Origin of the sequence: Desulforhopalus singaporensis (genome assembly GCF_900104445.1) — a bacterium.
Classification (GTDB): Bacteria; Desulfobacterota; Desulfobulbia; order Desulfobulbales; family Desulfocapsaceae; genus Desulforhopalus_A; species Desulforhopalus_A singaporensis.
Genome location: NZ_FNJI01000001.1, coordinates 1 through 57671 on the forward strand (window position 1 = coordinate 1; position 57671 = coordinate 57671).

A 57671-nucleotide genomic window follows, 5' to 3' on the forward strand; every position below is an offset into this window, starting at 1 on the left:
GAAAGCACCAACGGGAAGTTGAGAATTTTCTTTCTTCCACCATACGCACCAGAGCTGAATCCTGATGAGCATGTATGGAATTATCTGAAAAATCATAATATCGGTCGTCAGACCACCACCAAGTGCGTGGGACCTGTATAAAAGAATTATGAAGGTGATGCGCTCACTTCAGCGTAGTCCCGAGATAGTAAAGTCGTTCTTCCAGCATCCATGGACGAAATACTCGCTCGTGTCTACTGATTAACGTTCGTATTAATAGCCTGACAATTAGCTTGTAAGCGTATTGCCACAATGTTACTGAACAACCAACGACTTGAAGTTGACGGGTTTGCTATTTGGCTGAAACCGACTAAAGTTTAATCTGTTTGCTCTATAAAACTCATGGTTCATTACGATCTTCAGTTGACACTTATAGCTGGCAGCCTTTATAAATTATTAAGCGCCAGGATCGGCAATGGGTACGACACTGCTGAAACAAGCCGTATCTTCAGGGATTTTATTGAGGTCCCGGCCATTATCGCTTTGACCCAAAATCCTATCAAGCGAGCTTGCGAAAAAGAGCCTGCAATTCCCTCTTGCTTACCGCAGGCTTTGCTGAAACGGATATCGCGATCCCTTGACTGGAAAACAAGCGGCTACAATTTTCCTTCGGATAGAATTCGTGGTGATAACTCAATAAGTTAACGTGGAAATCCAGGCTAAGATCAGAGAAAGTATCAGCTATTACGCCAGCTTAGCTTAGACTATTGTTAAAGACAGTGCTTTTGCTGGGTATATTTGATGCAGAGATCATAATTGCAGCTCGAATTGATTGAATGGAACCAGCTGCGCAGCCACTATTACTATTTATCTCACAGAAAAAGCAATTGGAACGGCTCCTTTTATCCGTATCTTGTGTTGTAGGGCTAATGCTTCTATAAAAGATGGCTAGAATGGTGTTGCTACGGGTCAATAAAACGATCCTTAATTAATATTTCTCTACGTTTTGAATTTTATTGTTAAGAAAGGCATAAAAATGAGCAAAACTTTCGTTTCTGTTGAAAAAGCTTTAGATATCCTTACTACGTTTGATTTTGAGCATCCAGAGATATCCGCTCAAGAAATATCCGATCGTCTAAGTATTCCTCTAAGCAGTGTTTACAAATACCTTGAGATCCTTTCGAGAAAAGGTTTTTTGTCCAAAAGTCCCGATTCAAAAAAATACATTCTAGGCTTGACTATTTTTCAAATGTTAAATGTTTGTATTGTAGGGAAAAAGTTAATTGATATAGCTTTGAGCGAGATGGAACTTCTCCGCGAAGAAACCGGGGAAACGATTTACTTGACAGTGCCTAAAGGTTGGGAGGTTATGTGTCTGGAAAAGGTGGACAGCAAAAGACTGATCAAACTTAGCATTAACAGGGGGGAGACCAAGCCTATTTATGCAGGGGCGGATGGGAAAGTGGTTCTGGCCTACCAAGACCAATCGTTTATAGAGGAATTCTGCGAGGTGGTCACTTTTCAGAAATTTACAGAAAATACTCCAGTTGATTGCGATCAATTACTAGAGCAGATCGAAACGATCCGTGAACATGGATTTGCTTATTCTGACTCGGAACTTGACGAAGGTGCCATCGCTGTGGCGGCACCGATTTTCGACCATAAAAAAAAGCTGGCTGCGGTTCTCGCAATTGCTGGTCCCAAGGATCGTGGGTCGGACGCAAAAGTGTCTCGGTGGGCCGAGTTGGTCATGGAAAAATCACAGAAAATTTCTCGTAACCTGGGTTTTCGTGGCCGGAAAATCACTTGAAGAAAAGGCAGTTGGTGTATTGGATGGAGGGAAGAGCTTGAATGTTACTGATAAACGTTTTTAGGCATATATAGTACAGAGCTGTATTTTCAATGGCACATTAGTGGTCTACCAAAACAAAATCCGCCTCAGATAACCTAGACTGAGGCGGAGTTTTAACATTTTAAGCTAATGTCTTGCCGACGTTGGCTTTTTGCAAGATCATCGCCGTTCCGGGATGCACTTAGTTCGTCTTTTTCCCAGAGGATTTCATTTTTAAGCTAGACAATACCTTCTCCGGCGAAAGAGGAAGGCTGTTGATCCTGGTGCCGGTTGCGCTGCATACTGCGTTGGCAACAGCCGCTGCGGTAGGGATACAGGTCGCCTCACCGACTCCTCGGGCGCCAAAAGGACCTTTGGGTTCGGGCACCTCAACTATGATCGGGTGGATTTCGGGCATGTCCGCAGCCGTCATCATTTTGCAGTCAAGGAATGTTGGGTTCAGGGTTTTCCCATTCCTGGTAATGATGTTCTCTGTCAAAGCAAAACCAAGGCCCATTTGCACCCCCCCCTGAATCTGGCCTTCAATGTTCACTGGATTGATTGATTTGCCAACATCGTGGGCAGCCCATATATTGAGTACCTTGACTAATCCCGTCTCGGGATCTACTTCCACTTCTGCTACGTGTGTGGCAAATACAAAAATATTTACTGCTTCGCTCTGGCCGGTTTCAGGATCCATTGGCACCGATGTGGTTATACAATCACCGGTCCCAATAGTCGTCTGGCCATAAGGCCGGTGCATTTCCATGACCACATCTTTAAAGAAACCGAGTGATTTGCTCTGCCCTTGGTGAAATATCTCACCCTGCACAATTTGCAGATCTTCTTCTTTAACTTGCCATTTTTCCGAGGCCCTCTTTAGGATTTTCCTCTTCGCGTCCATGGCTGCCGACATAACTGCATTTCCCGCAACAACTGTAAGTCTGCTGGCATTCGCTCCATACATATCGACTGGAGAAATATCCGTGTTCGGTGCTTCGACCCAACAGTTTTCGTATTTGACCCCCAATGTCTGGGCGGCAATTTGTGCCAGAGTCGTCCTTACCCCCTGGCCAACATCTGGCGCACCGGTTAAAACCACCACGGTTCCGTCTTCGTTGAGCTTGACAACGGCACTGCTGTAATCATGCCTTCCTGCCGCACCACTGGAGTAAACCATCGAAGCTATGCCGAATCCGCGATTTTTTTCCTTGGACTTCCATTCATACCCGGAGATCTTCTTAGCAGCTTTTAGGGTTTCTTTAAAACCTATCCCGACACATTTTTGCCCATTTGCTGTTACGCTCCCTTCTTCAAGGGCATTGATCATCCGGATCTCGTAGGGATCCACCCCGATCTTCTCGGCGATCCTGTCAAGCTGAGATTCACCTGCAAAGCTGACCTGAGGGACTCCAACGCCCCGCATGACTCCACCAACCTGCTTGTTCGTGTAGACTCCTACGGCATCCAACCAAACATTTTCTATCTCATAAGGTCCTGCAGCCATGAGTGATGCGTATCGCAGAACCCCTTCTCCCAGGTCGTTGTAAGCACCCATGTCCTGAATCAATTCGATTTTTCGGGCAAGAATTTTTCCTTTGGAATCGACTGCGGTCTTGTAGGTCATGGTAAACGGATGCCTGACGGTCGACGCGGTAAATTCCTCTTCCCTGTCAACAACAATCTTTACCGGCCGTCCAGATTTTTTGGACAGAAGGATGCAAGACGGCTCAGTCATCAAGTCCTGTTTTCCGCCAAAAGCCCCCCCTACATTATTGAGGACAATTTTTAGTTTGCTCATTGGGAGTTGCAGTCCCCGACTGAGCAGGAAACGGTTGTTGAAAGGCGCATTGCTGCTGGACCAAATGGTTGTCTTCCCTGAGGAGTCACACTGTGCTACCGAAGCGTGAGTCTCGATGGGGCAGTGGTCAACCATTTGAGTCTGGTAGGTATCTTCAAAGATATGTTCAGCGGAGGCAAAGGCCTTCTCGACATCTCCCTTTCTTATCTTTCGTGTCGCCGCTATATTCCCGGGACGATCTTCATGGATCAAGGGTGCATCCAACTTCAGAGAGTCCTGAGGGTCAAACAAGCCTGGTAGTTCTTCATATTCGACCTCAATCAGGGCCAGAGCATCTTCTGCGATTTCTATATCTGTGGCTGCAACAGCTGCTACTATGTCGCCATGGTAGCGCACCTTTTCTTTTGCGAAAAACTGCCAGTCGTCGGTGTACATGCCAAGCTTGAGGTCTGGCGCATCCCGCCAGGTGACAACCGCTTTAACCCCAGGTAGCTTTTCAGCCTTGCTGGTGTCGATGTCCAGAATTCGGGCGTGAGCGTGTTTGCTCCTGAGGATTTTTCCGAATAACATTCCGGGAAGGTAAATGTCTGCAGCAAACAAGGCTTCACCCGTTGCTTTAATGGAAGCATCGATTTTCGGAACGGAGTTGCCGACGATTTCTTGTTTTTGATCCAGAGCCATTTGGCCTCTATCCATTTTCATGGCATCCTCCTTTCAGCTGTCCGGCAACCTCCTGGACCGCTTCGACAATCTTAGTGTAACCAGTGCATCGGCAAAGATTTCCGGCCATCTCCTGGCGAATTTCCTCGGCAGAGGCATCAGGGTTTTTGTCTAGCAGACTTTTGGCTGTCATGACCATGCCGGGGGTACAGAAGCCGCACTGAATGGCGCCCTTTTCAATAAATGCTTTTTGCAGGGGATGAAGTTCCGTCCCCCGGGATAACCCTTCAATGGTGGTTATTGTTTTCCCATCTGCAGCGACTGCCAACATTAAACAGGAATTGACAGGCTTTCCGTCCACGAGGACCGTACAGCTCCCACACTCGCCTTCACCGCAACCTTCCTTGGAGCCGGTCAAAAACATTTTATCTCTCAGCACCCGAAGCAATGTCCAGCGAGGCTCGACTGTCAGTGATACCGGTTCCCCATTCACCGTAAAGGTAATATTTTTATTCATCAATCATCTCCTAAGCAAAAGAAGCGAGCTGCACAATGGCTCGTTTAGTGAAAGTAGAAACCATCTCGCAGCGGTAGTCCGCAGAAGCGCGCACGTCTGAAATTGGCGACGCTTCCTGAGCCGCAAGCTCTGCAATACGATCTAGGGGGAACTCGTTAAACGTTTTCCCCACAAGCAGCTTTTCAGTCATTTTAGCTCGCAGTGGAGTTGGCCCTACCGCGCCAAGTGCGATCCTGGCCTGCTGGCAACGACCTGTTGGCTGTTCAAATAAGAGTGTCACCGCCACGCCGACAACCGCACAGTCCATGGCCCTTCTCGGACCGTGTTTCAAATAGACCTGTTGCGTCCCACTGGTGGGGGTGGGGACGAAAATCTCTGTCAGAATTTCCCCTTTTTCAAGATTGACAATACCTGGTCCGACAAAAAATTCTTCAAGTGGCAGCGTTCGAAGATTCTCATGCCCAGCAATGGTCACGATTGCATTCAGAGCCAGCAACCCTGGTGCCATATCAGCGGACGGAGCGGCATTACAGATATTGCCTCCCACTGTGGAGAGATTTCTTACCTGGGCAGAGCCGATTGATCTTGCCGCACTGCAGAGCATGGGTAATTTGCTCTGCATCCCCTTATGATCTGAGATGTCTGCGAGCAACGTTGCGGCTCCAATTCTGAACCCTTCTTCGTTTTCAATAATCGAATCTAAGCCTTGAATCGTCTTGACGCTGACCACATGACTTGGAGCTTTCGCTCCACGATTCATTTGAACCACAAGGTCGGTTCCTCCGGCAATAAGCTTGGCGTTATCGCCAAGCTCGGCCATCATGAGGCAGGCTTCTTCGACTGTTTTAGGCTCATGATAATGGAATTGTTTCATTTGTTAGTCTCCCTGTTTTGAATCAGCCAGAGTGTCTTTTACAAGATTCTAAATATTGGAAAATTCCAGACTGCACCTTATCGATCACATTCATTTTCAGAATTACTTTGCTTTTGAAATCCACACTAAATCGATAAATTATCATATAACGATAATGTAATATCATAATGTGAAAATATAGCATCGGCTTGTTCGTATGTCAAGCAAAACAAGCCCATCTTTCGACCTACCTCACACAGCCCGGGACCGATTCATCACACACCGCCATGCCATCTCAATAGAGGCCGTTGTTACAGTCCGTCTCATGGCCGTTATCGGCAATCCAACAAAATGCAATTAGGTGACAAGCTGTTCTTTATTGAGCAAGCAATTTCAAAACCTGAGAAGATGGAGTCATGAAAACAAAAAATAGATACAGTCCCGAGGTTGGAGAGCGAGCTGTTCTCTTAGTTATCAAACAGCAACAAGATTATCCTTCACGTTGGACAGCCATAAGCTCCATAGCTAATAAAATTTGCTGCACGCCTGCCAGCCACAGGTTGTTTGTTTATCAACCAGCCTGTATCTCTGGGTGATTCATTTGTTTGACCGGTTAAAAGGCTGGATTGGGACTTGTCAGTGTAATCTGTAAGGGGCGATCTGAGTTTCTGCAGTTAATTCCACAGGAAGTATGGAGCCAGGAAAATATAGCGCAAACATTGGTCATGGGTTGTTTAGCGCCAATCGACACGGTCATATCTGTCTGTGAAACTATGTATAATCACAAGGAATCCTCGTGTTCCTGCAAGAGCGCTTAAATTGATTTTGCTGCCAAGAGTTAATATCATATGGTTATGATGAGTAGTTTTGTACGCAAAATGAGAAAGGTTTGGTTGATATGGCTTGCGGAGGTGGCTGCCGAGAAACCTGACGACAAGGAAGCAGGCTATGAACTCCTCGAATATTTATGAAGCATTTCTAAATGATATCCGCTTCAACTGCGAGGTATCCGATGCCAGGGATCATGGCATCTACTCAATGTGCATGATGATTCTTCGGCTGCGCAACCTGTATAAATGGGAAAAAAATCTGGAACCATGGCATGAACCTGAGCCTTCTGTGCTGCTCGACTGGATTGAGACAAAGGAACACCTTTGGCATCAGTGTGCTGATAATAAGTATCGAGATCTGAGCCTGGGCGGCATCCGGTTCGATCCTTTTGCGACCTGCGAGGCGAATACGTTTCTTGCGGATTCCGGTCTGTTTTATGGCGCCGGATATGGCCGGGCAATGAAGACGGTGTTTTTTGTCGGAGAGATACGTAATTCTTCCGTTGTCCAAGAGGTTCCTCTCGTCGTCATAGGCAGGGAACTGGTACGGGAAATGGCCGGGGCCATGGCTTTTGTCCAGGACGGGGTCATTGTAGTCAGGAGGGATTTGCTACGTTTTTTCTTCTGGGATCAGTTGCAGGAGATGCGTTCATCCTGCCGACGTCCTTTTCTCTATGCTCTTGACAGCTACGGTCTGCGCACTGGGGACAAGCTGGACCAGCAACGGTTGAAACAGCGGCTGGATACAGTTGTCGACCAGGAGATGGATATGTTTGTCTATCACGAACTGGGAGAAAAACTCGATAAATCTCTTGCTCCGGCAAGTCTGCAGACCCTTGTGCGTCGGTTTCCCGGTTCTGTTACCGAATTTGTTGTCCGTGCCATCAAGGATTTGCTTGCTGACACCCATCCAGAGGGGCTGCTCGCAAGATTCATAGATGGCAGGCGTCATTCCGGTATCGGTTTTTATGTCGGTTTCCTGGACGGCCTTCGGGAAAAGCTGTTTCCGGAAATTGTTTCTGCCTGGAACCAGTTCGCTGCCGGCGGTGACTGGAACCATATTGAGCAGGCGCGCGTTGCAAGCAGGAAAAAGTGTTTGATCCTGGCGGAAAAGATCGACACTATCGCCCACAGGTCGAGTTTTCTTGCCGATTCTGCCGTGCAGGAGGAGTTGGCAAAAGAGATCCTGGTTCCCCTTGGTCTGAAAGAAAAATCCGCCGGGTAAATAGATATCCGGCGGATTTTTACAACGGGCTCCATACTCTGACTTGAAAAAGATCAGCGAACTGATCTCGCCGCAGCCTGATCATTGGCATTATTGATTCAGGATGGGCATGGTCTGGATTGTCGGTACAAACAGTTCAAAGCGGCCTGGAGGTGGTTTTATCTCAGGAGAGTTGAGTGAAAAAACTGACCGCTTCGACTGTTTGTTTTCTATCGATAGTTATCCCTTCATATCCATGGGGATATCGCCCAGTCCTCTATCGATATCAGTTGTCAACCCGGTAATTGTCCTGCTGTACCCGTCTTTTTCCAGTGTCAGGGTAAAGGATCTGTTGTCTTTGAGGTTCTCCAGCCAGAAGTCACCGAAGTTGTTGGTCGTTTCGGTAAAGACCTCTCCCGATTCCTCGTCGGTGAGGGTGCAGGAGGCGCCTATAATGACCTCCTTGTCGTTGGGTTCGTAAAGCGTTCCGGCAATGAATTTTTTCGGCAGCCCTTTGTAGTAGACACGAGACTTGGTTCCGGCCTCGGTACGATACGGTTCGGCTTCGGCTATGAAGTCGGCAAAGTCTGATTCTTCACCGAAACGGATCGCCTCTGTCGGGCACTGGTCTACGCAGCGCGGTTCCGTCCATTCTTCTGGGTCGCTGTCACGCAGGTGACTGCAGCCTGTGCATTTCTGGGCAAGGTTCAGCTGGTCGTTGAAGAAAATTGCGTTATGGGGACAGGTGTCGGCGCAAAGTTTGCAACCGATGCATTTTTCCGGATCGATGATAACCATCCCGTCATCTCTTTTGTAGATGGCCTCGGCTTTGCACTCTTCCATGCAGGGCGCATCGTCGCAGTGGTGGCAGAGGTTGGGAACGTATGAAACCCGTACCTGGGGAACGTGGCCGCGCACCTTTTCCGCAAGGCCGATCCAGAACTGGCCGGTATCGGGCTGAGGCCGCGCGTACGGCATCCAGTCATTGCCCACATGTTCGTCTTTGCAGGCAATCTGACAGCAATAGCATCCATTACAGACTGAGAGATCGATTACGAATACTTTCATTATTTGTCACCTCCATCGTCTATCCAGGCCTCGACGCGAAGTCCCGCAGCCGGATCGTATTTTCTTGCAAAAGCCTCGGGGAAGTCCCGTCTCCAGCCATCCATTTCCTCACCGGTCACCTTCTGAACCTCTACCAGGTAGCCTCCGCCGATCTGACCGACACAGTTATCGCTGGTAATGGCGCCAGGGGTAATGGTGTTGATGGCGCCGCCGCGTTCAATTTCCCCGGTCTTGATCGGGTCGTGACGTGCCCCGTGGTCAATGTAGGCAACCCCTGGCCGGAGACGTTCGGTTACATAGGCACCGGCAAGTACTATGCCCCGCTCATTGTAGATTTTGACGATATCGCCGTTCTTGATGCCACGTTTTTCAGCTTCACTTGGGTGCATCCAGCACGGTTCATACTTGTACCCGTCAGGGCCCGTCACTTTCATCGTCGGGGTCTCCCTGGTCCAGGTTATGTCGTCGCACTGGGCGTGTACCCGCCATCTGCCGTGGTTGGACATAACCAGCAGCGGAAACACTCTGGCCCGATGGCTCGAAAGCCGCTCGTCATGGTTGTGGCTTTTCTCTATCCATCTCGGGATAGGACCGCGTTCCTTATCGTTCGGGAACGCCTTGGCCAGCGCTTCCGAGTAGAATTCGAGTTTGCCCGTCGGGGTGGTAAGCGGATGCTTTTCCGGATCTTCGTAGAATTTCCGGAATCCCGGAGGATCCTGGTCCCAGTCTTCCGCCGTGGGATAGATCCAGTAGCCTTTTTCCTTAAGCTCTTCCCAGGAGACCAGTTTTTCGCCGCCCATATACCCCCAGATAGCCTTTTGCAGGTCCGCAGTGGTTTTGCCGCCGGTCATCTCTTCTTCCATCCCCTCGAACTTCTTGGCGACTTCACGAACACATTCCGCGTCGCTTTTCGACTCGCCGATCGGTTCGATGGCTTTTTCTGTAATCATGATGTTGGGTTGCATGGTTCCCTGGCGGATATTGGTGACGATATCGTCCACTTCCATGTAGGTGTTCGCCGGCAGGACTATATCGGCATAGACGCAGTCGTTTTCAAACCACGGATGTTGTGCCACAAAACACTCGATCTGCGGACTTCTCATGGCTATTTCCGTCTCGTGGCCGTAGTTCCAGCAGGTGATGCGGCAGGGGCTGTCCGCCCATATCATATGGATCGGCGAACCTTTCTTTTCCGCCTCTATCGGGTACGTATACTTGATAAACTGGTCGGCAACGAGCGCGTTCTGCGCGCCGGTTCCAAAAAACGTGATCGGTTCATCGGAGAGAAAAGCGTTTTGGATCAAAGTCTTGGGGATGACCTGTTCCTGCCAGGCGGAGACCGCGCTGAGAACCGGCAGGGCCAGCTGTTCCTCGATTTCCGGATTCCAGAAGAACGTACCGCCGAGCCCCTCAGCCCTTGGTAACCCGAAGTAGGTCCACTGGTGCTGGTGCACCCCGGGGCCGCCCAGTCCCTGCATGCCGAGCATTATACACTCAAGCCGCGCAGGTTCGTGGGAAAAGGGACCGCGGATGAAGCCGCCGCCGAAATAGTGGGCGATGGATGTGGTCTTGGCCCCGAATTCTCTTGCCAGGGCCTTGATGGTCCACTCCGGCACTCCGCATTTCGGCGAGGCCCATTCGGGAGTTTTCGGGACGCCGTCTTCCTTGCCGAGGACGTAGTCAGCGACCTTGTCCATGCCTACGGTATGGGTCTTGACATACTCCTTGTCATAGGTTCCTTCGGTGAGCCATATATAGATGATGGCAAGCTGCATGGCAGCGTCCGTATTGGGCAGGATCGGGATCCATTTGTCGGCGTGGATTGCTGCACCATAATTACAGTCCGGGCAGACATATACCTGGTCGATTCCCGCTTCGGTGAGGAAATAGCAGAGACGGCTGGCAAATTGGCCGACAAAACCCCAGGGGGTCGTTTCCGGGTCACAGCCCCAGAACAGGACCATGTCGGAATGCTCGATGGTGTCCTTGATGATGTTGGCCGCCGGATACATGATGCCCTGGGCGCCTTGTCCCCAGACATGTTTTGCTCCCCAGTACCATCCTTCCCAGCTGTCTGGGTTGCGTACCTGAAGGGTGAATCCGCCCAAGTATTCGAGCAGGACGCCGGGGTGGCCGTGGGGGGTGTTGATGGTCTTGCATTCGCCGTGGCCGTCGCCTTGCATCAGGATGGCGTTGTAGCCGTATTTTTCGTGTACTCTCCTGATTTCACTGGAGATCAGTTCAGCCGCTTCGTCCCAGGAAATACGGACAAATTTACTCTTGCCCCGGTTCTGCGGATTACGTTCACCGTTGGGGTCCCAATCGATCCTTTTCATCGGGTAGGGAACCCGGTTGGGGGAATAGACCCTCTTCTTGTACGCGAGAGAAAAGGGGCCGGGGAGAGATTTCCATGTAGGCTCGATGGTTTTCCCGTTCCGCTCCATCTTCCACTGCCGGATGTCTTCTTTCTTGTATTTCCAGCCGTATCGCAAGGGGCGGACGCGCACGATCTTCCCGTCCTTGACATCCACCATGCCCTCGGCACCGCCTCCGAAATATCCTCCGAGGCCGAGTGATCTCAAAACAGTTTTGTCTTTCGTTTTAACTGGGCGCATAGATTGATTTCTCCTCTGGTTTTAGGCAACATTTACCGGTGAGTTTGCGCAACTGGAGTGGTAGCATCAATAATTATGCAACTGTGAAAGCATCTTCGCAAATTATCGAGGCTATCATTGCTGTCCGCACCGTCAAATGTATGTTAAATTGCATGTAATCCAAAAAGGCAAAAGTCAACATGTTGTGTCGTTGTAGCTAACCATAACGCTCCGAGGCAGTAGCCGCTGTCAAGCCGCCGCTCGTTGCAAAAGTGGCCGCCGGGTAGATTCGGGGAAAAACCCCGTTTTGTACCCGCCTTACTCGTCTCCTGTATGATCTTGTCCCCGGTGCTGCAATAAAACAGGGTCGACAAGAATATGTTGCCGTCGCTGGAACGGTGTTATGTTTTTATACGTGAAGCTTGACTCTAATTGTATTTTATATTACATGTTATATGGTCGATGTCAAGGTGTAATTGGGCAGGAAAACGTAAAAAGTTGCGACAGTTTGCAGGTAAGCCTGATTCCGGATAGAAGGAGGTGATTTTGAAACGAAATAAGAATCTGACATTCAAGGTTTACGGTAAAATCATAGAACTGATGATGAACTATGAGCTGGTGCCCGGTCAACGTCTTGTATTTATAGATCTGGCCAGACAGTTGAAGGTAAGCCGGACTCCTGTTAACAACGCCCTGAGTATCCTCGCACAGGAGGGCTATCTTGATTTCGTGCCGAACCAGGGGTACTCGGTTCACCGTCTCTCCAGGCCAGAAGCAGAGGATTTGTACGATATCCGTGATGCGCTGGAAGCTGATTTTATCGTGAAAGCGGTGCGAAATGTGTCAGACGATGGCCTGCGGAAAATCGAGAAGTGCAAAAACGATTATGAAAACCTCCTGTCAACGCGCGTCGATCGAAAACTGTTTATTATCGACACCGAGTTTCATCTGGCGATACTGTCGATGGCAAAAAACGATGTTCTCCTCAACAGGTACAAAGAGCTCTGCCACAAGATCTTTCTCCGTATCAGTATCGAAAACCTAATAGTCGACAGAATCAGGGATATTGTCCGGGAGCATGACATGCTTTTTCGGACGATACGAGACAGGGATGTGGATGGTGCGCGGGATCTTGTCAGGATGCACCACCAGAACTCGAAACGCTCCCTGTTCCCTTTGATTTTTCCGGAATACGCAGGAGCTTGACCGCGGCAGGGGGCGGTAGGGGAGCCTGTCTTGTCAATTTTTGCTTAAGCTGTTTTCTGCGGGCGGGCTGTGAAAACAAACGTATTCCTGTGACTCAAGACCTTCTTCGGTTACGTAAAAGGAACAAATAACCCGTTTGATAAATAAGCCAAATGGAATAAGTTACCACTGTCCAAACAAACAGTCGGTTGACGACCGGGTTGCAGAACAAAATCAAAACGGAGGAGGTAAGATGAAAAAAGCTGTTATTGTCAGCGGGTGCCGTACAGCTGTAGGCGCATTCGGCGGGGTGTTGAAGGATGTTTCGGCGGTTGATCTTGGCGCAACTGTTTTGCAGGAGACGATGAAAAAGGCCGGGCTGCGCCCGGGGCTGGGTGATGATATAGTGAAAACCGCGGTGTCCAGGCTGGACAGCAGCGACCGTACAGAGCTTGAAAAGCGGTATGACCAGTGGGATGGCGGCGCCCCGGAGGTCGCGGTGGACGAGGTTATCATGGGCAACGTTCTACAGTCGGGGCTGGGGCAGAATCCGGCTCGTCAGGCGATGATCAGGGCCGGGATAAACAAGGAGACGCCGGCTTTTTCTCTGAACAAGGTGTGCGGGTCGGGGCTGAAGGCCATAGCTCTTGGGGCCCAGTCTATTATGACCGGACAGTCGGAGGTGGTACTGGCTGGCGGCCAGGAGAACATGAGCCAGGTCCCGATGGCCTTGATGAAGGGGCGGTGGGGGCATCGGATGGAGGTGACCGGTGTCGGCGAAGTGCACGACCTGATGGTGTATGATGGTCTGTATGAAATTTTTTATGGTTACCATATGGGAGTGACAGCAGAAAATATCGCATCACTTTACGACATCAGCCGCAACGACCAGGACCGGCTCGCCTGTCTGAGTCATGAAAGAGCGATTAGGGGAATCAGGGAAGGAGTTTTCCAAGATGAGATCGTTCCGGTCAAGATCTCCACGCGAAAGGGTGAGGTCGTTGTCGATCGAGACGAACGACCCATGGAGACCTCGATGGAGAAACTTGGCAAACTGCGGCCGGTATTCGCCAAAGATGGCACTGTTACCGCCGGTAATGCCTCAGGTATCAATGACGGAGCTGCTGCGGTTTTGCTCATGAGTGAGGAAAAAGCCGAACAGCTCGGGCTGAAACCTTTGCTGACCATTGAGAGTTTTGCTGCAGGCGGACTCGACCCTGCTTACATGGGGCTTGGCCCGGTACCGGCAATCCGCAAGGCCCTTGACCAGGCGAAAATGACCCTTGATGATATCGAGATGATCGAGCTCAACGAAGCGTTTGCAGCGCAGGCCATAGGGTGCATGATTGAACTGGGAATAGATGTCGAGAAACCGAACCGCTATGGCAGTGGAATATCGATGGGCCATCCGGTGGGATGTACCGGAGCCAGACAGATGGTGGCCACCATGAACCAGATGCACCGTAATAATCAAGGCACCGGCCTGATCAGTATGTGTATCGGTGGCGGCATGGGAATGGCGATGGTGGTGAGCAATCGTTCTTGATCCGTATTTGCGGCTGCGCATTTTTTTTTTTGCTCCGGCAGGCGTTGTCCTCCCGGAGCAAAATCGTCAACAAATCGAGATAAGTGCAGCTGTTTTAAACGATCGTGTTGTGGTGGATTTTCACTTATTTAAACGTTGACAAAACTTTTTTTACATGTAACATTGTATTATATATATTCGCACATTTTAGGCGGAACCCGTGGTATATACTTCTATTCAATTGACATCGAACTGTCGGTGAATGTTTAATAAGACCACAATAACAACTCTCAAGATCAAGGTCGGACATGTTCTGTTCGCATTTTGTATTTTCTAACTTTATCACTGTTTACAGCAAAATCCGCAGAGAAATTCGCCTGACAGGTTCGCGGCATGATTGCGGCGTGATGGCCTGGTTGTCGTATCATGAGTTTGCGTATTAAGTACGAGGCGGCTGGTGCGGACGGTGCATCGGCTGCAGCATAATATCTGGAATCAGAAAAAAAACGGAGGGTGGTGACGGCTTGAGCACCATGTTGTCCGGACCAAATATTCCCAACAACAGAGGGAGGAGTCACAGGCAGGAAACATTTGGCAAAGGCTGGTTAACAGCACATATCATCAATTTAGGGAGGCTGCACATGAAGAGAATGGTCTTGTCCGGTTTAACGGTTATAGCAATTTTTTCCTTGCTCGTCGTCACACCGGTTTTCTCACAGGCGAAGTCGATAACGCTAAAGTACGCCAGTTTTTTTCCACCCACCCACATTCAGTCGCAACTCGCTGAGTCATGGTGCAAGGAGGTTGAAAAACAGACTGAAGGACGTGTCAAGGTGCAGTTGTATCCCGGCGGTAGTCTGTTGAAGGCAAAGCAGACCTATGACGGTGTCGTGGATGGTATTGCCGATGTCGGCTTCACAGTGCTCGCCTATACCCGCGGGCGTTTTCCGGTAACCGGGGCGCTGGACCTTCCTTTCGGCTATCCTTCGGGCAGGGTTGCGACCTCCGTTGCAAATGACCTTTACAATGCCCTTCACCCCAAAGAGTTCGATGACACTCACCTCCTTTATCTCCATGCTCATGGACCGGGCTTCATCAATACCCGGGAGAAAGCCATAACCAATCTCGAGGATCTCAAAGGTCTGCGGATCCGTTCCACCGGGATGAGCGCCGAGATGGTCAAGGCGCTCGGGGCAACGCCGGTTGCGATGGGAATGGGCGATGCCTACCAGAGCCTGCAGAAGGGCGTTGTCGACGGCAGTGCCCACCCCATGGAAGCCAATGGCGGCTGGAAACTTGGTGAAGTCACCAGGTATACCGCCGGATGCTACGCCTCTGCCTATACCACGACCTTTATAGTCACCATGAATAAGGACAAGTGGGAATCGCTGGATAAAAAAGACCAGGATATTATTACTGAAATCAACAAGGTCTGGCTGTTGAAACACGGCGATGCGTGGGACAGCAGCGACCTGGGCGGCCTGAAATTTGCCCTTGAGCAGGGAGGCTCCATCAAAGGGATCGATCCGGAGGAGACCAAGCGGTGGCAGGCTGCGGTCAGTCCGGTTATCGACAGCTATGCAGCCGAGCTTGACAAGAAAAACCTCAATGGCGCAAAAGTGGTTGAGATTATAAGAAATTCGCTCAAAGCCCATATGTAAGTCGCCGTCAGTCACGGCAGGAGAGGTAACGGGGAATGGCATCCTGGCGGTGTCATTCCCGTAACATGTCGCGTACAACGGAGATACAATCCGACAATGGAATCGGTTCAGAAAATGTTGGAGTTTGTGTTAGGCAAGCTCAAGATGGTTGGTGCCGTCTTTCTGTTTGGTATGGCACTGTTGACCTGTGCGGATGTTATAGGACGGCTCTTCAAGTATCCTATCTTCGGATCCGTCGAATTGGTCAGTTTCATGGGCGGAATAGCTATTGCCTGTTCACTGCCCTTTACCCACCACGAGCAGGGACATATCGGTGTGGAGCTTTTTATCCGCAAGTTTTCCACCAATATGAAAAACTGGATTGGGCTGTGCACTGAAACCATGAGCCTGGTGCTGTTTGTCCTTGTCGCCTGGCGAATGTTTGTCTACGCCGAAAAGATGATGGAATCCGGCGAGTTGTCGATGAATCTGCAGCTGCCTGAATATATTATTATCTATATCCTTGCCGGGGGGTTTCTGATCTTTGTCCTGACGATAATTAATAGCATGCTCAAAACAATTTTAAAGTTGATAAAATAATGACCCCATCAATAATCGGTATTACCGGAATTGTGATTATGGTCGCGATTTTCATGACCCGCATGCCGGTCGCCTACGTCATGGCCATGGTAGGTTTTGTAGGTTTCTCCATCATGAGTTCGACCAAGGGCGGGTTGAATCTGCTGGCCAAGGATTTTTATGAGGTTTTTTCCTCTTATGGCCTGACGACCATCCCTCTTTTTATTTTAATGGGACAGCTCGCATTTAACGCAGGGATCAGTTCAAAGCTTTATTCTTCTGCTTATAAATTTTTAGGCCATACCAAAGGCGGATTGGCCATTGCCACCGTGTCGGCCTGTACCGCATTTGGCGCCGTTTGCGGGTCGAGTGCGGCAACGGCGGCGACCATGGCCACTGTCGGACTCCCCGAGATGAAAAAGTTCGATTACAAGGATGAGCTGGCAGCGGGATCCGTTGCGTCGGGTGGAGGCCTGGGCATGATCATGCCTCCCAGCGTGGTCCTTATCGTCTACGGCATCCTGACCGAACAGTCCATAGGAAAGCTCTTTATGGCGGGCATCCTGCCAGCTATACTGGTGACGGTGCTCTTCATTCTTACGGTAATTATCTGGTGCGCCCTGTCGCCTGAACAGGGGCCGAGGGGGGAGTCGTTCACCTGGATGGAAAAGTTGAAATCCCTCGGCGGCATGGGTGAGACCATGGCCGTTTTTGCTCTGGTCATGGGAGGACTCTTTTTCGGGCTGTTCACTCCGACGGAAGCCGCGGCAGTCGGGGTTGTGGGAGTCCTGGTGGTTTCTCTTGTCCGCCGGCAGCTGACCTGGGAGCGGTTTGTGGACGCTCTGTACGAGACTCTTAAAACCTCCTGCATGGTCCTGATGTTGATTGCCGGGGCGACCGTTTTCGGCAAATTCCTGGCGGTGACGAGGATTCCCTATGATATAGCCGAATGGATCGGCAGTTTTGACCTGCCTCCGCTGCTCATCCTCGGCATGGTGGTGCTGGTATATTTTGTCGGCGGCTGTTTCATGGACTCACTGGCGCTTGTCATGCTCACGGTGCCGATCTTCTTCCCCTTGGTTTTAAGCCTGGGATACGATCCGATCTGGTTTGGGGTTATAATTGTCATGGTTACCGAAATGGGGGTCATAACACCGCCTGTCGGCATAAACGTATATATCGTTTACGGTGTCGCCGGGGGGCTTCCCGGCGGCGGGATGAGACTGGAGTCGATCTTCAGGGGGATTGCCCCATTTATGCTTGCGGTGCTTGTTGGTATTGTCATTATGGCTGTATTCCCGCAGATAATCCTGTTCCTGCCCAATATGATGTATTGAGAACCGGCCACACCCGGCAGGGCGGCGGAGGGGGCGCGTTGCCGGGCGGGTGGAAGAAAACAGTGCAGACAGACTAACTTTTTGATATTGCTTGATTATATTGTGTGGCGTCGGCTGTTAAGACAATTGACACTGGTTTGATTGGCGAGTATACTACCCCGTTTACAATCCTGTCCACCCCGGCGGGAACCGGTTTGTCATGATCGAATTACAATAAAGAGAACAGAGTTGAAAAAAAGTAAAAATTTAACCCTCAAAGTTTATCACAAGATAATCGAGCTTATGCTCAATTATGAAATAGTGCCCGGCCAGCGCCTGGTTTTCGTGGATCTGGCCAAACAGCTCAATGTCAGCAGAACCCCAGTCAACAACGCTCTCGCGATCCTCGCCCAGGAAGGATATCTTGATTTTGTACCCAACCAGGGGTATTCGGTGCACAAGATGACCAAGAAGGAGGCGGAGGATCTTTTTGAGATACGGGAAGTCCTTGAGGTGGGGTTTATCGGCCAGGCGATACGAAAAATGACCGATAAAGGACTTGAAAAACTCAAGCAGAAAAAAATTGCCTACGAGAATATCTCGGCAACCCATGTAACCCGCAAACTGTTCGTACTGGATACCGAATTCCATGTGGCTATAATCGATATGGCCGACAATGAGGCGCTCAGCAAACGTTACCGCGATCTGTGCCAGAAAATATTTCTGCGTTTTCGCACCGAAGACCTGCGGATGGATCGGATTATCGAGATAAAGAGCGAACATGAAAATATTTTTGAAGCAATCCAGATGCGCGATGTGGATCTGACCAAAGAAAGACTCCGGATGCACCACATGGTTGCAAGAAAATCTCTCTTCCCAATAATCTTTCCCGGGTAAAACAAATTCCGACAAGGTTGTTGCTCCATCGCAGATGACCTGATGCCGGAAAACCTGCGCCGCTCTCTCCATCGGCTGCATGAACCATGCGCCGGGTTTTCTATGGTGTATCAATTCCTGTTGTATGAAACTTGGTGTTGATATATTGTATGTAATTATCCTTGTCGGTTTATTAATGATTTTATACTCTCCCTGGAGATAACGCGGACTAGTTGCCGGTCCGTGGTTACAATAAATGGGTAAGTATCCGTTTGCTGATCCCTATCTGGTATACCAGAAACTCAAGCTGCTCTTTCGTGCTGCAGGGGGACTCGGTTATCGATTGGTCCGGGCCGATAGTGATTTTTTTGCCGAAAGCGAGTCCGGTAACCGAATCGTTGCGATTTATGCGAAGGTAGAGGGATCGGTTGAACGGACTACGGTGACGGGTGAATTCATTGCAGCGGATAAAGTCGTCACCGTCGACGCCGATCTTATCGATGCGGCAGGTGCAGCCCTGGGGCATATGCAGCATTCGGGTTCTCAGATGGTGTTTACCGTTGTGAATTTCACAGGTAAGCTTCCACGGTTTGTTGCCGAAAAACGTCTGTGGTCTGGCGCCGAGCAGTACCGGTCTGTCGTGCAGCATCGACGCGTCGACCAGGTAAAGGCTGGCGTTGAAAAGGGCGATGACCGTCCCATGGTTGGATGGTTCGTTGTCTGAGATGAGCATTGTGGCAAGCCCGCGTTTAACGGAAAAACCAAGGGTGTCGAGCAACCTGAACAGCGCTTCGTTTCCGGCCCAGCAGAGTCCTCCGGTCCCATGGGAAAGCCAGTTTTTAAAAAATTCCTCAGGGTTGGCGCCGGGTAGCGGGGAGGGATCGTCGTTGGCGAGATGGATCAACTTGTGGATGTTGTCAAAGGGAATATGGTTGCACCAGGAAGAGTACAGCGCTGTCAGACCGGCCAGGGTGGCCGGAGGAGGGTGGCTGAAGCCGAGGCGGGCCAGGATATGTTTTGTCAGTTGCTGGCTGAGTTTGCTGTTCATAGCGTTTGTGGCATCGTTTGCCCTCCATAAACCGGAAGGTAATATAAAAAGGGAATACAGTCTGTTGTCGCCATGCAGTTACAGGTATGTACTCGTTGTTGAAATGCAACTGCTGCACAACAGTCATTTGCACACTCCGGGGGAAGGGTAAAGTCTTTACCCCACGGAAGAATCCGGTACTACCATGATGCAAAAAGGCGAAAATAAAACGATCGTTGGAATAGTATCGGCGTGTGGCGGCGGAGACTGGCCGCCTCTGCTCGCTGTTGCAGCCGGCCTGCAGCAAAGGGGGCATGGTGTTGCCATGATATGCGAGCGTTCACTGGTTGCAACTGTACGACGGGCCGGGCTGGCTGCTCTCTGCTTACCCGATGAGCTGGAGCTGGGAAAAATTTTCAACCCAGCGATCAGACGGCTCTGGCAAAATCACCGTCAACTCGACCGGAATTGCCCTAATCCTTTCACCCAGTGGGCTGAGCTGGTAAAGCCGGTGGTGGCCGAAAGAGTGCGGCGCTTATCCCCTTGCTGTTTTTTGTCTTCGCTGTTTGGCGCCGGACTGGCGAGGGTGCTGGCCGCCGAGTTCGCCGTGCCCTGGTGTCTGGTGAACCCTGGATTTTACTTCGGTTTTCGCACCACCGAAGAGGGCAGCGACGATTTTTCACCGCTTGGATATCGAATGTACCGGTATTGGCTGAGCCCTGTCGTGCTCCATAGTGATCTGGCCCTGCATGCCACCGACCGCCTGTTCGATGGCAACAAAAGGGATCTGCCCCCCGGCAATATCTATTGCGGTCCTCTCTTCTGGGAAGCGTCAGGGGCGGTGCCGCAAGCTTTTTTCGAACCCGGCCATCCCTGGGTACTCGTTTCACTGAGTATGGCAGCCCAGGAAAATGATGAGCAAATTGTCAAGGCTGCGGTAAGCGCACTGGTGAAAATGGAGCTGAGGGTCCTGGTCACCGTGGGGCGTCGCCACGACCGGCGCATGCTAAAGGCGGTCCCTGAAAACGTGCTGGTATGCGGCTATATACCCCATTCCCTCGTTATGCCAGAGTGCCGCCTGGTGATAAGCCATGGCGGACACGGTACGGTTATGAAAGCGATACGATACCGGACACCGCTTCTGCTTGTGCCGTGGGGGCGGGACCAGCCGGGAGTGTCGCGTCGGGCTAGGGCCATGGGGGTGGCGGGACTGGTTGCCAGGACAGAATGTAATGAAAGCAGCCTGGCCGCAGCTATTGCAACGATTTTAGATGACGGGGAAATCAGAAAAAAATTATTGCAACACAGCGTCCGGTTTGGTGGAGAAGACTCGCTTGACGCAGCCTGTCGGGCAGTGCAGGACATGTTGGGGTAAAAAGCCGCCGGTAATTTACCGCTGGTCCGGTTGATGGGGTTCTGGTAAGTATTATCGGGGAGCAGGAAGGAAAAAACACCTGGAAGATCAACGTTAAGGAGATACGGATGGGGCGATTCAAGGTATCGAATATAGAACGGGAAATGGAAGTCTACGGCTATGATTCCGTGGTGAAGAGTCATTGCCGCATGTGTCACGGTGGCTGCGGGGTTCTCGTCTACACCAAAAACGGTAAGGCGGTCAAGATTGCCGGTGACCCTGATTGTCCGATAAATCACGGCACGTTGTGTTCCAAGGGGCTTGCCTCGTTGCAGCTGGCCTATCATCCCGACCGCCTCAAGTATCCGGTCCGCCGGGTTGGGGCCAAGGGGAGCAACCGCTGGGAGCGGATTTCCTGGGACGAGGCTCTTGACACCATTGGTGGGAAGATCAATGCCTACAAGGCGGAGTTCGGCGCGGAATCGATTGCCATGGGGTACGGTACCGGCAGGGAAAACGAAAGTGTCATATACCGGTTTGCCAACCTTCTCGGAACTCCCAACGTATTGACCGCCGGTCATTTTTGTTACGGTCCCCGGCTGGCGACGAGTATTATTACCTGCGGGTCTAACCCGATTGTCGATTATGAAAACCATCCCAAATGCATCATGGTATGGGGCAATAACGTGGTTATCAGCAACCCCGACGAGTATAAGGGAGAGTCGTTTTCAGTAAGCCTTGATCGCGGCGCCAAGCTGATTGTGGTGGACCCGCGGATGACGCGGATGGCTTCCCGTGCCGACGTGTGGCTGCAGCTGAGACCGGGAACCGATACGGCCCTGGCGCTGGGAATGGCGAATGTCATAGTCGAGGAAGGGTTGTACGACAAAGAGTTCATTGCCAACCATGTTCACGGCTGGGAGCCGTTTGTTGCGAGGGTGAAACAGTATTCCACCGACCGGGTGGCGGAGATAACAGGTGTTCCGGCCGGAAAAATCAGGGAAGCCGCCCGGCTCTATGCGACGACGAAGCCTGCGGGAATCCAGTGGGGGGTAGCTATTGAGCAGCAGATCAACTGTGCCGACAACGACCGCGCGCTGATGACGCTTATGGGGATAACCGGCAATATAGACGTTCCCGGCGGCCAGGTGCTTTTCAAAACTCCCAATATACGCAAGGTGAGCAGCTTCGGCGCTCATAAGCGGCTGTCGCCTGAACAGGCGGCCAAAAGACTGGGCGGAGAACGTTTCAGGCTTGCCGACAAGTTTTCCATCCTCAATCCCAAGTGTGTCTGGGATGCGATAAACACGGAAAAACCGTACCCGGTGAAGATGATTTTCATGATCAGTTCCAACCCGGTGTTGAGCCGGGCCAACGGCGAAGAGGTCAGAAGAGCCCTGAGCAAGCTTGACTTTTTCACCGTCTGTGATTTCTTTATCACCCCGACGGCAGAGTATGCCGACATTGTTCTCCCCTCGGCGACCTGGCTGGAGATGGATTATATCGGCGATTACTGGAAACGGCACGGGTACATCCTGCCAAGGAGGAAAGTCATCCAGGTGGGTGAGTGTCTTCCGGATCACGAAATACTCAACGCCCTGGCCAAAAAAGTGGGCCAGGAAGAGGACTGGTGGGATACTTTTGAAGGCGGCCTGGACTACATTCTCGAACCGATGGGGATAACTTTTCAGGACTTCAAGAAGATGGATTATATTCGCGGCGAGGTGGCCTACCGTAAATATCTGGACAAGGGATTTTCCACCCCCACCGGGAAGTTTGAGCTCTATTCGACCCTGCTTGAAAAGTGGGGGTACGACCCGCTGCCGCAATTCAAGGAGCCACCGGAAAGCCCAGTGAGCACGCCGGAGCGAGCAGGCAGATATCCCTATACCCTGATTACCGGGCGAAGAATCCCCGGTTTTTTTCATACCGAAAACCGTCAGCTTCCCTGGATGCGGGAGCTGCACCGGGACCCGGTGGTGGAAATTCATCCTGAAACCGCAGCAAAAGAAGGGATCAGTGAGGGACAGTGGGTGGTTGTCGAGTCGCCGAGAGGAAAGATCAGGCAGCGGGCAAAATTGTTCAGCGGCCTGGCTCCCGATGTCGTCTCGGCCGAACATGGCTGGTGGTTTCCCGAGGAGCAGGGGCCCGGGTACGGATGGAACAAATCAAACGTCAATGTGTTGATTGACAACTCTTTTGAAAACTGCGATCCGGCAATGGGGGCAACCCATATCCGTTCACTATTATGTAAAATCTATCCCGAGACGGAGAACGAGTAATGAAACCGTATGAACTGGTGATCGATCATGAAGCCTGCTGGGGCTGCAGAACCTGCGAGGTAGCCTGTAAGCAGGAGTTCAGTACAGCTCCTGGTGTTCAGCTTCTTTATGTGACGGAGCTGTCCGGGCCCGATGAAAGCGGCAGGGAACAATTTTCTTTTCGGGTCAATGTCTGCAGGCATTGCGATGATCCCCCCTGCGTTGACAGCTGTCCCGAGTCCGCAATCAGTCAAAGAGATGACGGGATAGTTGTGCTGGACGAGGAAGCCTGCAGCGGCTGCCGCAGCTGTATCGACAGCTGCCCGTACGGGGCGATCGCCTTCGACGAGCAGGATGGGGTGGCCAGAAAGTGCAATCTCTGCCACAAGAGGGTGGACAACGGTCTTGTTCCGGCCTGTGCCGACAATGTGTGTCTGGCACACTGTATCTACTTCGGCGATCGAGAAAGTGTGGAAAACCAGAGAAACAGTAGAGTGGGGCGAAAATAACGGCGTTTCGGCCCCACTCTTTTGCGCCTTATGGGCGGCTCTCAGCCGCTCATGAGGTTGGGGAGAAAGAGGGAGAGCTGGGGAATGGAGATAAGAAGAATCAGCTCAATCACATCCGCCACCAGAAACGGAAGGACACCCTTGAAAATTGTCTGCATCGGGGTTCCGGTAATGCCGTGGAGGACAAAGACGTTTAATCCCACCGGCGGGGTGATAAGCCCCATCTCGGTCACCCTGACGACGATGATCCCGAACCAGATCGGATCGAAGTTGAGTTCAAGGATCAGCGGATAAAAGACCGGAACCGTCAGCAGGACGATCGCCAGCGAATCCATCAGGCAGCCGAGTATCAACACCACCACGACAATACAGGCGAGAATTACATAGCGGTTGACCGGCAGGGCGGCGACCATGCTAGCAAACTCGAACGGCAGCCGGGTAATGGCGAAAAAATAGCCGAGAATCATGGCTCCGGCCACGATGAGAAAAAGCATCCCGGTGGTAGACGCGGTGGAGGTGAGGCTGTTCGCGATATTCTCCCACTTCATGCTGCCCCGTAAAACGGCAAAACAGAAAGCACAGAAAGCTCCTATGCCGGCGGCTTCGGTTGGGGTGAAAATTCCCATGTAGAGACCACCGATGACCAGGGTAAAGAGAACAAGCACCTCCCAGGTTTTGGTAAAGGCTTTCAGTTTTTCCCTGGTGTTGGCACGGGGGCCAGGGGGCCCCATATGGGGATTTTTCCTGGTCAGCAGCCAGATGGTTATAATGTAGAAAAGGGCTTCCAGTATTCCCGGGATCACTCCGGCCATAAAGAGCTTGCCGATTGATTGTTCGGTGAGAATGCCGTAGATGATGAGGATCACGCTTGGCGGGATCAGGATGCCGATGCAGCCTCCTGCGGCGATTGAGCCGGTGGCAAGGCCGAGGTCGTAGCGGTATTTTTTCATCTCAGGCATTGCTACCCGGCCAAGAGTCGCGGCGGTGGCAAGGCTCGATCCGCTGATGGCGGCAAAGCAGGCACAGGCTGCGACCGTCGCCATGGCGAGGCCGCCCCTGAGGCCGCCGAAAATCTTATGCACCGCCCTGTACAGGTCTTCGCTCATGCCGGCCTCAAAGGCAAAGGCGCCCATCAGGATAAACAGGGGGATAACACTCATGCCCTCGTTGGCAAAGGTGGTGTAGGGGACGGTTCTGAGTAGACCAAGAGCCGGATCCCATCCGGCGATGTAGCCAAACCCCAGAAAGCCGACCAGCCCCATGGCCAGACCGATGTGCATCCGTGACAGGAGCAGTACGAGCACAAAGAGCATCCCTATGAAACCAACGGCTATCGGACTCATGATCTGTCCTCTTTTGTAAATTTTTCAAGCAGCTGCACAACCAGAACAATACAGAATACCGACATGCCTATCGCCACTGCGGCTACAAAGGGAAATGCCGGAATTTTGAGAACGGCTGATGTGAGATTGGATCGGTAGGTCTCGCCGATATAGGCGATATTTTCCCAGCTTATGACTGCGACGAATAGTATCGACAGACATGTTACAATCACCCCGAGAAGCCGGCGCACCGGCCTGGGGAGACGATCCACCACCAGGTCCACCGCCACGTGGGATTTCTGCAGTGCGCAATAAGCGATGCTGAACGGCACGATAACGGCCATCATGTATTCGACCAGTTCAAGACCGCCGGGAATCGGGGCATTGAAAAAATACCTGCCGACCACATCGGCGGCCATGAGAAACATCATTGCCGCAAGAGTTGCACAGGCGGAGCAGACCAGGATTTTTATGCCGAACCGCACGATTTTATGTGCCAGAGCGGATACATTGTGCATGGGTTGGTCTCCCGAGTCAGTAGGAACGCTATTGTTGTTGGCCAAGTTCTATGGTGGTGTTGAGTATTTCCCTGGCGTTGGCAACACCTTTTTTCTCCATGTCGGCCACCCAGCTTTCCCACACAGGTTTGCCGCCGAGGTCTATCCATTTCTGACGCTCCTCGGCTGTCAGTTCGATTATGTTGTCGCCCTTGCCGATGGATTTCACCTTTTCAATACCTGTCTGCCTCATATCGTCGAAAAAATGTCGGCCCCAGAATTTCGAGCCCTCCACGCCGCCAACAGACATGATGGCCTGCTGGATGTCTTCGGGCAGGCTGTCCCATTTGCGTTTGTTCATGATGATTGAGAAATAAACCGCCGGAAACGGCACCTCGGTGTAATAATCGACGACTTCATAGAACCGCCAGACATGAATTGCCTCCCACGGCGCGCCCATACCGTCGATGACCCCTTTTTGTAAAGAGATATAGTTGTCCGGCATCGGAATGAGCATGGGAATGCCGCCAAGAGCTTTCATCATGTCGGTGGGGCCGCCGCCGGTCATGCGTATCTTCATGCCCTTGAGATCATCAAGATTTTTCACCGGTTTTTCCCTGGTGATCAGGGTGTATGGCGGGCTGGTGTAAAAAAGCAGGACCTTGACGTCCTTGAATTCATCCTGAATGGCGGGATATTTCTCATAGAGCTTCCACAACACTTCACTACCCTTCTCGGCGCTTTTAAAAGACATGGCGGGTAGGCTGATAACGTCGGTTACCGGAGTCATCCCGGGCCAGTATCCGTGGAACGCCCAGCCGATGTCGGTGATTCCCATCTTGACGGCGTTCCACATGTCTTTGCCTTTTGCCAGGGTCTGGCCGTAGTAGGGCTGGATTTTGACTTTTCCGCCGGTGGCTTCTTCCACCTGCTTGAGCCATGGAGAAACGCAGTTCTTGCTGCTCAGTCCTGATTCCGGGTTCTGGTGGGCGAATCTGAGGGTGATCTGCTTGGTGTAGCCGTCGCCAAGCAGAAAGAGCGTCAGGGCCAGTGCAATGAGCGGGGTTACTGTGAATTTTTTCATTTTGAACCTCCTTGAAAACGGCTTTTAATTGATTCTGGTCTCCAGCTGTAACTTCGCCGGGGCGACCAACTTATACCTCAAAATAATTGGGATACCTCAACAGCATGTTCAAGAAAACATTCAATAATGCATGTAATGTAGCAGGGCGGGGATCAGCCCCGATTATCAGTTGTCTCGTTGTGTTGCCCTCCTGTCAGGCCGTTTTTTCTGTTCTCATGTCATCTCCCTGGTTATCATGCTGTCACCTGTCACTTTGGGCAAAAGCTGATGATCACCGGGAAGCGGGAGATGTCATCCGTGGTCGTTGAGTCTTTTGCTGATACGCTCCGCTGTATCGCACAGAACCGGGGTTACCGAGGCAAAAAAATCATCGGTCAGCCGTGAAGACGGTCCGGCAATGATAATAGCTGCGGTCGGCGGCGTATCGGGATTGAATATGGGAACGGCCATGGCATGAATATCATGGTAGCGCTCTCCCCGGTCGTAAGCGATTCCCTCTTTTTTGACTGTTTCAAGTACTTTCAGGTATTCTTTCTTGGAGACGATGGTGTTGTCGTTGAATTTCTTGAAATCGCGCTTCAGGCACGACTCCAGGAACCTGGCGTCGCTGTATGCGAGGATTACCTTCGCCCCTGCTGCGACGTTGAGCGGCACCAGCTCGCCCTGCTGGAAATTGAAGCGGAGATGACTGGGGCCTTCGACGTGTGCTGCCAGTATCACATCTATTCCCGATACCATCTCCAGCGCAATGCTTTCACCCGTTTTGGCAGCCAGCTCGACAAGAAAAGGCCGGGCTATGGTGAGGAGCGTGGTGTTTCTTGACCGGGTGGAGATATATCCCAGTCTGTAGGCGGAGCTGCCAAGCTGGTATTTTTTTGTTACCGGATTCTGCTGCAGAAAATCGGCGGTGACGAGACTTTTAATAAGGCGGCTGGTGGTTGACTTATGCATTCCCAGCTTCTGGCTGATTTCCGTGGTTCCCAGCTCGGTCGTTTCAGGCGTAAAGGTGAGAAGAATAGCCAGCGCTTTTTCAACGGAGGAACCTGTGGTAACCGGTTGTTTGTTCATTGTACTGTGCCGTTGTGCCAGATGACTGAAAATCCCTAAAGCGGGCACCGCTGCCCGCCGGTCTGGTTGTAAAACTTTAATGTTCCGTATGTTGAAACAAATAGATTAGAACCGATTTTGTGTCAAGAAAAAAAGTCTATGAATGTTTTGCAGTTTTCATAAGGTATTGAAACTGCATATAATATTACTTTTACAATTCATAATGTTATCTTTTTATATTACATGTAAAATGTCTTGACATGCATAACTGTTGGTGTATTGTTAAGAATTAAATGGTTATTGTTGCGATATATGGAACAAACCGGGTTTTTCGGATGCCAAGGGAGTCCTGGAAACCTGCAGCCCCTTGTGATGCATGGTGAAAGGTGTGCAACCGGGGAGCGGGCATCTGCTGATTAGCCTGACATATTAAAAGAGGACGTAGAGGCATGATGACGACAGTGGTCTACCAGAAGCTCAATTCAGGGAGGTTATACAATGGGTGAGCGTGTTTTTACCAATTGCACCAATGCGGGACCGGTCAGTGTTTACGTAAAGGACGGCAAGGTGACGCGGATGCGGCCGCTGGTCGCCGAAGAGGGAGATTTCAAGCCCTGGACGATTGAAGCAGGTGGGAAGAAATATTCTCCCCCGAAGAAATTTGCGGTGGCGCCGTATGTGCATGCCGACAGACGGCGGCTCTATTCTGACGAACGCATCAGGTATCCCATGAAAAGGGTAGACTTCGATCCGAACGGGGAGCGTAACCCGCAGAACCGCGGTAAGTCGCCGTACCAGAGAATCAGCTGGGACGAGGCGCTTGACATTGTTTCCTCTGAAATCAAGAGGGTTACCGAGAAGTACGGATCATCGGCCATAACCGGGCTCACTTCATCTCATCATAACTGGGGGATTGTCGGTTACAAGATGGGGCCGTTTGCGCGCTTTATGAACATGCTCGGATATACGCCGGTGCTCGACAATCCCGACAGCTGGGAAGGGTGGCACTGGGGAGCGACCCATAGCTACGGTTTTTACTGGCGGCTTGGTATGCCCGAACCCTATGATATGCTGGAAGATGCCCTGCAGAACGCGGAGATGATCGTGCTCTGGTCAAACGATCCCGATACCACCAGGGGGACCTACACCGGCCAGGATTCTGCACTCTGGCGGCAATGGCTGAAAGAGAAAGGGGTCGAAATGGTATTTATCGATCCGTTCCACAATTTTACCGCCGCGGTGATGGAAGGAAAGTGGATTGCCCCGAGAATGGGTACCGATACCGCCATGGCCATGGCCATAGCCTATGTATGGATCACCGAGGACCTTTATGACAAGGAATATGTCAAGGACAGGACCATCGGATTTGAGGAGTTCAAACCCTATGTGCTCGGCGAAACCGACGGGTTGCCGAAAACCCCGGAATGGGCCGAGCAGGAATCGGGGGTGAAGGCCAGGGTGATTCGGGCCCTGGCCCGCGAATGGGCCGCCAAGCGGACGGTGCTTTCCGGCGGTGCGCGAGGTGGAGAGGGCGGTGCCTGTCGAACCGCGTTCGGTACCGAGTGGGCGCGGATGATGGTACTGCTCCAGGCTATGCAGGGGCTCGGAAAGCCGGGACGATCGATCTGGGGTACCACTATGGGGGCGCCGTCGGACACCAAAACCTGGTTTCCGGCGTACGCCGATCCCCAAGGGCGGGTTGCGACTTCCTCGGTTGCTAACCATCTGCCGGTAAACCAGACCAAACAGCGCCTATGGCGGCTGACGCTGCCCGATGCAGTCCTCAACCCTCCGGTCAGCTGGTATGGGGAGGGATTCTGTGGCCAGTCACTGGAGCAGCAGTTCACCCATTTCGAATACCCGATGGAAGGGTATTCGGAGGTTAAATTGTTCTATCGTTACGGCGGCTCGTTCATGGGCACCATGAGCGACACCTCGAAATGGGTCAGGATGTATCAGAGCCCCAAGCTCGAGTTCGTCGTCAACCAGGATATATGGTACAATAGCGAGACCCGCATGGCCGATATCATCCTGCCGGCGTGTTCCAATTTTGAGCGTGACGATGTGGGGGAATGGGGCGCGTGCGGTGGATACACCTGTCATGCCAGCAGCGGCTGTAACTTCAGAATCGTCGTCCGTCAGCAGAAATGCATCGAGCCGTTATGGGAATCCAAGTCGGATTACGAGATCTTCACCCTGCTGGCCGAACGTCTCGGCAGAAAGGAGGAGTTCACCGACGGCAAGACCGAGATGGACTGGATCAGGGCTTTTTTCGATGCATCGGATCTGGGCGAACATATCAGCTGGGAAGAGTTTGACCAAAAGGGGTATTGCATCATCAATATCGATGACGATTACAAGTCGACGCCTTCGCTGCGGTGGTTTGCCGAAGGACGGGAATGCGACACCCCGGATCCGAACAATCCCAAGCGCGGCACGATCAAGGCCAAGGAGCTGGGAACCTACAGCGGCAAGATTGAGTTCGCCTCGGAAAGCCTGAAGTCGAAATTTCCCGATGATGAGGAGCGGCCGGTGGTGCCGCGCTATATCGAAAGCTGGGAGGGCCATCACAGCGAGTTGTATAAGAGATATTCGCTGCAGCTTTTGTCGCCCCATCCCAGGTTCACCTTTCACTGCCATTACGACAAACATACCGACTGGCTCGACGATATCCCGACCCACAGGATCAAGAAAGACGGGTATGCCTGGTGGCCGGCAAGGCTCAATCCGGCGGATGCCGCAGCAAGAAACATCCAGACGGGCGATATCGTCAGGCTCTACAACGATCGTGGTTCGGTCCTCTGCGCAGCCGTTGTCACCCAGCGGGTCCGCGTCGGCGTCATTCACAGCTACGCTTCCTCCGCCAAGTACGATCCGCTGATTCCCGGCGACGCCGATTCTCCGGACAAGGGCGGCTGTGTCAACATTCTTACACCTTCCCGGATGGTTTCCAGGAATGCTCCGGGCATGACACCCAATTCATGTCTTATCGAAATTGAAAAGTGGGAGGGCTGATACCATGGCTAGATTTTCCATCCTTGTAGATGTCGCTAAATGCAACGGTTGTTACAACTGTTTTCTTTCCTGCCGTGATGAGTATTACGGCAACGATTATCCCTCCTATTCAGCAGCGCAGCCCCTGAACGGCCAGTTCTGGATGCAGTTGGTGGAGATTGAAAGGGGGGTATATCCCAAACCCAAATTGAGCTATATCCCCAAGCCGTGCATGCACTGCGAAAATGCTCCCTGTATCGATGCGGCAAAAGACGGGGCGGTTTACCGAAGGGACGACGGCATCGTTATGATCGATCCGGAGAAGTCCAAAGGACAGAAGGAGATCGTCAACGCCTGTCCCTACCGGGTGATCTACTGGAATGAAGAACAAGAGATTGCGCAAAAATGCACCATGTGCGCGCACCGTCTTGACGAGGGCGAAAAGATGCCGAGGTGCGTTGAGTCGTGTCCCACCGGAGCGCTTCTGTTCGGTGATCTTGACGATCCGGAGAGTGAAGTTGCAAAGCTTGCCGCAAGGCTGAATTTTGAAGATCTGAAGCCTGAGTTCAACACCGGCTCGCTGGTGAAATACGCAGGTGTTCCCAAGCGGTTTGTGGCCGGAGAGGTGGTCTACAGGGACAACCAGGGCGAATGTGCCGCCGGAGTCAGGGTGAGCCTGTCCGGAGGCGGCCTCAATCTGGAGACCAAAACCGACGTTTTCGGCGACTTCGAGTTCGAGGGGCTTGACAGGAACCGGACGTACAAGGTCCTGGTCCGTGCGGATCGATACCAACAGTGCGAGATCGAGTTCAACACGCCAAAGGATGTCAACCTAGGAGAGATACTTCTCGATCCGCAAAAATAATCTATGAGGCAGGAGCCTGTCGGCAGCGAACCGGCGGGCTCTCGTTACTTTGCTACAGGCAACCAGGAGAAAGAGCAAATGATCAGCGTGAAAGATGCTGAAGGAACTCCGTATGATGCGGCGAAACACTCAGGAGTGTACGGCTTGCAGAAGATAACAGAGGCGCAGTCCAAGAGGACCACCGTCTGCTACTCCTATTTCCAGCCCGATGGTGGTGCGGAGATGTGTCCTTCGCCCAAAGAGCGGGTGTATTACGTCGTCAAGGGGTCTGTCACCGTATCCGGCAAGGACGAAAAACACGTGCTCAACGAAGGAGACTGCGTCTACATAGCGCCCGGAGAGGAGCGGGATATGGTGATTAATAACGGCAAGCCGGCTGAAGTGCTGGTATTGATTGTGAGTGTTTGAACTGTCCTGTTTGACATGTAAAATAGTATGATAGGAGCGGGTTATGAAAGATATATTCAAGCTTGATGGGAAAATAGCCATTGTCACCGGTGGTGCCGGCGGGATCGGCGAGGCGCTGGCGCTCGGTCTGGCGTATCACGGGGCGACGGTGGTTGTCTCCAGCAGAAATGAGCAGACGATCGGGGCGGTGGCAAAGAAGATAACGGAAAAAACAGGTAATGAGGCTGTCGCCATAGCAAGCGATGTTACCGACGAAGCGAGCGTGAAGCAACTTGTTGACAGCGTCGTTAACAGGTACGGCAAAATCGATATCCTGGTCAACGCCATGGGGATGAACATAAAACATGATGCGTTCGACTATCCGATGGAAGACTGGGACAAGCTTTTCAACGTCAATGTCAAAGGAACCATGGTCGCCTGCAAGGCGGTGGGCAAGGTCATGCGCGAGCAGGGCGGCGGAGCGATCGTCAACCTCTCTTCGGTGCGCGGAATCCGTGGCTACACGGGCGGGAACACAGGATATTGCGCCACCAAGGGAGCCGTTGAGCTGATCACCAGGGCGCTTGCTCTTGAGTGGGCACCGAGCAGGATCCGTGTCAACGCCCTTGGCCCGGCTCTCGTCATCACCCCCGGTACCAGACATATTGCTGAAAATCCGGAGCTTGCGGCGAAATATGCCGCCGCGGTGCCCATGGGCAGGATCGGTATGCCTGAGGATATGGTGGGTGCGGTGGTTTACCTTTGTTCCGAAGCCGCCAGCTTTGTCTCCGGCCAGACCATTTATGTCGATGGCGGTCTGACCGCGGCGTAACGGAAATGTTCAATGACGAGGAACAAACGTCACATTTAATGAGGAACAGACAATGACGACAGCCCAGATTTTAAACAAGGCCCGGGATGAGAAGAGAACGGTCCTCACTGAGATTGAGGCCAAACAGATCCTGGGTAAAGCAGGTATCAACTGTACCCCCACCGTGCTTGCCGACACTAAAGAACAGGCTATTGCCATCAGTGAGCAGATCGGATACCCGGTGGTGCTGAAGGTGTCATCGGTCGATATCACGCATAAGAGCGATGCCGGCGGGGTAAAAGTCAACCTGAAAAACGGGGAGGCGGTTGCCAGGGCATACGACGAAATCATCTCTTCATGCCGGAACTATGCGCCTGAGGCGAATATCGAAGGGGTCGCCGTTCAGAAAATGGCCAGGCCGGGTACGGAGATAATCATGGGAATGATCAAGGATCCGAGCTTTGGTCCGGTGGTGATGTTCGGTCTTGGCGGGGTCCTGGTCGAAGTGCTCAAAGACGTCTCATTCAGGATTGTCCCGATCGAAAAAGCCGACGCAGAGGATATGACCCGTGAAATACAGGGCCGAAAACTTCTTGAAGGGTATCGGGGCCAGGAGCCGGCCGACGTGCCCTGTCTCCAGGATATGCTGGTAAAGCTGTCAGACTTTGTCGACCGCACCCCCGGCATTGAAGAGATAGATATGAACCCGGTGTTCGCCTACAGTGACGGCGCCGTTGTCGTGGATGCCCGGATAATTCTCTCGTAAAAGAGGGCAAATTTTTCAAAGACAACCTCAAGGACGGTGCGATTATGATGGAACTATTTTTTAAACCGAAATCGGTGGCGGTTATCGGGGCCAGCGGAACACCCGGAAAACTCGGTTATGTGATAATCAAGAATATAGCCGACAGCGATTTTCAAGGAGAGGTCTATCCGGTGAACCCGAAGTCGGATGAAATCCTGGGATACAAGGTCTACAAATCGGTAAAAGAGATTCCCGGAGACGTTGATCTGGCGGTTACCGCTCTTCCCACTCCCAAACTGACCGTGGCAACGGTCAGGGATTGTGCGGAAAAAGGGGTCAAGGCGGTAATTATTGAGTCTGCGGGTTTTGCCGAAATGGGCGGGGAAGGTAAGAAATTTCAGCAGGAAATCGTTGAAATAGCAAAACAGAACAATATTCGGGTGATGGGTCCCAACTGCTCCGGTATCGTGTCCCGGGATATCGTGACCTCCATTTACCCGATGACCAGAAAAGTGCCCAGGGGCAATGTGGTGCTTATCGGCCAGTCGGGTCTTCTGGCGGCCGGTATGGCTTCTGATATCGTCGAAAACGAGAGCCTTGATATCAGCAAGGTCTGCTCAATCGGCAACAAATGCGACGTCAATGAAAACGACCTGCTGGAATACTTCGGCAAGGAACAGGACGTCGACGTCATTTCGATGTATCTGGAAACCGTTTCCGACGGGAAAAACCTGACCGCCATAGCAAAGAAGGTTGCGGCGGAAAAACCGGTGATCTTTCTCAGCGGCGGGCGGACAGAGGCTGGCGCAAGAGCAGCCATGAGCCATACCGGAAGCATCGCCAGCAATGCCAAGATCGTCGAGGCGGCGGCCAGGCAGACCGGTATGATCATGGCCGACGACTTCACCGAACTCAAAGATTTCGCCAAAGTGTTTTCCACCCAGCCGCTGCCAAAAGGAAACCGGGTCGCGGTGATCACCCTGGCTGGCTCGGTCGGGGTAAATGTCTCCGACCTGTGCGCCACTTATGGGCTGGAGCTGCCCAAACTGACCGCTGAGACCACGGAAAAGCTCAAGGATATGTTCGACACCCCGGTGTCCAACCCTGTCGATCTCTACTTTTCGGTAACGAAGATCGGTTTTACCAGGACCCTGGAGACCACATTCCCCGATGCGTTCAGAGACCCGAACATAGACGCGGCGGTTATTATCCTGGCAGGTTTTGAATATACCCAGGAAGCGGTGCAGAAAAAGATCATCCAGAAGATCGTCCAGGAGGTCGGCAAGCCGGTGGTGGTCTGTATGATCGTCGGCTACAACAAATACAAAAACGTGATAATGGACCAGCTTGGCAAGGATCTTCCGGTCTTCCCGTCGCTTATCTCAGGGGTCAAGGCCCTGAGTAAGCTGTGCGAATATGGCATCCGCCGCCAAAAACTTTCAGCCTGAGGGAAAAGGTATGGCTTACGAGAACATCATTTTCGAAAAAGAGGACAACATAGCCGTGGTCACCTTCAACCGTCCTGAGGCCATGAACGCTCTCAACAATCAGACACGGGCGGAATTTGGTGAGGCGGTAAGGGAGGTTGAGGCGGATGACGATATAAGAGTGCTGATTCTGACGGGTTCTGGAAAGGCGTTTGTCGCAGGCTCAGACATTAAGGAGTTTCACGCCACCACTCCCTATGCGGCCCATAATATCGTGCGCCTGGGATCGATTGTTGAAAAACTTGCCAAACCGGTTATCGCCGCGGTCAACGGATTCTGCCTTGGCGGCGGCTGTGAAATCGCCATGGGGTGCGACCTGATCATCGCGTCGGAAAAGGCGAAGTTCGGCCAGCCGGAAATCAATCTCGGCATCATACCTGGCGGCGGCGGTACCCAGCGGCTGCAGCGTCTTGTGGGGATGTGCCGGGCAAAAGAGCTTATCTTCACCGGCGACATCATCAGGGCCGAGGAGGCTGAGCGGATCGGTCTGGTCAACCGGGTGGTAGCTATGGACGAGTTGATGCCTACCGCCAGGGAGGTTGCGGCAAAGATCGCGGTCAAGAGTCCGGCGGCGCTCAAGCTCGCCAAGCAGGCGATCAACAAGGGGGCGCAGATGAGCCTGCAGGATGGACTTGATTATGAGTATGAGATGTATGCCCTGGCCCTTTCTCTTGAAGACAAGGCGGAGGGGGTGAATGCATTTCTGGAGAAAAGGGCGGCGAAGTTTGTCGGCCGTTAACAGCTGGTTACGATCAATCAGGATATAAAAGCTTAGGAATAGGACAATGGAAAACATGGCAAACAAAGTAGCGCGGATACCGGATTTAGTGGACTGGTCCACCGGCGAAGTCAGACTGATGAGCGCAAAATGCAACTCTTGCGGAACCTATTTTTTCCCCAGGGAACATTATCAGCATCGTCCCGGCTGTTCCAGGGAAGGGGTTGAGAATGTCCTGCTTCCCGTCAAAGGCAAACTGGCGAGTTATACTATCCAGTATTATCCCTGCCCTCCGCCGTTTAAGACGGAGAAAAAGATAACTCCGTACGGTATCGGCCTGGTTGAGTTCGAACAGGAGAAGATTCAGGTGGCGGGCATCATAACCGATACCGACCTGGATTCTCTTGAGATCGGCATGGAGATGGAGACCACCACCTTGACGATGTTCACCAATGACGAAAAACAGCAGGTGGTGACATGGGCGTTTGCCGCTGTCAAATAACCGATATTGCAGTGTATAATCTAAAGGGAAAATGACAATGAGAGATGTATATATAGTTGGAACCGGGATACACCCGTGGATGGGATTCTCCGAACAGGTATTCGCCGATTTCGCGGCCGTGGCAGTGGACGGAGCCTTGAAGGACGCCAACGTGGAATGGCACAAGATCCAGTCGATTATGGCCGGTATCTTTATCTATGGCGGCAACGCCGGCCACCTTTCCGGCCAGTATCTTGAGTCTATTTTCGGGGAGACCGGCATTCCGGTGGTAAATGTATACAACGCCTGCGCCACCGGGTCTGCCGCCATCAGGATGGCGTACAACAGTGTCGCAGCAGGGGAGACGGACACCGCGCTGGCTTTTGGTGCCGATGTGTCGCCCAAGGGTTTTCTCACCGCAAAATCGGATAATGCCGTCCAGGATCGTGATGTCATCAGGTGGAAGATGGGTGGTATGCCCAACCCGATCTACTGGGCACTTGAGTGCCGTAAGAGAATGGCGAAGTATGATACCACAGAAGAGGACCTGGCACTGGTCAAAGTCCTCATGAGCGAGTACGGGGCAAAGAACCCCCACGCCCGCTTTAAAAAAACTTACTCTGTTGAAGAGGTCTTGAATTCCGTATATGTTTGTGATCCACTGAGACTGTACGAGATCTGTCCGGTGAGTACAGGCGCAGCGGCGGTAATCGTGACTGCCGACAGGGAATTGATCGACAAGGCCGACCATCCGGTGAAGATTAATGCCACCACCATGGGCAGCGCCATGTACGGCGACCCCACCATTCGCATTTCCGCGCTGTCCTGTCCGTCGGTACCCGAGGCCCCGATGCTCAGTGAAAGCTACTCGGCATCCCGCCAGGCCTATGAAAAATCAGGCATCGGCCCCGAGGATATCGATGTGCTGGAACTTCCCGATAACAGTTCCTGGCACTATCTGGTGTACCTGGAAACCTGCGGATTCTGCAAGGAAGGTGAAGCCGACCGGATGTTGCGTGACGGGCTGACCAGAATCGGGGGAAAACTGCCGGTTAACCCGAGCGGGGGGTTCTCATCTCACGGTGAAGCGCTCTCCGCCCAGGCGCTCTGGCAGGTTATCGAGTGCGCCAATCAGTTGCGGGGAAGGTGCGGCGACCGGCAGGTGGAAGGCGCCAAGGTCGCCATGGCCCAGACCTATGGGCTGATGGGCAACAGCGGTACCACCATCATGTCGATTTAACTAAGAGCAGACAGCAGGAGGCCCCCGGAGCAGCAATGTCCCGGGAAATTCCGGGGGCTGTACTCTGTCTTCATTTTTTAAAACCACAGGTAAAGTGAAAATATTATGGCTGACAGCTGGGAAAAGCTCAATCAGAAGGCGATAGAACTGATGCAGCAGGGAGATCTCGGAGCAGCGCTCGACTCTGGCCGCAACGCCCTGGAAAAAGCCCGGGAATTGTACGGGGAAAAGCATCATACGGTCGCGGTGTCGCTCAATAATCTTGGCGAGCTGTACCAGATGAGCGGGGATTACGACCGGGCGGAACAGGCTCTGCTGCAGTCGGCCCAGGTGAGCAAGGCGGTGTCGGGCGAGGATTCCCTTGATCTTGCCGACAGCTTGTTCAACGTAGCCGAGATGTATATTTCCCAGCAGAGATTTTTTGAAGCAGAGTCGAAAATGCAGCGGGTTGTCGAAATCTATGAAAAGCGTTGTGCCGAAGTTCCGGAATTGCTTGCCTCAAGCTACAACACCCTTGCCACCGCCTGCCTGGGGCAGGGCAACCTGGAGATGGCCCGAAAGCAGCTGGAGAAAGCTCTCAAGTCGGTGGAAGGTATGGAAGGAACCGTTGATCCCGCCTACGGCTCGGTTTTGAAAAGTATTGCCATGATCGACAGGCACCAGGGGAAACTCGAGGACGCCGAAGCAAAACTGCGCCGTGTCCTCGGGATCTATGAACAGACTATCGGGGTCGAGCATCCTGAGTTTGCCGCGCTCTTGACACAGGTCTCGGAGGTCTACCTGGCCCAGGGCCTTATCGCCGCCGCCGAGCCGCTGCTCAAGCAGGCAATTGATATATACCGCGCGACCCTTGAACAGGACAGTCCGGAAACGGGCGCTGCAATCGACAGGCTGGCCACCGTTTACGGGGCCACCGGAAAAACGGAACAAGCCGAGTCCCTGTTGCTGGAAGCTGCCGCGATCTATTCGGCAACACTGGGCGATGACCATCCGGCGCTTGCGGAAACGCAGAACAGCCTTGCGGAAATATATATCAACACCAAGCGGCTTGACGAGGCTCTCGTTCTTCTTGAAAAATCCCTTGAAACAAGGGAAAAGAGTCTGGGGAAAAATCATCCTGCAATCGCCCAGTCGCTTAACAATCTTGCAATAATCCACGAAAAGAAGGGCGACCGCAGTCTTGCCCTGAAACAACACGCAAAGGCTTTGGATATCCGTAAAAAAGCTTTTGGCGAGGATCATCCGGCCATAACCCAGTCTCTTGAAAACATGGCCGCCATTTATCGCATGCAGAACAAGCTGGAAGACGCTGAGGCGATGCTGCAGCAGTCCCTGTCGATATGGAAAAAAGCCCAGGGGCCGGATCACCCGGCACTTGCCCAGGGGTACCATAATCTCGCCACCCTTTATATAGACGGCGGAAAATACGAAGAGGCGGAAAAGGCGCTTATCAGTTCAAGAAAAATTCTTGAAAAAGACTGGCAAACCAACTCCATGCACCTGGCCACGGTTTTTGAGACATTTTCCGGGCTCTACCAGAGACTCGGCAGGCTCGGTGAAAGCAACGAATTTGCCGCAAGGGCGCTGAAAATACGCAAACCCGAGCAGATGACTGGAAGTCGGGTGCACTGATGCACCGCTGGCCCATTATTGCTAACCAACCTGACCGGAGGCCGGGTGTTGACGATTGGGGGGTGTTTTTCCTCTTTTTCTGCCGAACTCGATATTGAGTTTTGCCATGCGGTTGCGGAGTGTGTTGGGGTGCAGTCCGAGCAGCGTTGCGGCCCCATCCCTGCCGCTTATTTTGCCGTCTGTCAGGCTGAGCGCCCGGTCGATATGAAGGCGCATGGCATCGTCAAGGGTTGTCACTTGAGCGTGTTGCTGCAGCAGCCCGCCGGCAACCACCGTTGACGGATTGAGCTGGCGCTGGAAACGAAGCGGACCTTGGCGGTGCTGGATCAGCGAACTTTCGATAACGTTCTCCAGTTCCCGGACATTGCCTGGCCAGGTGTGGCGGACCAGTCCTTCCAGCGCCTCAGGAGCAACCTGCGGTATCGGCTGGATGCCGAGCATCTCCGATTTTTTCCTTATGAAAAAGTGGGTTAACGGACCGATGTCCTGGGGCCGTTGCCTGAGCGGCGGGATGGTGATGGGGAACATGTTGATGCGGAACCATAAATCCTGGCGGAATTTTCCTTCGGCTACCATCTGCTGCAGGTCCCGGTGGGTTGCGGCGATAACCCTGATATCGAGTTTGATGGGAGGCGAGCCGCCGACCCGTTCGATTTCCTGGGTCTGGAGAACCCGGAGAAGTCGGACCTGCGCCCAGGGGGGCAGTTCGCCTATTTCGTCTAGAAAAATCGTCCCTCCGTGGGCTCGCTCGAACCTGCCCCGTTTCTTGCCGATGGCACCGGTGAAAGCCCCTTTCTCATGGCCGAAAAGCTCGCTGTCTATCAGGTCTTCGGGAATGGCCCCGCAGTTCACCTTGATAAAGGGTTCATTGCACCGGGGAGAGAGGCGGTGGATAGCGTTGGCGATCACCTCCTTGCCGGTGCCGGTTTCGCCAAGAAGCAATACCGTGTTTTTCAGGTGGGTGATCTGGCCGACCTTGCTCATCACCTCCTTTAATCCCATGTCACTGCCGACAACCTCGTTGCCCGACTGCTGGAGAAGTTCGCTGTTGAGGTAGCGGTTATCGGAGAGCAACTGTTCTTTCAACTCTATCAGCTGCTGGTGCTTGAGGGCGTTGGCCATGGCGATGGCGAAAGGCTCGCGCAGCTGCGACAGCCGGTCGGCATGTCGCCTGGTAAAACGGTTCCTGCCTTTGGCAAACAGATCTATGACACCGAGCCGCTGTTTTTCGATAAAAAGACGCAGGGCGATGAAGCTGTGGTTTTCAAGATTCAGTTCGGCTGTGATGATCCTGCCCATGGAGTCTTTTTCAGGTTCATTGATGACCAGATAATTCTGCAGCCGCTCTCCGCTTTCAATGGCGTGGATGAGGCTGTCGGGCAGCGGGATGGATTTTTCGATTTTTTTGCCGCCGTGATGATCAGCCATGGCCACGTAGCGGATAGAGCTGGTACTGGGTTCGTAGATGTTGAGATATATGGCGTCCGCCGGCAGCTGGTCGCGGATGAACTGAAACAATCGCCACAATGCGACGTCCACATCCAGGCTGCTGCATATCAGAAGCGTCGCTTTCTTGAAAAACAGGTTGGCATCCATGGTCTTTATCTCCCCGGAAATACCGTATTTGGTAAAATACAATTAAATACCATATTTGGTTAATAATGATACCGTATTTGGTTAAAGTTGTGAATGAATATTTAGATGCTATTGAAAATATACGGAAAAATAAATGGAACGGAAATTGCTTCAAAATTAAAAGGCAAGGGGAAAGGTTCCACTCATATATGGCATACTGCAGGGAGTTGCGATGCAAACTCTTCTTCGCACCGTGATGCGAACTCATACAGGTTTTTCAAGTCGCTGTCTGAAAACGGCACTGAAAACGCTGCCGGCCATGGCGCGCCTGAAAACATGGCGTGATCCGGAGGTCAAAAACAGGTTGCGGCAACGGGACATGACGGCGCTTATATCTGTCAGGGATATTGGCCTGAAGATACTTCTCTGTTGTAGGGGCGGCACCGTAACGGCCTCCGAGTCACAGGGGGAAAAAACGGAGATAGAGATCATCTTCAACGATGCGGCGACCGTGTGGCAGCTGGTTTTTGCCCGAAACGACCACCTGACGATTCTCAACGCGATGAAAAATTTTCGCGTGGAGGTACGGGGCGCAGATGAAAAGGTGATCTGGTTCATCCAGACACTCTCACACCTTGCCGGTTTGCAGAAAGAGGTGGAGTATGGCACGAAAATGGGCGGGGGCGTTGTCCGCTATGTGAACAACACCAACGGCGGGCCGGTGTTCGTCTATGTCCGAAACGGTAAAATAGTTCGTATCACCCCCATTGAATTCGATGACCGGGACGGCCGGTCCTGGACCATAACGGCCCGGGGCAGATCCTTTACTCCGCCGCGCAGGGGGACGGTCAACCCATATGTTTTTGGCCTCCGGTCACTGATCTATTCCAAGGACAGGCTGCTCTATCCGATGAAACGGGTCGATTTCGATCCCCGGGGCGATCGGAACCCACAGAACCGGGGAATATCATCCTATGAGCGGGTAAGCTGGGACGAGGCCCTCGATATTGTCGCAGCCGAGATCAAAAGGGTCAAGCGGGAGCATGGACCCGGCGCCATATTGAACAGCTGCGGTTCACACCACACCTGGGGCAACATCGGCTACTGGCTGAGCGCCAAGACCAGGTTTATGAATTCCATCGGTTCGAGCCAGGTGGTACACAACCCCGATAGTTGGGAGGGATGGTACTGGGGGGCGGTGCACCATTGGGGCAACTCCATCAGAAATGGCGCCTCCGATACTTACGGAACGGTGGAAGATTGTCTCAAAGAGGCGGAAATGATCGTTTTCTGGTCCAGTGATCCCGAGTCGACCAGCGGCGTATACGGGGCCTTTGAAGGCACGGTGCGTCGGCAATGGGCAAAATCGCTCGGGATCAGGATGGTGCATATCGACCCCTTCTACAACCACACCGCGGCGCTGCTGGGCGGCAAATGGATCGCGCCCCGTCCCGATACCGGAAACGCCATGGCCCTGGCCATTGCCTGGGTGTGGATAACGGAAGACCTCTACGACAAGGAGTATGTCGCCGAGAGGACGACGGGCTTCGCCAAGTGGCGGGATTATGTTCTGGGCGTAACCGATGGGACGGCGAAAACCCCTGAATGGCAGGAACCCGAGACGGGTGTTCCCGGCAGAGTGGTCAGGAGTCTGGCGAGGCAGTGGGGGAGCAGGAAAACATACCTCTCCCCAGGCGGGCTCGCCGGGTTCGGCGGTGCCTGCCGATGCGCCACCGGTATTGAGTGGGCTCGTTCAATGGTCTGTCTCATGGCGATGCAGGGACTCGGCAAGCCAGGGGTCAACCTGGGGTGTCTGCAGCAGGGCGCCCCGGTGGATACTCACTTCTATTTCCCCGGGTATGCGGAAGGCGGTCTTTCAGGCGATCTCGACAACACCGGTCTGCGGGTCAGCATGTATCAGCGCATGGTGCAGCTGCCGTCCATGAATCCGGTGTCTCAGCTGGTACCGAGGATGCGCATTCCCGAGGCAATCCTCGGGGAAGAAATTACCGGCTACCCGACGGACCCGAAATCGATCGAAGGGCAGTTCAGAAAATTCGGCTATCCGGCGCCTGGTCATTCACCCATTCGGTTGTATTACAAGTACGGCGGATCTCACTTCGGCACCATGGGGGATTCCAACCGCTATGTCAGGGCGTACCGCAGCGAGCGGCTGGAGTTTGTGGTGAACCAGTCGATATGGTTTGAAGGAGAGGCGAAATTCGCCGATATCCTGCTGCCGGCGTGTACCAATTTCGAGAGATGGGACATCGGTGAAACAGCAAACTCGGGAGGCTATTCCCACCATCAGTTTATTCAGTGGAACCACCGTATTGTCACCATGCAGCATAAGTGCATCGAACCTCTGGGCGAGTCCCGTTCCGACTATCAGATTTTTCTCGACCTGGCGAACCGCCTTGGTCTCGGCAACCTTTTTTCCGAGGCGATGACCGAGCTGGACTGGTGCCGGAGGTTGTTTGACGCAAGCGATCTGCCGACCAGGGTAAGCTGGAAGGATTTTGTCAAAAAGGGGTATTACGTGGTGCCGGCGCCCGCAGAGCAAAACCGTGCCCCGGTCTCCTGGCGCTGGTTTGCCGAAGGCAGGGAAAAGGATGTGCCGGAGCTGGCGCCGCTGCCGGCAGATTATGCGGAAAAATGGCGTAAAGGGCTGCAGACCCAGTCGGGAAAGCTGGAATTTGAGTCTTCGAGCTTAAAGAGGTTTGACCCCGACGATCCCGAACGTCCGCCGCTGCCTTCGTATATTCCTTCGTGGGAGGGGCACCATGTAAAAGAGCTCTATGAGAAATATCCGTTAAATCTCGTGTCTCCTCATCCCCGCTACAGCTTTCACACCATGTTTGACGGCAAGGACTCGATAATAAACGATGTCAGGGAACACCGGACGCTGATTGACGGCTATTACTACTGGATAGTGAGGATCAACAGCGTCGACGCACGGGAGAGGGGGATAGCGGACAACACTCTGGTACGGATGTATAACGACCGGGGGGCGGTGATCCTGGCCGCCCAGGTAACAGACAGGGTTCCTCCGAAAACGGTGATCAGCGCGGAGGGGTCCGCCGTGTACGATCCCGTCGGCGAGCCGGGCCATTCAGCGGACAGGGGAGGGTGCGTCAACCTGCTGACGTCGAGCAGGAATATCATTTCCCGTTCCCATTCCACCCCGTCCAACAGCTGTCTGGTACAGATCCAGCCCTGGAGTTCAGGAGATGTTTCATGAATAAATATGCCTTTATAATCGATGTCGGGAAGTGCGAGAACTGCAATAACTGCTTTCTCGCCTGCAAGGACGAGCATTGCGACAACGACTGGCCCGGTTACAGCCGTCCCCAGCCGCTGCACGGCCACCGCTGGATGAACATCCTGAAAAAGGAGCGGGGAGTGTTTCCGCTGATCGACGTGGCCTATCTTCCCAAGCCATGTTTTCACTGTGATGATGCGCCCTGCGTCTCTGCCGGCAGGGGGGGGCTCAGAAAGCGTGAGGACGGAATTGTCATTGTCGATTCCGCTAAGGCCTGTGGCAACAGGGATCTCGTATCAGCCTGTCCCCATGGGGCGTTGTGGTGGAACGAGGAGGAAAAGATGGTTCAGAAATGCACGTTCTGTGCTCATCTGCTCGACGATGGCTGGCAAGTACCCCGATGTGTACAGGCGTGTCCCACCGGCGCCCTGAGTATCTTCAGGGGCAGTGATGAAACCCTCCGGGAAAAAATTGTGGAGCAGGAGCTGCAGCCGCCGCCGGATTCGCAAAACAGAGGCGGCAGTCCCAGGTGTTTTTACCGGAACCTGCAGCGCTACACCAGCTGTTTTCTCGCCGGGTCAGTTGGTGTTGAGCAGGATGGGGTTGAAGAGTGCGGCGTCGGGGCGCGAGTCGTACTGAAAAAGGAAAACGAGGTGGTCGCGGAACAGCTCTGCGACGAGTTCGGTGACTTCCGGTTCGACGGGCTCGCGCCTGGCAGCGGTGAATACCTGCTCGAAATATCGTACAACGGCAAGGTGATGAAAAGCGGTCCGATAAGGTTGTCCGCCAGCCGGTCGGCAGGCACCTTCGTTTTTAGCTCGTGAAAAGGCGGGATTCAACACCTGCTATGATGAAAAAAAAACAACGACAACTCCGGGCTGCGGCACGTTCTCTCTCCATTTGTGGCCGGTTTGTTCTTTTTAACTCCGCCTTATTGCGAAATACCTGGCGTAAATCCTTCATCTCTGGTATATGACCTGTTTTTTGTGCGTGTCAGACCAGTAATTCCCGTGTGCAGTTGTGTCGTGAGCTGGACAGACACATTATGGCGGTTTCCCAGATTCGTGACGTTTATACGGTCCTCAGCCGGTTCGGATCGTTCCTCTCCGCCCCTTTTCCCCTTGTTGATGATGTCTTTTCATCCTCTCGGGATGAACCTTTACTTTACAGGATTTACTATGTCTGATGATTTTCTGACCGTTATACAGGATTTTACCGACCTCGGTCTGGCCCCCCCCTTGCTCAAAGCCCTGGAGAAGGAAGGCTATGAAGAGCCGACTCCCATCCAGGCAAAGATAATTCCGCATGTCCTTTCCGGGCAAGACGTTGTCGGCCAGGCCCAGACCGGAACTGGTAAGACGGCAGCTTTTGCCCTGCCTCTTCTGAATAATTTACGCCAAGGGAGTAAACGTGGCGCGCGTGTGATGGTGCTGGCCCCAACCCGGGAGCTGGCGCTCCAGATATCCGAGGCGGTAGAGCGTTATGGCGCGTATATCCCCAACCTCAATGTCCTTGCCCTCTATGGCGGCGAGGAATATGGCGGCCAGCTAAGTAAGCTTCGTCGCGGTGTCGATGTTGTGGTTGGGACCCCTGGCCGGGTGATGGATCATATCCGTCGCGGCAGCCTGGACCTCTCCGGCCTTGAGGCCCTTGTCCTTGACGAGGCGGATGAAATGCTGAGAATGGGTTTTATCGATGATGTGGAATGGATTGTTGCCCAGACGCCGCCTCATCGTCAGATCGCGCTTTTCTCGGCTACAATGCCGGTCTCGGTCAGAAGGATTGCCGCTACCTATCTCAATGACCCCGTTGAAATAACCATCGCCGATAAAACTGCCACTGCGGCGACAATCGAGCAGCGTTTTCTGATGGTCAATACCATGGGCGACAAGAAGGAAGCGTTAAAGAAAATTCTTGAAACCCAGGATTCAGACGGGGTGCTCATTTTTGTCCGTACGAAGATGCAGACAGTTGAGCTGGCGGAGTATCTGGGTGAGTTCGGCTATAAGGCAACCGCGCTTAACGGCGATATCCCGCAAAACCAGCGGATGCGCAACGTGGAGATGCTCAAGGCCGGAAAAATTGATATCCTGGTAGCTACCGACGTGGCGGCCCGCGGCCTTGACGTGGAGCGGATTTCCCATGTGATCAATTTTGACGTTCCTTTTGATACGGAATCCTATATCCACCGTATCGGCAGGACCGGTCGGGCAGGCAGGGTGGGAAAGGCGATCCTTTTCATCTCGCCGAGGCAGAAGTCGATGCTCAGGAGCATTGAGCGGGCCACCAGGCAGAAAATCGAGGCTATGAAACTTCCTTCTGTTGCAGAGATTAACCGCAGGCGGCTGGAGAGGTACAAGCAGCGGATTACCGAGACCCTTGCCTCGGATTGCACGGTTTTTAAAAATATCATCGGTGAATACTGCAAGGAAAACCAAACTCCGGCAGAACATGTAGCTGCGGCTCTTGCCAAGATGATGCAGGGAGCGACACCACTGTTTCTCGAGGATATCCCGGAGCGGCCGGTACCGAATCGCCCGGAACGCGGACGCAGAAAACCGGAGCGGAAGGAACATGGTCCAGCAAGGCCTACACGTCGTGCAACTACGGTTTCTGAAGAGGGTATGTGCCGCTACCGGCTGGAGGTCGGTGAAATGGATGGTGTCAAGCCGGGCAATATCGTCGGCGCCATTGCCAATGAGGCGGATATCGACAGCAAATATATCGGCCGGGTCGCTATCTTTAATGACTTCAGCACCGTTGATCTTCCCACGGGGATGCCCCGCGCCATACAAAAAGTTCTTTACAATGCCCGTATAAACGGCAAGTCCATGAGGCTTCGTATGGAGTCGGAGACGGGCGGGGTGGAGGACAGCCGGACCTTTCACGCGGCCCGGAAAGGCCAAAAAAAGTCCAGGGCGCAAAAGCCCGTCCACAGCACGAAACGTAAAAATCGCAACAGGGCCGTCGGTGCGGGACGCTGATCATCATGATTCATCTGACGAACATACACAAACAATATGGTTCACGGGTGCTGTTTTGCGGTGCTAACCTGCAGGTGCTTGCGGGATCCCGGACCGGCCTGGTTGGAGCCAACGGCGCCGGAAAAACTTCTGTTTTCCGCCTGATAACCAGGCAGGAAGAAGCCGACCGGGGGGAGATCTCATGCTCCAAAAAGACGGTGATCGGTTATTTCTCCCAGGATGTCGGCGAGATGAAAGGACGCACTGTCCTGGCGGAGGTAATGTCGGCTGCCGGTGATATTGTGGAGATGGGCAGCCAGATGCGTCGGATGGAGGCGCGCATGGCGGAGCCCATGGAAGATGATGAGATGGCGGTCCTGCTGGAAGAGTACGGCAATGTCGTAGAGCTGTTTGAGCATCGCGGCGGATATGAACTGGATGCAAACGCCAAGGAGATTCTTTCGGGGCTGGGGTTTGGCAACTCCGATTTCGACCTGCCGGTTGAGACTTTCAGCGGCGGCTGGAAGATGCGGATCGCGCTTGCCAAGATCCTGCTGATCAACCCGGATGTCCTCCTGCTTGACGAGCCGACCAACCATCTCGACATGGAGTCTATCATCTGGCTCGAGGAATGGCTGTCCTCGACCTTCAAGGGTGCCCTGCTGATGACCTGTCATGATCGTGACTTTATGAATAAGATCGTTTCGCGCATCATCGAGGTCAGCAATGGCTCCGCCACGACCTATGGCGGCAATTATGATTTTTACCTCCGGGAACGTGAGATCCGCCGGGATCAGCTTCTGGCCAGCTATCAGCGCCAACAGGAGATGCTCGCAAAGGAAGAGGAGTTTATCGCCAAGTTTGGTGCACGGGTGTCCCATGCCGCCCAGGTGCAATCGCGTATCAAGAAGCTTGAAAAGATCGAACGGATCGTTCTGCCGCCCGAACAGAAAAGCATCAAACTCAAACTGCCGGAAATCCCGCGCAGCGGCGATGACGTATTGCATCTGCATGACCTGGGTAAGGAATGGAGAAGTGCTGCCGATGGGGTCAAGCCGGTTTTCAGCGGGCTGTCCGGCACCATAAGACGGCTTGAAAAAATTGCCCTGGTGGGTGTTAACGGCGCGGGAAAATCTACCCTGCTCAAGGTGCTGACCGGAAATAGTGAGCCCACCTCCGGCCAGGTTTTAAACGGAGCCGGGGTGTCTACCGGCTATTTCAGCCAGCATGCCATGGACATCCTTGATCCTGACATGACCGTTTTTGAGGCGGTCCAGGAGAGTGCGCCGCTGGAAAATATCGGGACCATACGAAATATATGTGCTGCGTTTCTCTTTCAGGGAGATGATATCGAAAAACGGATCGCCCACCTTTCCGGAGGAGAGAAAAGCAGGGTTGTGCTGGCGAAGATCCTGTCTCAGCCGCACAATTTTCTGGTGCTGGATGAGCCGACCAATCATCTCGACATACTCTCACGGGAAGTACTGCTTGAAGGGCTGCAGCAATATCAGGGAACCATTATCCTGGTAAGTCACGACCGCCATTTTCTGCGGTCCCTGGTTGATCGGGTATTCGAGATCGACCATGGGCAAATGCGCATATACGAGGGTGACTACGACTATTACCTGCGTACGGCCACCCGCTAGATTCCCCGCCGGTTCACCACCATGTTTTAAAGGAAAAACAAATGATTCAAGCCTCTGATATCGCGCTTGCATACGGCAAGCGTGTTATTTTTAAAGATGTCAACATTAAGTTCACCGCCGGAAACTGCTACGGCCTGATCGGCGCCAACGGCGCCGGCAAGTCGACTTTTCTGAAAATTCTCGCGGGCCAGCTCGAACCCGACAAGGGAGAAGTGTTCGTCGGCGCAAAGGAAAGGATTGCCGTTCTCAGCCAGGACCAGTTCGCTTTCGATGAGTTGACGGTGGCACAGACGGTCCTCATGGGCCATGAGCGGCTGCATGAAGTTATCGCTGAACGGGAAGCGTTGTACGCGAAAGGCGAGTTTACCGAAGAAGACGGTATCCGCAGCGGGGAACTCGAGGCAGAGTTTGCCGAAATGAACGGTTATGAAGTGGAGTCCGAGGCTGCGGTTCTTCTTACCGGTCTTGGCATCGGTGAAGAACTGAGGGAACGAAAGATGCGTGAGCTTGAGGGCGGGCAGAAAGTACGGGTGCTCCTGGCCCAGGCGCTTTTCGGCAGCCCGGATATCCTGCTCCTGGACGAACCGACCAACAACCTCGACGTCAAATCGATAAAGTGGCTCGAAGGATTCCTGGAAAGATTCAAGAACACCGTCATCATCGTCTCGCACGATCGTCATTTTCTCAACCAGGTCTGTACCCATATGGCCGATATAGATTACAGTCGCATCCAGGTCTATGTAGGCAACTATGACTTCTGGTACCAGGCTAGCCAGCTGGCGCTGAAGCAGCGCCAGGAGGCTAGCAGGAAGGCTGAGTCAAAGGCATCCGAACTCAAGGAGTTCATCGCCAGGTTCTCCTCCAATGCGTCAAAAGCGCGCCAGGCCACAGCCCGAAAGAAACTGCTTGAAAAACTTGAAATTGAGGAATTGCCCGCGTCGTCACGTAAGTATCCGTTTATACATTTCAAGCCCGGCAGGAGCTGCGGCGACGTGATTCTTGAGATGGACGGCATCTCCAAGAGTGTGGACGGAGTAAAGTTGCTCGATAACTTCTCCCTAACCGTCGGTAAGGGCGAAAAAATAGCCTTTGTTGGTCTGAACAGTCCGGCCATAACAGCACTGTTCCAGATTCTTGTTGGCAAGATGCAACCCGACAGTGGGACTTTTCGCTGGGGACAGACCATGAGCACCACATATTTCCCGAAAGAGAACAGTGCATTCTTCACTGAAGACAAAACGCTGATTGACTGGCTGGGCGAATACACCCCGGTGACCGAGGGGGAGAGTTATGCTAGGGGATTTCTGGGGAAAATGCTCTTTTCCGGGGATGAGGCCCTGAAGAAAACCTCTGTCCTGTCCGGAGGCGAGCGGGTTCGCTGCATGCTCGCGAAGATGATGCTCAGCGACGCCAACGCGCTTATTCTCGATGAGCCCACCAACCATCTTGATCTGGAGTCGATAACGGCATTAAATAAAGGCATGCAGGCGTTTTCGGAAATCGTGCTGTTTTCCTCCCACGATCATACCCTTATCCAGACCGTGGCCAACAGAATCATCGAGATTCTCCCCGGCGGTGTTATCGATAAGATGGTGCCCTATGATGACTATCTGTCCGATAACCAGGTGATAACTATGCAGGAGCAATACGCCAGACACTAAAGCTGTATCGGGAACATATGTTTCCCCCCTTTTTTGCAAATCATGCGCCTTGTTGCTCTAGAGAATTGACGGGTGTCGTCAGGTTTTAGCAGCAGTATCTAAAATCGGCGGGGAACTGCCCAACAAGGTGTATTGTTCATGAAAAAGTGTGAACAGGGGGGGGCCGTAACAGCGCGACGCGCATAACATCCGGTTGCCAACTCAGTATTCGGTTTCGGAGTTATGAATATATTTCAAGCTACAACAGTTCAGATCATATCTGAACGCCTACACCAAGACGCATAAAGTGGTGGTCAAAAAAACGGGACCACTTCTACCCATCATATTGTTGGCAAAAAAACTGGGAGTTGAATAGAATCGTAAACGGAATGGTTTGATAAGGGATATATAAGGGTGAGGTCCCAGTGCAAACAGGCTATTTATTGTCATTTTCAATCACTGTCAATCATAGCAAAAAGAGAATCAAATATGAGCAGCTTATTCTGTCCTGTTAAAATTCGTTCGATGACGGTAAAAAATCGTTTCATGAGTTCAGCGACTTATGAAGCCATGGCTGAACCAGATGGAACTGTGACCGACGCAATTTTAAGCCGATACCGGCAACTGGCAAAGGGAGATGTCGGTCTCATTGTACCGGGTCATATGTGCGTGCATCCTAGCGGGAAAGCGGGTCTGAAGCAGACCGGTATCTTCAGCGACAAACATATAAAGGGATTGAAAGGGTTGGTCGATGTGATTCATCGGAACAATTCGAAAGTGGTTTTTCAACTGGCTCATGCAGGGCGGCAAACCCGGGTGCAGATAACCGGACGAGAAACGATTTCACCTTCCAATATTGGCCCGGATCCCATATTTAAGACTGAACCCCGGGAAATGACGGCTGCCGAGATTGAAGAACTCGTCACGGAATTTGGAAATGGTGCTCGCAGAGCAGCAGAGGCTGGTGCGGACGGAGTTCAAGTTCATGCGGCACATGGGTATATGGTGAATCAATTTCTTTCACCATTTTTTAACCGCAGGAGCGATAAGTGGGGCGGTAGTGACGAAAATCGTTTTCGCTTTATAAAAGAGGCAATTCTTGCAATAAAAGCCAATGTACCCTCTGATATGGTGGTCATGGTAAAACTCAGCTCGAACGACTATACACCAGGGACCGGCATAGATCCGACACTGGCGGCCCGTTATTCTCGATGGTTGGTGGATCTGGGGGTTGACGGAATCGAAATCAGCAGCGGTACTCTTTCGTTCTCACCGTCAGCCACAACCCGCAGCAAGGATAAGCGGGGGCGTTTTACCTACCATGACGCCTACCATCTTGAAGCCGCAGAAATCGTCAAACCTGTGATGGGGCAGGTTCCTCTCATGCTGGTAGGGGGCGTCCGGAAATTGAGTCTGATGGAAGAGATCGTTGAAAGCGGCAAGGCTGACATGGTTTCTCTGTCCCGGCCCTTTATTCGAGAACCTGACTTCGTGAAACGTTTAGCCTCCGGCAAGATAAACAAGGCCAGTTGTATCTCATGCAACAACTGTTTGTCTGCTGTTCGCACAAATCTGCCCGTCAGATGCTATATCAAGGGACTTCCTGAAAAATAACTCGCTGGGAAGGGTGATAATACCAAAAAGGTGAGGGGAGCCGGTTTTAACAGGGAGGGAAGTATTACATCTTATCAAGCCTTCTGCGGGACTCTCGCAATATTACGAGGGTCCCGGGCAAAAACGGCTGTTGTCCTTAGTTGTGATCGGTTGTCAACTGGGCATGTTGATATTCCGGCTCAACATAACCTTGATCTTTTTTAAAGAAAGGTTCCAGGTTTTCCTGCCTTGAACGTTTGGTGACCAATGACACGGCGACAAAAACGGTTCCTGAAGTCAACATGGAGGCAATGACTCCGTGACCCATGAAGACAGGATGGATACTTTCCAGATAGGGGGGAGACATCGGTGCTGTTTTGATGAGGTCGAAAACCACCAGCCCGGTCTGCATGAAGAAACCCGTCCACAGTGAGGCAAGGGCTCCGGGACCGGTAGCCCTGCTCCAGTAAAGGCCACCCATGAGTACGAAAAAATAGGATGCTGATGCAATGAACGTTGCTATATGGATGGCATCTATGATGTTGGTGATAAAAAATGATCCCAAAGTCGCAAGAAACACAATCAGCAATACGCTGAACCTGCTTACTATGCTCATCTGCCGCTTATCAGCGTCCCGGTGCAGGTATCTCTGATAAATGTCCCGGGCTATACATGAGGCGCCGGATGCGGCAAAAGTATCGGCACAGGACATCGCCGCAGCCGCAAGGGCCACAGCACAGAGTGCCAGGCTGAAATCCGAGAACCTGCTGTCCATGATAAAGGCTAAAAGTGCTGGTTCTGCCTTGGCCATGCCCATGGGAAATCCGGCACTACCAATTTCAGGATAGATGGTATTGAGTCCCACCGCAATGAGCGCACAGCCGCCAAAGACAATTGCCACCAAGAGAGAACCAAGCAGCATTCCATTGCGTGCGGCCTTCTCGTCTTTTGCCGCCCAGACCCTTTGCCAGGGGTCCTGTTCGGTAATCCAGCCGGGAACAATGGCAAAAACAAATATGAGGACCATGGGAAGGCCGATGGAAGCGGGGTTCCACCATCCTTGTGGTGCAGAAGTCAACAGTTGTCCCAGGGAAATATCAGCGGCACCGGTCGCACTGCTCATAACAATACAGGACATGACCATTATGAAAACCGACAGGAAGAGGAACTGGACAATATCAGAAGTGATAACTGCTGAAAGGCCACCTAGCGTTACATAGACTGCAACAGCCAGACCGACTATCAGTGCAGCATAGGTGGGGTCGATGCCGTAGAACACCTGGAGAACCATGGCAAAACCCTTGATATCGGCGACGGCGAACAATATCATGACCACGGTGATTATGATTGCTACCGGTAGTCGCAGATAATTGCCATACCTGAGTTCCAGCAGTTCCGGCTGGGTAATTGACGGGAGCGATTTGATTTTTTTGACAAAAAAGGCAATGATGACGAGGGCTAGAATATTTGGTGCCACAAACCCCCAGACAGATCCCATGCCAAGCAGCATATAGAAACCGATAACCGCTAGCAGTGCCCCGGCGGTAAGCCAGGAAGCGGCAGCAGAAAAACCGATGGAGAGTGCACCCACGGATTTTCCGGCCAGCCAGAAGTCAACCTGGGAGTGGTGCTTTTTATTGAAATAGAAACCTGTTAAGACCAGAAAGAAAATGTAAATCGATAAGACGAGGAGAAAAAGATGATAGGCCGTCATTGAAAGGAACCTCCCGGTCGGCGAATACACCACGAGCCGACAAAAAAATCAGCTCGGGGATTTTCCATCTCTCCGAGAAGTAACGTATCTGTCCCCAAGATATTCTGGCTCGTGGATTATCCTACTTACCGCGTCTTCCCATACTGTTTCGAAGTAACACGTCTACAGTACAGTGACTTTATGCGGTTTTCGTCCCCACTTACAGCGGCGGGTCCGCCCCGGATTTTAACCGGGTTCCCTTGAAAGAAAGACTTTTATACACCTGTTTCTTGACTATGGCTGATAGTCAAAATCACGACTTTATACCACAGCGATTATGAGTTTTCAATCCCAATAAAGCTGACATGTACGCCTTGCTTTTCCTGAAAAATAGATTTGTAATCAGTATGTTTGGAAGGCTTTGTGCTCTTTTGCTTGACGACATTTTTATTTTTAAACAGCATCCCATCAGCTCTTGTCATACGTTTACCTGGAAGTGGGATCATCTGGATTTATTGATAAAAAATTCTATCGTTACAGCAGGTTCCTGCGAAACTGGCGCCGGGTCTTTATGATATTTCTGGTAACATGAAATATTTATTTGTAATATTTTGATTGACTTAGGGGCGCTTTTGAGTTGGTAGCACGATTATAAAATATGTGTTATTTGTGTTGAAAAGGTCCAATGCAATGTCAGAAGATAGGTTTTTAATGTCTCGGGTTACCGGAAGAATAAAGCTGTGGAATAAATGGAAGTCCTGCTATTTATCGCTGCAACATTGCCGAGGACCATACAGGGATGGCTATCTGTACAATCAACCGGAATACTATCAAGGCTGTGATTTTGTTAACCCCGGTATCTGGGGACTTTTATTCAGGGTTTTGCGTGGCCGTGAATTCATGCGATTTTTTTTGCGGAGGATCGAAAGATGTTAGCCAATATTGCGTTCAAGAGGGTAGTGGACTTTCACGGTCATGTTTGTCCAGAGCTTGCTCTGGGGAGTAAGTTCTGCGAATATGTCCAACATCTCTTAAACGAGAATGTTCTCGACGATAACAGTTTTTCTGTGCTTGCCGAAAACTGCACCTCCGCCCTCGATGCGATTCAGGTCCTTCTCGGAGTGACCGTTGGAACCAGCGCCTTATGGTCATGGATTACGGCAAGCACAACTATACACTCTATAGCGGACCCGGGAAGAAAGGTTGGGTTTTCAGGAAGAAAGCTATGAATTTCGGCGATGAAGAAGTCTTTTACCGGCTGGAAAATAAAATTATTAAAAATAATGCAGGGTTGGAAGATATTATCTCGTTTCAGAAGTTAATAGACGATCGCGTTCACAAAATATTTATCTTGTCCCTTGAGAACCTTTTTGCCGTTGAACCTGTTCAATGTGCACGGCAGCAACCGCAGGAATCGACGAGTATTTACATGATTTGTTCAACGTGCGGTCAGCAGGTTCTTGCAACTCGCTGTATTGAGCGCCGGGATGTATTCACTACTCCATGCAATGACGACAGTATTGGTCATAATATTAACTGTTGATCAGCAATAATCAGGCTTGTTCCTGTCTGTTCTCTTAAATGTTAAAAGTCATTGTCGAAAAGCTCATGATCCGGAAAATTACTTTTGCTATGTGCAGCCTACGCACTTTAATGATGACTGTTCTTCTGCGCAGGCACGCGAATTTATTCTTGTGCCGCAATTCTGGCGATCTTATCCGTCGGGCCAGCAGTTGCCATTTAGGCTGGTATCCTCAAAAGTGTTCATGAAAGGCGAAGAACTGGAAAGTCCGGTCAATATTAACGTCGAGTATAGGGGGAAAGATATCCCGGTAACAGCGGATGAAGCTTTCAAAACGTATGTCTGAACTGTGACAATCGAGGGAGCCGGTGCCGCTCTACTGCATGGGCATCGCCTTGGTGAAATATGGCGCAAGACGTCTCAAGGGGGCGTTCTGGGTGATCGTACTGTTTTAAAGTGTGTGCTTTAAATTTTTTTTCCCGGGCTTCTCGATGGTGCGTTTCCAATATATCGTCGATAAAAAAGGTGCCAATTACCAACACAATGCCATATGAGCTGTATTGCCGTTTACTGTTTACTAACCTCTGTGTGAAGTATTGTCCGGATTAGTAATCGTTTTAATGCTTGTGGACGAATAGCCTCATGGTCGCGGATATATTTTATGGCACCACGACACCCATGCCATGGCCCCTCGCTTTGGCAGTGGGGGGCGGTAGCCATGGGTGTTGATCGCATCCTCCTGATCGCCCTGCTGAAAATGCAAATGGTTGTTTTTCGACAGGCGGTCAGGATGGAGTCCTGTAAAGGATGTTTCAAGGTCTTGTTTTGTCCTAAAACATATAGACTTCCGTCAACTCCCCGGGGTGCAGACTGAAGCCGGGTTCTATGGCTACGTATCCATCCGCATCGACGATGGAGGTGAGCATGTGGGAGCCCTGGCGTTCCAGTAGGCGAAAGGTTGGCGTGGCGTTGGGGGTGTCGGTGATGCCAACCCGTAAGAAATCAGTTCTCTTGCCGGTGTTGCAGACCATGTTTTCCGCCATGGCGGTAATACTTTTCTTCAGGAGCTGCTCCCCTTGGAGCGCCGCCAGGGTCGGCATGACGAAGTTCTGGAAACACATGAATGCCGAGACCGGGTTGCCGGGAAGGCCGAACAGGAGGGTTTCATTTTTTTTGGCGACGTAGAGGGGTTTACCTGGTTTTTGCTTGATTTTCCAGAACAGCTCCTTGAACCCGATCGCTTCCGCAGCCTGCTTGACGTGATCATGGTTGCCCACCGAGACTCCGCCAGAGCAGAGAATGAGATCACACCCGCTGTTCACCACTTTTGCCATCTGGGTTATGGTGGTTGCAAGATCGTCTTCCACATGAAGACATTTGATTACCCTGCCGCCCGCCTCGATGATACTGCTCTGCAGCATGGGGGCGTTGGCGTCTCTCACCTGGTACCGGTCTATCTGTTTGTCATCGTGACGGGCCAGCTCGGTACCTGTAATGAACAACGAAACCCTCGGGGTATCGTAGACTGCCACCCTGGCCAGACCCAGGGCCGAGAGCAGGGCGATCTGCCGCGCCTTCAGCACAAGCCCTTTGGCCAGTATCTTGGTACCCTGCTCAAACTCCTCGCCACGGCGCCTTATGTCCTGCCACTGTTTCCTGCAGCGATGGATAACGACACTGTGTCCCAGGTCGTCGGCGTCCTCAACCCGGACCACAACATCGCAACCGGTAGGTATCATGGCGCCGGTGCTGACACGAATGGCCTGGGCGGAACCGACAACCTCGGTGTAGGGGATGCCGGCCTGGCTTTCCCCCGCGATTTTCAGGGTTACAGGTCCCGTGTTGCCGATATCGCTGACGTCGTGCCATCGCAGGGCAAAGCCGTCCATGGCCGAATTGGTATAGCGGGGAGAAGGCTCGGGAGCGTGGATATCTTCGGCAAGACGGTGGGACAATGTCTGTTCCAGCGCCATATTCACGATACGGGGCGCGGGAAGGTTGTCTTTCAGGATTTGCAGTGCATGGGGTACGGAAATCATATTCATCCTCCTATTGATGCCATTGAATAGTGATGCTCGGCATGGCGTTTCGCGGCTGCCTGGTAGCCGTCTTCCATTTTACAGCTGACAGTTTGTCGGATGTTGTCTGCGATCTCCTGATCGGTCATATTGCTGCGCAGCAGTTCCCTCAGGTCCAGCACGCCTTCGTCATAAAGGCAGTTCTTCATCATCCCGGCAGGGGTGACGCGTACTTTATTGCAGCTGCCGCAGAACTTTCTCGACTCCCCTTCAATGAGGCCGATCGTGCCCCGATATCCGGCAACGGTAAATTTGCTGGCGGTCTCGATCCCTATGGACGAAGCTTTCCTTCTGGCGGGAAACAGCCGTTTGATCCTTTCCTCCAGGCAGGTATCCAGCGTGGTAAAGGCTTGTGTGCTGCCGGAAAACGGCATTGGCTCGATAAACCTGACATCTATCGGGTGGTACTGGGCCAGGGCTGCGATCTGCATAATTTCCGCATCACTGGTGTCGGGTTGGACCACGCTGTTGATTTTTAAGGGGATTCCCAACCTGATCGTTTCATGGAAAGTGGTAAGGACGCTATCGAGCCTGCCAACACGTGTTATCTCCCGGAAACGGACGGAGTCCAGGGTGTCGAGACTGAGGTTTATTCCACCGATACCGATTGTTTTGAGTTTTGCAAGGTGCGGCTGCACGGCCACGCCGTTGGTGGTAATGCGCAGATCCAGGCCGGGCTGTTTTTCCTTTATCCGGCTCATAAAAGTAACGCAGTCTTTCCGGGCAAAGGGTTCACCGCCGGTTATGCGTATCTTGCTTATCCCCAACGAAACAAAAATG

At 52.3% G+C, this 57671-nt stretch carries 45 protein-coding genes and 1 riboswitch (1 of these 46 running past the window's edge); of the genes, 30 read left to right on the forward strand and 15 right to left on the reverse strand.

What is annotated here, in order from left to right:
* The first annotated feature begins 18 nt into the window (after nt 1–18).
* Together BLQ17_RS23620 and BLQ17_RS00010 are read left to right on the forward strand one after the other, a co-directional pair.
* On the forward strand, nt 19–141 hold the full coding sequence (locus BLQ17_RS23620; RefSeq protein ID WP_407919113.1) for a transposase: 123 nt from the start codon (nt 19–21) through the stop codon (nt 139–141).
* Nucleotides 142–1015: 874 nt separating this feature from the next.
* Complete coding sequence (locus BLQ17_RS00010; RefSeq protein WP_092218546.1) at nt 1016–1789, forward strand: IclR family transcriptional regulator; 774 nt, start codon at nt 1016–1018, stop codon at nt 1787–1789.
* 223 nt (nt 1790–2012) lie between these two features.
* On the opposite strand, the gene BLQ17_RS00015 is transcribed toward BLQ17_RS00010, so the two are convergent.
* Genes BLQ17_RS00015 through BLQ17_RS00025 form a run of 3 tightly spaced genes read right to left on the reverse strand, consistent with a single transcriptional unit; the run spans nt 2013 to nt 5662 of the window.
* A complete protein-coding gene (locus BLQ17_RS00015; RefSeq protein WP_092218548.1) occupies nt 2013–4313 on the reverse strand; it encodes a xanthine dehydrogenase family protein molybdopterin-binding subunit in 2301 nt (766 codons plus the stop codon).
* Nucleotides 4300–4788, reverse strand: coding sequence for a (2Fe-2S)-binding protein (locus BLQ17_RS00020; RefSeq protein ID WP_092218550.1), 489 nt, complete (start codon nt 4786–4788; stop codon nt 4300–4302). Before BLQ17_RS00020 ends, BLQ17_RS00015 begins: the two co-directional genes overlap by 14 nt.
* A 10-nt stretch (nt 4789–4798) precedes the next feature.
* Nucleotides 4799–5662, reverse strand: coding sequence for an FAD binding domain-containing protein (locus BLQ17_RS00025; protein WP_092218552.1), 864 nt, complete (start codon nt 5660–5662; stop codon nt 4799–4801).
* 927 nt (nt 5663–6589) lie between these two features.
* Here BLQ17_RS00025 and BLQ17_RS00030 point away from each other — a divergent pair.
* Entirely contained in the window at nt 6590–7696 is a 1107-nt protein-coding gene (locus BLQ17_RS00030) for an Sfum_1244 family protein (protein ID WP_092218554.1), read from the forward strand.
* A gap of 219 nt (nt 7697–7915) precedes the next feature.
* Here the strand turns inward: BLQ17_RS00030 and BLQ17_RS00035 are convergent, their stop codons facing one another.
* Entirely contained in the window at nt 7916–8743 is an 828-nt protein-coding gene (locus tag BLQ17_RS00035; protein WP_092218556.1) for a 4Fe-4S dicluster domain-containing protein, read from the reverse strand.
* Nucleotides 8743–11358: a molybdopterin-dependent oxidoreductase gene (locus tag BLQ17_RS00040; RefSeq protein ID WP_092218558.1), complete on the reverse strand. Its 2616-nt coding sequence runs from the start codon at nt 11356–11358 to the stop codon at nt 8743–8745. The genes BLQ17_RS00035 and BLQ17_RS00040 overlap by 1 nt, the downstream gene beginning before the upstream one ends.
* A gap of 525 nt (nt 11359–11883) precedes the next feature.
* Between BLQ17_RS00040 and BLQ17_RS00045 the strand changes: the two genes are divergently transcribed.
* The 6 genes from BLQ17_RS00045 (at nt 11884) to BLQ17_RS00070 (ending at nt 18479) form a co-directional block, all read left to right on the forward strand.
* Nucleotides 11884–12543, forward strand: a complete 660-nt coding sequence (locus BLQ17_RS00045) for a GntR family transcriptional regulator (protein ID WP_092218560.1) — start codon at nt 11884–11886, stop codon at nt 12541–12543.
* Nucleotides 12544–12775: 232 nt separating this feature from the next.
* Complete coding sequence (locus tag BLQ17_RS00050) at nt 12776–14068, forward strand: thiolase family protein (protein ID WP_092218562.1); 1293 nt, start codon at nt 12776–12778, stop codon at nt 14066–14068.
* Between the two features lie 620 nt (nt 14069–14688).
* A complete protein-coding gene (locus BLQ17_RS00055; protein ID WP_092218563.1) occupies nt 14689–15708 on the forward strand; it encodes a TRAP transporter substrate-binding protein in 1020 nt (339 codons plus the stop codon).
* Between the two features lie 96 nt (nt 15709–15804).
* Entirely contained in the window at nt 15805–16287 is a 483-nt protein-coding gene (locus BLQ17_RS00060) for a TRAP transporter small permease (protein ID WP_092218564.1), read from the forward strand.
* Entirely contained in the window at nt 16287–17603 is a 1317-nt protein-coding gene (locus BLQ17_RS00065) for a TRAP transporter large permease (protein WP_092218565.1), read from the forward strand. The genes BLQ17_RS00060 and BLQ17_RS00065 overlap by 1 nt, the downstream gene beginning before the upstream one ends.
* 228 nt (nt 17604–17831) lie before the next feature.
* Nucleotides 17832–18479, forward strand: coding sequence for a GntR family transcriptional regulator (locus tag BLQ17_RS00070; protein ID WP_092218566.1), 648 nt, complete (start codon nt 17832–17834; stop codon nt 18477–18479).
* Nucleotides 18480–18705: 226 nt separating this feature from the next.
* Here the strand turns inward: BLQ17_RS00070 and BLQ17_RS00075 are convergent, their stop codons facing one another.
* The gene (locus tag BLQ17_RS00075; RefSeq protein ID WP_092218567.1) at nt 18706–19506 is read right to left on the reverse strand and encodes an arylamine N-acetyltransferase; all 801 of its coding nucleotides are present in this window, start codon (nt 19504–19506) and stop codon (nt 18706–18708) included.
* A 184-nt stretch (nt 19507–19690) separates the two neighbouring features.
* Here BLQ17_RS00075 and BLQ17_RS00080 point away from each other — a divergent pair, with 184 nt between their 5' ends.
* From BLQ17_RS00080 to BLQ17_RS00090, 3 genes are all read left to right on the forward strand, one after another.
* Nucleotides 19691–20860, forward strand: a complete 1170-nt coding sequence (locus BLQ17_RS00080) for a glycosyltransferase (RefSeq protein ID WP_092218568.1) — start codon at nt 19691–19693, stop codon at nt 20858–20860.
* Nucleotides 20861–20967: 107 nt separating this feature from the next.
* Complete coding sequence (locus tag BLQ17_RS00085) at nt 20968–23121, forward strand: molybdopterin-containing oxidoreductase family protein (protein ID WP_092218569.1); 2154 nt, start codon at nt 20968–20970, stop codon at nt 23119–23121.
* Complete coding sequence (locus tag BLQ17_RS00090) at nt 23121–23609, forward strand: 4Fe-4S dicluster domain-containing protein (RefSeq protein WP_092218570.1); 489 nt, start codon at nt 23121–23123, stop codon at nt 23607–23609. Before BLQ17_RS00085 ends, BLQ17_RS00090 begins: the two co-directional genes overlap by 1 nt.
* Nucleotides 23610–23650: 41 nt before the next feature.
* On the opposite strand, the gene BLQ17_RS00095 is transcribed toward BLQ17_RS00090, so the two are convergent.
* The 4 genes from BLQ17_RS00095 to BLQ17_RS00110 form a co-directional block, all read right to left on the reverse strand.
* The gene (locus BLQ17_RS00095; RefSeq protein ID WP_092218571.1) at nt 23651–24952 is read right to left on the reverse strand and encodes a TRAP transporter large permease; all 1302 of its coding nucleotides are present in this window, start codon (nt 24950–24952) and stop codon (nt 23651–23653) included.
* Nucleotides 24949–25449 carry a TRAP transporter small permease gene (locus BLQ17_RS00100; protein ID WP_092218572.1) on the reverse strand — a complete coding sequence of 167 codons (501 nt, stop codon included), beginning with the start codon at nt 25447–25449 and terminating at the stop codon, nt 24949–24951. The genes BLQ17_RS00095 and BLQ17_RS00100 overlap by 4 nt, the downstream gene beginning before the upstream one ends.
* A 28-nt stretch (nt 25450–25477) precedes the next feature.
* A complete protein-coding gene (locus BLQ17_RS00105) occupies nt 25478–26512 on the reverse strand; it encodes a TRAP transporter substrate-binding protein (protein WP_092218573.1) in 1035 nt (344 codons plus the stop codon).
* A gap of 291 nt (nt 26513–26803) precedes the next feature.
* Nucleotides 26804–27580: an IclR family transcriptional regulator gene (locus BLQ17_RS00110; RefSeq protein ID WP_092218574.1), complete on the reverse strand. Its 777-nt coding sequence runs from the start codon at nt 27578–27580 to the stop codon at nt 26804–26806.
* 477 nt (nt 27581–28057) lie between these two features.
* On the opposite strand from BLQ17_RS00110, the gene BLQ17_RS00115 reads away from it, so the two are divergent.
* The 10 genes from BLQ17_RS00115 (at nt 28058) to BLQ17_RS00160 (ending at nt 38919) form a co-directional block, all read left to right on the forward strand.
* Nucleotides 28058–30574: a molybdopterin-dependent oxidoreductase gene (locus tag BLQ17_RS00115; protein WP_092218575.1), complete on the forward strand. Its 2517-nt coding sequence runs from the start codon at nt 28058–28060 to the stop codon at nt 30572–30574.
* A gap of 4 nt (nt 30575–30578) precedes the next feature.
* The gene (locus tag BLQ17_RS00120; protein ID WP_092218576.1) at nt 30579–31418 is read left to right on the forward strand and encodes a 4Fe-4S dicluster domain-containing protein; all 840 of its coding nucleotides are present in this window, start codon (nt 30579–30581) and stop codon (nt 31416–31418) included.
* A gap of 78 nt (nt 31419–31496) precedes the next feature.
* Nucleotides 31497–31826, forward strand: a complete 330-nt coding sequence (locus tag BLQ17_RS00125; RefSeq protein ID WP_176761006.1) for a cupin domain-containing protein — start codon at nt 31497–31499, stop codon at nt 31824–31826.
* A gap of 43 nt (nt 31827–31869) precedes the next feature.
* Nucleotides 31870–32637, forward strand: a complete 768-nt coding sequence (locus BLQ17_RS00130; protein ID WP_092218578.1) for an SDR family NAD(P)-dependent oxidoreductase — start codon at nt 31870–31872, stop codon at nt 32635–32637.
* Between the two features lie 52 nt (nt 32638–32689).
* The gene (locus BLQ17_RS00135) at nt 32690–33382 is read left to right on the forward strand and encodes an acetate--CoA ligase family protein (protein ID WP_092218579.1); all 693 of its coding nucleotides are present in this window, start codon (nt 32690–32692) and stop codon (nt 33380–33382) included.
* 44 nt (nt 33383–33426) lie between these two features.
* Nucleotides 33427–34809, forward strand: a complete 1383-nt coding sequence (locus BLQ17_RS00140) for an acetate--CoA ligase family protein (protein ID WP_092218580.1) — start codon at nt 33427–33429, stop codon at nt 34807–34809.
* A 10-nt stretch (nt 34810–34819) separates the two neighbouring features.
* Nucleotides 34820–35587 carry an enoyl-CoA hydratase/isomerase family protein gene (locus tag BLQ17_RS00145; protein ID WP_092218906.1) on the forward strand — a complete coding sequence of 256 codons (768 nt, stop codon included), beginning with the start codon at nt 34820–34822 and terminating at the stop codon, nt 35585–35587.
* 55 nt (nt 35588–35642) lie between these two features.
* Entirely contained in the window at nt 35643–36068 is a 426-nt protein-coding gene (locus tag BLQ17_RS00150) for a Zn-ribbon domain-containing OB-fold protein (protein ID WP_176761007.1), read from the forward strand.
* A 37-nt stretch (nt 36069–36105) separates the two neighbouring features.
* Nucleotides 36106–37287 (forward strand): thiolase C-terminal domain-containing protein, encoded by a 1182-nt coding sequence (locus tag BLQ17_RS00155; protein ID WP_176761008.1) that lies wholly within the window; start codon nt 36106–36108, stop codon nt 37285–37287.
* A 105-nt stretch (nt 37288–37392) separates the two neighbouring features.
* Entirely contained in the window at nt 37393–38919 is a 1527-nt protein-coding gene (locus BLQ17_RS00160) for a tetratricopeptide repeat protein (protein WP_092218583.1), read from the forward strand.
* A 21-nt stretch (nt 38920–38940) separates the two neighbouring features.
* Here BLQ17_RS00160 and BLQ17_RS00165 read toward each other — a convergent pair whose 3' ends face one another.
* Nucleotides 38941–40557, reverse strand: a complete 1617-nt coding sequence (locus tag BLQ17_RS00165; RefSeq protein WP_245694903.1) for a sigma-54-dependent Fis family transcriptional regulator — start codon at nt 40555–40557, stop codon at nt 38941–38943.
* 169 nt (nt 40558–40726) lie between these two features.
* On the opposite strand from BLQ17_RS00165, the gene BLQ17_RS00170 reads away from it, so the two are divergent.
* The 6 genes from BLQ17_RS00170 to BLQ17_RS00195 all read left to right on the forward strand — a co-directional run bounded on the left by BLQ17_RS00170 (nt 40727) and on the right by BLQ17_RS00195 (nt 51619).
* Nucleotides 40727–43735 carry a molybdopterin-dependent oxidoreductase gene (locus BLQ17_RS00170; RefSeq protein WP_218121683.1) on the forward strand — a complete coding sequence of 1003 codons (3009 nt, stop codon included), beginning with the start codon at nt 40727–40729 and terminating at the stop codon, nt 43733–43735.
* On the forward strand, nt 43732–44580 hold the full coding sequence (locus BLQ17_RS00175) for a 4Fe-4S dicluster domain-containing protein (protein WP_092218584.1): 849 nt from the start codon (nt 43732–43734) through the stop codon (nt 44578–44580). Before BLQ17_RS00170 ends, BLQ17_RS00175 begins: the two co-directional genes overlap by 4 nt.
* Nucleotides 44581–44934: 354 nt before the next feature.
* A complete protein-coding gene (locus BLQ17_RS00180) occupies nt 44935–46740 on the forward strand; it encodes a DEAD/DEAH box helicase (RefSeq protein ID WP_092218585.1) in 1806 nt (601 codons plus the stop codon).
* 5 nt (nt 46741–46745) lie between these two features.
* Nucleotides 46746–48365, forward strand: a complete 1620-nt coding sequence (locus tag BLQ17_RS00185; protein ID WP_092218587.1) for an ABC-F family ATP-binding cassette domain-containing protein — start codon at nt 46746–46748, stop codon at nt 48363–48365.
* Between the two features lie 41 nt (nt 48366–48406).
* On the forward strand, nt 48407–50026 hold the full coding sequence (locus tag BLQ17_RS00190) for an ABC-F family ATP-binding cassette domain-containing protein (RefSeq protein WP_092218588.1): 1620 nt from the start codon (nt 48407–48409) through the stop codon (nt 50024–50026).
* 468 nt (nt 50027–50494) lie between these two features.
* Nucleotides 50495–51619 (forward strand): NADH:flavin oxidoreductase, encoded by a 1125-nt coding sequence (locus BLQ17_RS00195; protein ID WP_092218589.1) that lies wholly within the window; start codon nt 50495–50497, stop codon nt 51617–51619.
* A 136-nt stretch (nt 51620–51755) separates the two neighbouring features.
* Here the strand turns inward: BLQ17_RS00195 and BLQ17_RS00200 are convergent, their stop codons facing one another.
* Nucleotides 51756–53312 (reverse strand): sodium:solute symporter family protein, encoded by a 1557-nt coding sequence (locus BLQ17_RS00200; protein WP_092218590.1) that lies wholly within the window; start codon nt 53310–53312, stop codon nt 51756–51758.
* Between the two features lie 97 nt (nt 53313–53409).
* A riboswitch (cobalamin riboswitch) is annotated at nt 53410–53552 on the reverse strand.
* A gap of 74 nt (nt 53553–53626) precedes the next feature.
* The gene (locus BLQ17_RS22440; RefSeq protein ID WP_176761009.1) at nt 53627–53773 is read right to left on the reverse strand and encodes a hypothetical protein; all 147 of its coding nucleotides are present in this window, start codon (nt 53771–53773) and stop codon (nt 53627–53629) included.
* Nucleotides 53774–54220: 447 nt separating this feature from the next.
* On the opposite strand from BLQ17_RS22440, the gene BLQ17_RS00205 reads away from it, so the two are divergent.
* On the forward strand, nt 54221–54520 hold the full coding sequence (locus BLQ17_RS00205) for a formylmethanofuran dehydrogenase subunit E family protein (protein WP_092218591.1): 300 nt from the start codon (nt 54221–54223) through the stop codon (nt 54518–54520).
* Nucleotides 54517–54834 (forward strand): hypothetical protein, encoded by a 318-nt coding sequence (locus tag BLQ17_RS00210; protein WP_092218592.1) that lies wholly within the window; start codon nt 54517–54519, stop codon nt 54832–54834. Before BLQ17_RS00205 ends, BLQ17_RS00210 begins: the two co-directional genes overlap by 4 nt.
* Nucleotides 54835–55643: 809 nt before the next feature.
* Here the strand turns inward: BLQ17_RS00210 and BLQ17_RS00215 are convergent.
* Both BLQ17_RS00215 and moaA read right to left on the reverse strand, forming a co-directional pair.
* Nucleotides 55644–56852, reverse strand: a complete 1209-nt coding sequence (locus BLQ17_RS00215) for a molybdopterin molybdotransferase MoeA (RefSeq protein ID WP_176761010.1) — start codon at nt 56850–56852, stop codon at nt 55644–55646.
* A 2-nt stretch (nt 56853–56854) separates the two neighbouring features.
* Nucleotides 56855–57671, reverse strand: the 3' portion of a protein-coding gene (moaA, locus tag BLQ17_RS00220) for a GTP 3',8-cyclase MoaA (protein WP_092218594.1). The gene runs 197 nt beyond the window's last position; 817 of the gene's 1014 nt are visible here — the last part of the coding sequence; its start codon lies beyond the right edge, outside the window; its stop codon occupies nt 56855–56857.

Coding starts and splice junctions, on each gene's coding strand:
- BLQ17_RS00010 (WP_092218546.1), top strand. CDS start 1,016: ATGAGCAAAACTTTCGTTTCTGTTGAAAAAGCTTTAGATATCCTTACT.
- BLQ17_RS00015 (WP_092218548.1), bottom strand. CDS start 4,313: ATGAAAATGGATAGAGGCCAAATGGCTCTGGATCAAAAACAAGAAATC.
- BLQ17_RS00020 (WP_092218550.1), bottom strand. CDS start 4,788: ATGAATAAAAATATTACCTTTACGGTGAATGGGGAACCGGTATCACTG.
- BLQ17_RS00025 (WP_092218552.1), bottom strand. CDS start 5,662: ATGAAACAATTCCATTATCATGAGCCTAAAACAGTCGAAGAAGCCTGC.
- BLQ17_RS00030 (WP_092218554.1), top strand. CDS start 6,590: ATGAACTCCTCGAATATTTATGAAGCATTTCTAAATGATATCCGCTTC.
- BLQ17_RS00035 (WP_092218556.1), bottom strand. CDS start 8,743: ATGAAAGTATTCGTAATCGATCTCTCAGTCTGTAATGGATGCTATTGC.
- BLQ17_RS00040 (WP_092218558.1), bottom strand. CDS start 11,358: ATGCGCCCAGTTAAAACGAAAGACAAAACTGTTTTGAGATCACTCGGC.
- BLQ17_RS00050 (WP_092218562.1), top strand. CDS start 12,776: ATGAAAAAAGCTGTTATTGTCAGCGGGTGCCGTACAGCTGTAGGCGCA.
- BLQ17_RS00055 (WP_092218563.1), top strand. CDS start 14,689: ATGAAGAGAATGGTCTTGTCCGGTTTAACGGTTATAGCAATTTTTTCC.
- BLQ17_RS00060 (WP_092218564.1), top strand. CDS start 15,805: ATGGAATCGGTTCAGAAAATGTTGGAGTTTGTGTTAGGCAAGCTCAAG.
- BLQ17_RS00065 (WP_092218565.1), top strand. CDS start 16,287: ATGACCCCATCAATAATCGGTATTACCGGAATTGTGATTATGGTCGCG.
- BLQ17_RS00075 (WP_092218567.1), bottom strand. CDS start 19,506: ATGAACAGCAAACTCAGCCAGCAACTGACAAAACATATCCTGGCCCGC.
- BLQ17_RS00080 (WP_092218568.1), top strand. CDS start 19,691: ATGATGCAAAAAGGCGAAAATAAAACGATCGTTGGAATAGTATCGGCG.
- BLQ17_RS00085 (WP_092218569.1), top strand. CDS start 20,968: ATGGGGCGATTCAAGGTATCGAATATAGAACGGGAAATGGAAGTCTAC.
- BLQ17_RS00090 (WP_092218570.1), top strand. CDS start 23,121: ATGAAACCGTATGAACTGGTGATCGATCATGAAGCCTGCTGGGGCTGC.
- BLQ17_RS00095 (WP_092218571.1), bottom strand. CDS start 24,952: ATGAGTCCGATAGCCGTTGGTTTCATAGGGATGCTCTTTGTGCTCGTA.
- BLQ17_RS00100 (WP_092218572.1), bottom strand. CDS start 25,449: ATGCACAATGTATCCGCTCTGGCACATAAAATCGTGCGGTTCGGCATA.
- BLQ17_RS00105 (WP_092218573.1), bottom strand. CDS start 26,512: ATGAAAAAATTCACAGTAACCCCGCTCATTGCACTGGCCCTGACGCTC.
- BLQ17_RS00110 (WP_092218574.1), bottom strand. CDS start 27,580: ATGAACAAACAACCGGTTACCACAGGTTCCTCCGTTGAAAAAGCGCTG.
- BLQ17_RS00115 (WP_092218575.1), top strand. CDS start 28,058: ATGGGTGAGCGTGTTTTTACCAATTGCACCAATGCGGGACCGGTCAGT.
- BLQ17_RS00120 (WP_092218576.1), top strand. CDS start 30,579: ATGGCTAGATTTTCCATCCTTGTAGATGTCGCTAAATGCAACGGTTGT.
- BLQ17_RS00125 (WP_176761006.1), top strand. CDS start 31,497: ATGATCAGCGTGAAAGATGCTGAAGGAACTCCGTATGATGCGGCGAAA.
- BLQ17_RS00130 (WP_092218578.1), top strand. CDS start 31,870: ATGAAAGATATATTCAAGCTTGATGGGAAAATAGCCATTGTCACCGGT.
- BLQ17_RS00135 (WP_092218579.1), top strand. CDS start 32,690: ATGACGACAGCCCAGATTTTAAACAAGGCCCGGGATGAGAAGAGAACG.
- BLQ17_RS00140 (WP_092218580.1), top strand. CDS start 33,427: ATGATGGAACTATTTTTTAAACCGAAATCGGTGGCGGTTATCGGGGCC.
- BLQ17_RS00145 (WP_092218906.1), top strand. CDS start 34,820: ATGGCTTACGAGAACATCATTTTCGAAAAAGAGGACAACATAGCCGTG.
- BLQ17_RS00150 (WP_176761007.1), top strand. CDS start 35,643: ATGGCAAACAAAGTAGCGCGGATACCGGATTTAGTGGACTGGTCCACC.
- BLQ17_RS00155 (WP_176761008.1), top strand. CDS start 36,106: ATGAGAGATGTATATATAGTTGGAACCGGGATACACCCGTGGATGGGA.
- BLQ17_RS00160 (WP_092218583.1), top strand. CDS start 37,393: ATGGCTGACAGCTGGGAAAAGCTCAATCAGAAGGCGATAGAACTGATG.
- BLQ17_RS00170 (WP_218121683.1), top strand. CDS start 40,727: ATGCAAACTCTTCTTCGCACCGTGATGCGAACTCATACAGGTTTTTCA.
- BLQ17_RS00175 (WP_092218584.1), top strand. CDS start 43,732: ATGAATAAATATGCCTTTATAATCGATGTCGGGAAGTGCGAGAACTGC.
- BLQ17_RS00180 (WP_092218585.1), top strand. CDS start 44,935: ATGTCTGATGATTTTCTGACCGTTATACAGGATTTTACCGACCTCGGT.
- BLQ17_RS00185 (WP_092218587.1), top strand. CDS start 46,746: ATGATTCATCTGACGAACATACACAAACAATATGGTTCACGGGTGCTG.
- BLQ17_RS00190 (WP_092218588.1), top strand. CDS start 48,407: ATGATTCAAGCCTCTGATATCGCGCTTGCATACGGCAAGCGTGTTATT.
- BLQ17_RS00195 (WP_092218589.1), top strand. CDS start 50,495: ATGAGCAGCTTATTCTGTCCTGTTAAAATTCGTTCGATGACGGTAAAA.
- BLQ17_RS00200 (WP_092218590.1), bottom strand. CDS start 53,312: ATGACGGCCTATCATCTTTTTCTCCTCGTCTTATCGATTTACATTTTC.
- BLQ17_RS22440 (WP_176761009.1), bottom strand. CDS start 53,773: ATGACAAGAGCTGATGGGATGCTGTTTAAAAATAAAAATGTCGTCAAG.
- BLQ17_RS00205 (WP_092218591.1), top strand. CDS start 54,221: ATGTTAGCCAATATTGCGTTCAAGAGGGTAGTGGACTTTCACGGTCAT.
- BLQ17_RS00210 (WP_092218592.1), top strand. CDS start 54,517: ATGAATTTCGGCGATGAAGAAGTCTTTTACCGGCTGGAAAATAAAATT.
- BLQ17_RS00215 (WP_176761010.1), bottom strand. CDS start 56,852: ATGATTTCCGTACCCCATGCACTGCAAATCCTGAAAGACAACCTTCCC.